This is a genomic window from Winogradskyella wandonensis (assembly GCF_004346845.1).
GTDB classification, from domain to species: Bacteria; Bacteroidota; Bacteroidia; order Flavobacteriales; family Flavobacteriaceae; genus Winogradskyella; species Winogradskyella wandonensis.
The window spans coordinates 1-57671 of record NZ_SMGI01000002.1 but is presented as its reverse complement, the minus strand read 5'-3'; the positions used below and the strand labels follow the sequence as shown (position 1 = coordinate 57671).

Here is a 57671-nt window from a genome sequence, read left to right as displayed (position 1 = left end):
ATTTCATCGAAAAAATAGATTGTTTTGTCGGTAATAAAGTGATTTTCTTATATATTTGAGTTGTTAAAACGGTTCCCTCGCCCAAATCAACCAAATATGAAAACGTTTTACTTTTTCTTATCATGTCTTTTTGTAACTGCAATTTCATTTGCAAACATTTCAAAAACAGAAAAAGACGCTCTCATCGATTTATATAATTCTACTGATGGTGATAATTGGAAAAACAAGTGGGATTTATCCGCTCCTGTATCTTCATGGTATGGGGTTACTATCAAGAACGATTATGTTGTAGGCATTAAATTGATGTTTAATAATTTAAAGGGAGAATTACCAAAAAGCATAAAACATCTAGTAAATCTTAAATCTTTAGATTTATCGTTTAATGCTATCGGTGGAGAATTACCACAAGAAATTACAGAACTAAAGCAATTAGAGTCTCTTAGACTATATTCCAATAGAATTTCAGGAACTATCCCTAGAAGTATTGGTTTACTAGTTAATCTTAAATCATTAGAAATTTACAATAACGATTTTACTGGTGAGATTCCAGAATCTATAGGAAACTTATCAAATCTAGAAGATTTAATTTTAAGTAGTAACCAGCTTACGGGTAAGTTACCAAAGAGTTTATCTAAATTAAAGAATCTAAAAGTCCTCAGCGTTTTTGATAATAAATTATTTGGAAACCTTCCAAGTGATATAGGTCATTTAGGCAATCTTAAAGAATTAGTGTTATCTAACAATAGTTTTTATGGGAGTTTGCCATCTAGTTTAGCGCGGTTAAATAATCTAAACACATTATTATTAGGCAACAACAGTTTTACGGGTAACTTTGCAAAGCTTCAAGAGCAGATGCCAAACATTGTAACATTCGATATAGACGATGAAAATCGTAAAGGTCAGCTTGTAACTTTAGATGAAATCGTTGATGGCGATAACTAGAAAATAAAAACAGAAGATAATTTTGATAACCTTCAACAAATTTTGAAGGTTATTTTTTTGATAAAACTTTTAAAAGTAAAATAAAGTGTTATCTTTGCAGTCCTAAAATGATTGAGTCGGCATTATGAACCGAAAGTTAAAAGCTAAGTTTAATCAATTTAGATTTATATCGCGGGATAGAGCAGTAGGTAGCTCGTCGGGCTCATAACCCGAAGGTCACTGGTTCGAGTCCAGTTCCCGCTACTAAGGCTAAGCCAGTAAAATCAACGGATTGTGTACGCACAATCCGTTTTTTTATGTCTTTAATTTCTTTAATTTTACAAAACGTATACGAAAACGTACACGTTTCTAAAATGAAAAGTAACTACTCCGAGCCAAAAATATACACAGGCGGTATTCAAATAAGCCAGTGGTCAAAACTTACTAAAGCGCAACGGCAAGCTGCACTTTCTAAAGATTGGTATGTGTATTATTCTTTTCGTAATCCAAAAACAAATAAATTAAAACGACAGCCTAATATAAAAGCTGGCGCTAATCGCTTTAAAACAAAATCAGAACGCTATAGGTTTTTAAAAGTATTACAGCGTAATCTGTCTATGTTATTGCAGGAAGGTTATAGTCCTTATAACGATAACAAAAAGATAGATGAATTAGTAGATAAGAAAAATAAAGAATTAACAACAAAAGTTGTCATTCCTTCAGCTAAAGAAGAAAATAAAACGACAATTAAGGAAGCTTTTGACTTGGCTTTAGAACTTAAAAAACGAGTCCTCGCGGAAACATCTTACCCTAAGTTTAAAAGTAAAGTTAACCGATTTAGAGCATGGTTAATTGAGAATGACTTTAAGGAAACAGATGATGTGCGAAGAATTAAGAAAAAGACTGTAGTGGATTACTTAAATTCTGTATTACTGGTATCTTCGGCTAGAAACCGCAACAATACGAGAACGGATATTAATACTTTGTTTAAGTTGTTAGAGGATAATGAGATTATAAAAGAGAATTTTATCACTAGCATTAGTAAACTTAAGACGCAGCCTAAACGAAATAAGACATATAAACCAACAGTTGAAAAAGAAATATTACAACACCTAAAACAAAATGATAAAATACTATTACTGTTTATTAGATTCATTAACTATAATTTCTTGAGGCCAATAGAGATTTGTAGATTAAAAATTAAGGATATAGATATAAAGGATGCCAAAATCTATTTAAAGGCTAAAAACAAAATGGTTAAGGTTAAGATTATACCTGAAATACTTATCAAAGAATTACCAGATTTATCGCAACTAAATCCAGAATCATTTTTGTTTACACCAGAAAAAATTGGCGGGGATTGGGATACTACAGAAAGTAACAAGAGGGATTATTTTACAAAACGATTTAAGAAAATTAAAGACAAGTTTGGTTTAGGCGTAGACTATGGTTTGTATAGTTTTAGGCATACTGCAATAACAAATTTATACAGGGATTTTAGAAAAACAATGACACCTTTTGAGGCTAAAAGTAAATTGAAAGAAATTACAGGACATTCAACAATGACGGCACTTGAAGCTTATTTGCGTAATATTGATGCGGAACTGCCAGAAGACTATTCTAAACATATAAGTAATTAATGAGTTGTAGAGGTATATTAAGTGAGGTAGATTGGGAAAATCTATCAGATAAGAATCGCATGGAAATATTAGTGGATAATGGTATTATTGAAAAATATCAGAGCTTGACTTTCAGTATACCTGACAATCAAGACCAAGCGTCTAGTAATTTAGAAGGATTGTATCCTAAAACTAAATACAAAGCCACTGAACAATCTGTGAAAATGTCACTTTCCAATGCTGTAGAAAAAACGAGATGTACTTTCAGTTTTAAAAAGGAATTGTACTTCTTTATGGTTGACTTTTTTAATCCTTTGATTGAAAAACAATTTAATGAATTAGTTGGCAGTTTTATGACTGAATTGGAATCAATAGTTGATGAGTTAGACGAATTAAAACACGCAAAAACTTGTTTCGTAGAGGCTGGTAGAAAAATGCATCCCAATTATTGTGATGACGATTTAATAAGCTTTAAAAAAAATAACAAAATCAGCTCTGAACATCTATGGAACTCGCATTTACGTCAAAGGTTTTTGATAGAGAATTTGGATAATGATGCGTTGCTTGTCGCTGGTTATTTGTGTGAAAGTAATGACTCTTTAAAAAAGAATGTCTTACCTTATAGTATACGCCTTGAAGAAATAATAGATTACGCTATTTTAAGTAAATTTTTAAAATGGATTAATCACGAGTATAAATTTGAAGATGTTATACCAGACCCTTTAAATTATAGACCCAAACAGTTATATAATGAACATAAGGATTCAATTAAGGACTTCCGTGATATGCATTTGATACTCAATGTTTTGGGCGGTATAAAAAAGAACGAGACAAATCTTACACAGATTATAAGTGCTCTTTTTACGGCTCTTCAAGAATTAGATAAAATTCATGCTAATAAAACTGCTTTTCTAAGGTTCATAAATAATGTGTTAGAAACTAAAATTTCTAAAATAAGAGCAAACCCTGTTCATGCAAATGAAAAATTTAAGAACATAAAAGATGAATTTATATCTCAGATTAAACGATAAATAGAATCTTTTTATCGAAGAAATTCATCATTTCGACAGTCTTCCTTTTTTCTGACACTTTTTAGTCATATTCCGACACTTTATTCTTGTTTTCAGACACCAAATCGGACACTTTACATGCTTTAGTTATCAGTACTCCAATCTAATTTGGCATTTAAAATAATGTCTAACGGTCTTTACAGGGGCCAAAAAATAAATTAGATGAAACAGACACTAACAGTCCGAGTCGAAGAAGACATCAAAACCCACATTGAAAATTTAGCTAATCAATACAGTATTACATCCTCTGAGTACCTCAGAGGAATCATTGAGCAGCACTTAATTGATAATGATTTAATTGAGGAACAAGATGACTTTGTTGATGTACATGAATTGGAAGAAATAGTGATTTTTGTAGATTCATGGCATAAGGATATAAAAGACCAATTACCAAAACTCACCTTGTGGCTATTTATTACAAAATATTCCCATAATTATTGTTCTTTAGATATTTTATCCAACATAAAGAATTATTTAGAAAATGCAGTTAAGTCAACTATTATTACACCTCAACTGCGTTTTGAATTTGTAAAGGTGTTGAACAATATTAATATTGTAATACACGAGCAAGGAAATCTACAAAATCTTCAGTTTACACAAGCGGGTAATATGTATTCGCTAGATTATCATCTTTTGTTTACGGCAGTTTACAATCTAATCGATAATAATTATGCTGGGTAAAGGTATCAATATAGATGCTTTATCTAGCATCAATGAAGATTTAGAAAAACATGAGTCCGACTTAGCTAAAAATGATTGCTTTGTAACAAAGTCTGCTAATACATGGATAGAAGAAGCGAAGCGTAGACCAATTCCAAATATGTTATTTGGTGCCTTATGGTTTGAGGGCGAAATATGTATTCTCTTTTCAGATACCAATACGGGTAAAAGTGTTTTAGCCGTTCAAATTGCAGAAGCTATTAGTCGCGGTAAGAGTATACAAGATTTTTCGACACAAACAAGTCCACAAAAAACGGTGTATTTTGATTTTGAGTTATCCGATAAGCAATTCGAAAAACGGTATTCAAATAATTACAAAGACCATTACCAATTCAGCCCAAATCTCATACGTGCAGAAATTAACCCAGATGTAAAGCTACCCAAGGAGTTTTCTTGCTTCGAGGATTTTCTTGTAAAATCTATTGTTGAAGTAATTCAAAAATATAATGCTAAGGTAGTTATTGTTGATAACCTTACATATTTGCGTGAAGATAACGAGAAAGCAAAGAATGCGCTTCCGTTGATGAAGCATCTTAAAGCTATTAATAAAAAATATGGTGTATCAGTACTCGTTTTAGCCCATACTCCAAAGAGAGATTACAGTAAACCTATTACTAAAAATGATTTAGCAGGTAGCAAAATGCTTATTAATTTCTGTGATAGCGCCTTTGCTCTTGGGGTAAGTACAGAAGGTCACGACTTAAGGTATGTCAAACAGATAAAGCAACGTAATACAGAGTGCGTATACCATTCGGAAAATGTTGCCCTCATGCGAATACATCAAGATTTTAATTTTTTAAAATTTCATTTTGTTGATTTCGATTGTGAAGCTAATCATCTTAAAGCCAAAGACGCTTCAGAAAGGAAGAATCGTTTAGAGAAGATTCAAGAACTGAAGTCGCAAGGCTTAAGTAATGTTGACATAGCTGAACGCTTAGGTATATCTGAAGGTACGGTTAGATATAATCTCAAGAAAATAGAACATTAATAAGTGACGGCGACAGATGTACATATCATAGCTAAGGCACTCCCTAAAGAGGAGTATGTACGTCTGTTCGAGATTATGCGAGAAAATATCAAAGTACCAGTCAAAACGAAATGCACACGGAAAAAGATAATAATTTCAGATTATGAGGCGCGCAACTACCTTTTAACGAATGTATTTAAAGTCAAATAATCGTAAAAATCGTAAAGAATTTAGACTCTACGGTTTTACGATTTTACGAATCAAAGAAATATGTATAAATATAGCTTAGATAAAAGCAGTAAAAAGTTTAGATGTCCCCAGTGTAATAAGAAAACTTTTGTGTGTTACAAGGATAATGAAACAGATAATTATTTAAATGTGTCAATTGGTCGTTGTGATAGAGAGAGCAAATGCGGTTTTCATTCTAAGCCGAATGGTAATAAAACTATAGTAAATATACATAGTATAAATAGTGTTGCTGAGCCTACTTGTCACAATGATGATGTTATTGCTTACTACAGCAACAATTATTGCAATAATAATTTTGTGAAATATTTATTGCAATACTTTTCTAGTCAGCAAATAGCAGCAGCAATAAAGAAATACTTTGTTGCAACATCGAATCATTGGAACGGTGCAACAATATTCTGGCAGGTAGACCATAATATGAACATAATGGCAGGTAAAGTTATGCTTTATGACTCCCAAACGGGTAAACGAGTAAAGAAACCATATCCGCATATAAACTGGATGCATAAAGTAATTCCCGTAAACAACTTTGTGTTACAACAATGTTTATTTGGTATACACAATTTATACGATTATGAATACGGCAGCACTATTTGTATTGTTGAGTCCGAAAAAACAGCAATAATATTAAGCATATTATTTCCGCAGTACTTATGGCTTGCAACGGGAAGTAAGTCTAATTTTAAAGAAGCACTTTTAAGACCTTTAAGAAAGTATAAGGTCATTGTCTATCCTGATAATCTCGAGTTTAGTTGTTGGGAAAAAAAATCAATTGAATTTAGAAATAAGGGTTATAATATTTTATGTAGTGCCCTGTTGGAAAGTGAAGATGTTTCTAGAGGCGACGACTTAATAGATTTAATTGGTTTCTAAGAAATACGTTCTTATTGAAATCATTTTATGAGTATTGTAAAAAAAACCATATTAAATAGGTAAGTTAATATTTCGTTTTATAATAGATATTTCTATTTTTATGTTCTTTACTTCACCTCCAAAGTAAACAGTACAAGAAATTTTTAAATTGTAGTGACCTAGGTCCCTATACCTATTTATGGAACAAACTAAAATTACCTTATCTCAACTCGAACAATATTTATCTAAAGCCGCATGGATTCTTAAAGGTCCAGTTGACGCTTCAGACTTTAAAGTTTATATTTTTCCCTTACTTTTTTTTAAACGTTTATCAGATGTTTATGATGAAGAATATAAAACGGCATTTGAAGAATCCGACGGGGATGTTGAATACGCATCCTTGCCAGAATTTCATAGATTCGAAATTCCAAATGGATGTCATTGGAAAGATGTTAGAGAAACAACTGTCAATGTTGGCTTGTCAATCGAACATGCGCTGCGCGGTATAGAACAAGCCAATCAAGAATCGCTTTATGGTATTTTTGGCGATGCGCAATGGAGTAACAAAAACAAACTTTCAGATAGACTTCTTATAGATCTCATTGAACATTTTTCACAGTACAATTTATCTAACTCACAAGTAGAGCCGGATATATTAGGTAATGCTTATGAATACTTAATTAAACATTTTGCAGATTTAACTAATAAAAAAGCGGGTGAGTTTTATACACCTCGGTCTGTTGTACATCTACTAGGTTTAATTCTTGACCCGCACCAGGGAGAAAGCATTTATGACCCAGCATGTGGTACAGGAGGAATGCTTTTAGAGTGTGTTGACCATTTAAAAGATAACAATGAAGATTATAGAACTCTTAGACTGTTCGGTCAAGAGAAAAATCTAACATCTAGCTCTATTGCTAGAATGAATATGTTTTTACACGGCATAGAAGACTTCCAGATTGCACGTGGAGATACATTAAGAAATCCAGCATTTTTTGCTGCTGATGGATTAAAAACTTTTGACTGTGTAATAGCAAACCCTCCATTTTCACTTAAAGCTTGGGGCGCAGAGAATTGGGCCAACGACCCTTATGGAAGAAACATTGCTGGTGAACCACCAAAAGGAAACGGCGATATGGCTTGGGTGCAGCATATGATTAAGTCTATGAATAGTACCGGCCGTATGACTGTTGTATTACCTCATGGCGCCCTGTTTAGAAAAGGTGCTGAAGGTAAAATACGTAAGAGATTATTAGAAGATGATTTGTTAGAGGCAGTAATTGGTTTAGCACCAAATGTTTTCTATGGGACACAATTAGCAGCTTGTGTTATGGTATTTAAGCAAAATAAAGAAGCTAATAAAAAGAATAAAGTCTTATTTATTGATGGGTCAGACCAAGTACGTGTTGGTAGGGCTCAAAACTATTTAGAATCTGAGCATATTAACCAATTATTTGACTGGTACACTAACAATGAAGACGTTGAAAATTACGTCAAAGTAGCTTCAATGAACGAGATTGAAGAAAATGACTATAATTTGAATATTCCTCTATACGTGGAGAAAATCATAGAAGATAATCTACCTAGCGTTGAGGAAGCCTTAGCTGATTTGAAAGCAGCTTGGTTTGAAAGTCAAAAGGCAGAAGATAAATTTAAGACTATTTTAAAAGAGTTCATTTAATAATGGCATACGAAAAACCAATATCTATAAAAGAGGCAGTAACATCTATCAAGGATGAAGAATTTATATTACCAGCCATACAAAGAGAGTTTGTCTGGAACACCAAGCAAATTGAGTTGCTTTTCGATTCAATAATGCGTGATTATCCAATTAGTACTTTCTTATTTTGGAAAGTAAAAGCTGAGAACATAGAACGTTTTAAATTCTATAAGTTTTTATCAGTTTATCACCAAAGGGATAAAAAACATAATGAACCATTGTATCTAGAGAATGATAGGGACCGTTTTGCTATCCTAGACGGGCAGCAGCGATTGACCTCATTGTATATTGGCCTTAAAGGCAGTTATGCTTATAAATTATCGAACTATAATTGGAAGAGTGACCATGCTTTTCCTAAAAGGCATTTATATATAAATTTATTAGGCGAAGCCGAAAACACAGAGTTATTGTATGATTTCAGGTTCTTGTCTGATGACGAACTAAAAAAGTTCAATGACCTTTACCCAGATAAATATCACTGGTTTAAAGTTGGTCAAACTATAAAGTTTAATGATTTTCCAGATATTTTTAAATATATCGCTGAGCATTCATTAATGGATACTTCTAAATATAATCAAGAGCAAACCAAATTTGCATCAGATACGCTTTCAAAACTATTTCAGTATTTTAACCAAAAGGAACTTATAAACTTTTATTTAGAGAAATCTGTTGAGCTAGAGAAAGTGCTTCATATTTTTATTAGGGTTAATAGTGGAGGTACTAAGTTGAGCTATTCAGACTTATTATTATCCATTGCTACTGCGCAATGGCAAGATAAAGATGCAAGAGAAATCATCCACAAATTTGTCGATCAAATTAATGCTATTGATCCTGGATTTAATGTTAACAAAGATTTGGTGTTAAAGTCTTGTCTCGTGCTTTCTGATATAAAGGATATTAAGTTTAAAGTAAATAATTTTTCTGCCGAGAATATGGCCCTTATTGAATCTGATTGGGATTATATAGCTAAGGCATTAAACTTAGCTATACAACTCATTGCATCTTTTGGATTTAACAGTAAAACCTTAACAGCCTATAATGCCATTATCCCGATAGCCTATTTTATTAAAAAGAATAATCTGGGTGATGAATTATTACATAGCAGCAACCATCTTGAAAATAGAAAATCAATTAAAGAATGGTTGGTGCGTGCTTTATTAAAACGTGTTTTTGGTGGTACACCAGATAATTTATATCCAACCTACAGAACTATTATTTCAGCTAATTTAGGGCAGTTTCCTCTACAACAACTCATAGATAAGTATAAAGGAACTAATAAATCCTTAAGTTTTGATGAAGAGACTATTGAGCACTTGCTAAACACGCAATATGGAAGTGCCTTTGCTTATATGATGTTAAGCTTATTATATCCACTAAACCATAATTATAAGTTTCATCAAGACCATATTCATCCCAAAAAATATTTTAAGCATAAAGAATTAATTAAAATGGGAATAGAAGATGAAGAACGAAGAAACGACTATCTAAATGCTTTTAATGCCATTGGAAATTTACAGCTAATTCAAGAAACTGAAAACTTGGAAAAAAGTGCAACGCCATTTAATGAATGGTTAACTAGCAATTACAAAGATCATGATTTAGTTAATTATAAAAACATGCATTTTATTCCTTTAAATAACGATTTAACAATGGATACGTTTCTCGAGTTTTATCAATCACGTAGGGAGACTTTGAAAGCTAAATTATTTCAGGTGCTAAACGTAACAGATACTCAAGATTTTATTGAGGATAATCAAGAAATTATTGAAGAAGAACTATCATAACATATGACTCAAAAAGAACTAGAAAAATACCTTTGGGGCGCAGCAACCTCTTTACGTGGTACTATTGATGCCGGTGATTATAAACAATACATATTTCCGTTATTGTTTTTTAAACGTATTTGCGATGTGTACGATGAAGAGTTTGAAAAAGCACTTAAAGAAAGTGATGGCGATTTAGAATACGCTGCCTTTGCCGAAAACCACCATTTTATAGTGCCAGAACACGCCCACTGGAACACTGTACGTGAAACCACTACAAATGTTGGTATTGCCATACAAAACGCTATGCGTACTATTGAAAAAGCCAACCCAGAAACACTTTATGGTATTTTTGGCGATGCGTCTTGGACCAATAAAAACAGGTTAAGTGACGAAACCTTAACCAACCTTATTGAACACTACTCACAGCACAAACTTAATATAGAAAACGTACCAGATGACCAACTTGGGAATGCTTACGAGTACCTCATAAAAGAGTTTGCAGACGATTCTGGACATACCGCAGCAGAGTTTTACACCAATAGAACGGTTGTAAAACTCATGACCATGATTATGGACCCACAACCAGGAGAGTCTGTGTACGACCCAACCTGTGGCTCTGGTGGTTTGCTCTTAAACTGCGCTTTGCATTTACGTGACGAAGGCAAGGAATACCGAACCCTAAAATTATACGGACAAGAAATAAACCTCATAACCTCGGCCATAGCACGTATGAATATGTTTATGCATGGTATAGAAGAGTTTAGCATTGTACGTGGCGACACACTTGCGCAACCTGCATTTTTAGAAAACGATACCCTAAAAACCTTTAATGTGATTCTGGCAAACCCGCCTTACTCTATAAAAGCTTGGGACCAAAAAGCATTTTCCAACGACCCTTTTGGACGTAATCTTTGGGGAACGCCACCTCAAGGTTGCGCAGATTATGCATTTCAGCAACATATACAAAAAAGTTTAGATGCTGAAAACGGACGCTCTATTTCATTGTGGCCTCATGGTGTTTTGTTTAGAGATAAAGAGGTCGATTTGCGAAAGAAAATGATAGAAGAAGATTTAGTAGAATGTGTCATTGGTTTAGGACCAAACTTGTTTTATAATTCACCAATGGAAGCCTGTTTGTTAATTACCAAAACGAATAAGAGCGAAGATAAAAAAGGAAAAATCTTATTTATAAATGCTGTTGAAGAAGTAAAACAAGAAAAAACAATGGGATTTTTAGAAGAAAAACACATTAATAGAATTTTTAAGGCTTATCAAGATTTTACTGATATAGAAAATTTTTCAGCTTTAATGACTAATGAAGAAGTACTTGCAAATGATGGTAACATGTCTATTAGTTTGTATGTGAGAACGCAGGATCTAAGTATGGAAACTGAAGTAAATTTTGAAGATGTTTATGATAATTGGGAAGATTCTTCAAAACAGTTGAAAAAATCAATGAATGAACTTTTTGAAATACTTGATAATTAATGGAAGAAGTATTGGATAAGAAAATTGTAATGGATAAATCGAATTGGCTTCCAGTCAAATTTGGAGATGTTGTTTTTGAACCTAAAGAATCTACAAAAGACCCAATTGGTGATAATATTGAGCATGTTGTAGGATTAGAACATATTATAAGTGAAGATATTCATCTTCGCAATTCTAATGGTATTGAAGAAAGTACCACATTCACAAAGAAATTTGCAGTTGACGATGTTCTATTTGGAAGACGTAGAGCATATCTAAAAAAAGCAGCACAAGCTAAATTTAGTGGTATTTGTTCAGGAGATATAACCGTATTTAGAGCAAAGGATAATTTACTTCCAGAGTTACTACCATTTATAGTTCAAAACGATAAGTTTTTCGATTATGCCGTAAAACATTCGGCTGGTGGTTTATCACCTCGTGTAAAATTTAAAGATTTAGCCAATTACGAATTCCTACTACCATCAAAAGACCAACAAGCCAAACTTGCTGAATTACTTTGGGCTATGGATGAGGTGATTGAGAGTGACATTGCAATATTAGAAAAATTAAAAATTGCTTACCAAGTAGAAATTGAAGAGTCAGTACCGAGGGATTTTAAGGAATATTGGACTTTAGGTGATGTAATTCAGACTAGAAAAGGAGTAACATACAAGAGTTCTGATTATTCAGATGAAGAAAATGGAATACCTCTATTAAACTTAAAGTCAATAGAGAGAGGTGGTGGATTTAACACAGGAGGGATGAAGTATTACAAAGGAGCCTTTAAAGAAGACCATTTCGCAAAGAATGAAGATTTAATTATAGCTTGTACTGATATAACGAGGGAAGGTAGAGTTGTTGGGTATCCACTTCATCCATCTGTCTATCAGAATACAAGAATGCTTTTCACAATGGATTTAATAGCCATACAGATTAGCGATAAGAACCTACTACGAGACTATTTATATTATGTTCTTAAGGCGGGCTGGGTGCATTGGTTCTTATTTGCATATTCCCCAGGGACAACAGTCTTGCATCTAGATTTAAAGGGAATGAAAAAATTAAAAATCCCTAAATATGATATTTCCGTTCAAAAGGAAATTGTAAATAAATTGAAGCAATTTGAAAACTCAATATTTGAATTAGAATCAAAAATATCAAGTTCCAAAGCCTTACAAAAAAGTTTAATTAATCAGGTGTTTTAGGGTATGAAAGGTAAAGATATGTTTTGGTTAGTTATAGCTGTTCTTGGGTTACTTATAGCATGGTTATTTAATGATAAACATAACCGTGCCATTAAAACAGATCGTATAATTAAAAAATTACGAAAAGATAATTATGACACTAAGAAAGCTTATTTGAGTTTGTTAGAGAAATACCTAAAAACACAACAAAATGTAGATCTTGGTATTATTGCAGAGTTAGAAAAGTTAAAAACATCGATAGATACTTTAGATTTTACTGTTCATATTGAGTTGGAAACGGTAATTTCTAATTTAAACGAAGGAAGAACAACAGAAGCAGTTAGAGTATTAGCAAAAGTGGTAGAAAATAAATTAAAAGAAAAAGCAAATAAAGACGAGTCTTTTAAGGGAAAACCAATGTTACATAATTTATTAGAACATGCTAAAAAGTGTAGTTGGATTACTCTAAGGCAATTCGAAAATGCTATGCTTTTAAAGGTAATTAGAAATAAAGAAAGTCATGATTTAGCTGTGCAAGAAGAAACAAAAACTTTGGGGTTAACTATTTTTTCTGGCATTGATTTAATATATGCGTTAAAATAAATAACATGGCAATAACCAAGATACATAATGAGCTATTTGAATTACTCTATGAACATTTTAGATTAAACCCTGAATTTAAATTTAGACCAAGGAAAACCAATAGATCAAACAGATTAGAAGAAGGCTTCTGGTTTTTGGGTAATAATGAATATCTAGCTGTAGGGTTTTGGACTGGTGACGACTGGAGAACTAAACTGCCAAACATTGCATTTATGGTAAATTATGAAGGTCATTGTTGGCTCCATTTTTCTATGACAGATGAGGGAAGAAAATTTGATTTTTTATTGGATCAAGTCTTTCCTTCATTAGGTTTAAATGTGCGAGAAAAGGAGTTTAGAACTGATGGAGGGAAATTAGATGTTCAATTTGAAAGCAAAAATTTACAAGATAGCTTGTTTGAGTTTTTAACCAAATTCTGGCCAATTATTGATGAAATCGTTAGAAGAGAAGAGAAGTCTGATTACGGGATAGGTATTATTGAAAATAAAACCTTTATAAAAGACCTAAATAAAATAATTGAATATAAAACTAGAATTGAAAGATATGAAGAGGAACTTCAGAATATTAGACCTTCAAAAATTAGTGGATTTAAAATAAGTAACTATAAATCAATAAAACAACTAGAATTTTCATCTATTCCTTTTAAAGCACAATGGGTGTTTTTGACAGGTGAAAATGGTGTTGGTAAAAGTAATATTCTAAAAGCATTAGCTAGAACTATTGGTTTTAGAAAATTAAACGCTAACGAGACCAACAATATAAATCGATTTGATTGTAAAATTTACACAAATTCAGATACTTCTATTAAGCTTCATTTTCATAGAAAAGCAAACCTCAAAACAGGTAGAGTAAGACCTTTACTTTTAGGGTTTGCTGCCTATGGTCCTTTTAGGTTAAATCCAATATATGGAGGTTTAAGTAGTAATCAACTCAAACAAGCAAGGAGTAAAAATGGACATTCAAACACGTTATTTAGCAATAATGCTTATTTATTGGATTTGGAGTCGCAATTTTCAGAATGGTATAATTCTGATAATAACCAAGAATTTGCAAGTCGTACTTATGCGATTAAAGAGTTTTTAGAGGGTCTTCTTTTAAATGTTGGAGAAGTAAAGTTTGGAATGAAAGTCAATGATATTCCAGTTACGCTATTCAGAGAAAAGGATGGTGAAGATAAATTATTTGATGCGGTGGGAATAGAAAAACTATCATCTGGTTATATGAGCATATTATCTATGATGAGTGACTTACTTGTTAGATTATACAGACAGCAACCAGATATTGATGATCCAGGAGAACTACGTGGCGTTGTTTTTATTGATGAGATAGATATTCATTTACATCCGAAATTTCAAAAACATTTTGTTGAACAGTTAACTGCTGCCTTTCCTAAAGTCCAATTTATAGTTTCTACACATAGTCCGATTCCTTTATTGGGAGCACCAAAAGACAGTGTCATTTGTGTTGTAAAAAGAAATTTAGAGAAAGGTACATACATTGAAAGAATAGATGATAAAATCTACTTGGAAGAATTATTACCAAACACAATATTGACCTCGCCAATATTTGGTATGGATAATATTTCTAATGAAAATAGAGAAAAAGGAACATTTGTGAGAACAGAGAAAACTTTTGCCGAAGTTGAGTTTGTAAATAAACTAGAAGGCAAAATCCAAGAATTTATTACGGATGAAAGAGAGAAAGAATTGATTGAAAGATTTGAAAATAAAAGAAAATGAGATTTGTAACTAAACCTGACAATCATAAAACAGCCACATTAGCAAGTCAAGATACTGCTAACGCTTTGTTAGATATTGCTACTAATATGACAAAAGATGATATAACAGATGCCATCTATAGAGAATCTTATGGGAATCCAGATGAGAAAAGGTCTAGAGTTGAGGATCAACTAGCATTAAGTTATTATAATAAGTGCGCTTATTGTGAAAGGCTTGCGAAAGCAGATATAGAACATTATAGACCCAAAAAGAAAGTTGTTGAAGATAACACACATAATGGTTATTATTGGTTATGTTATGAATGGACTAATTTATTGCCTTCGTGTGTAAAATGTAATCGCGAAGGAGCCAAACATTCAAAATTCCCAATTTTAGGTATTAGAGTTTATACGCCAAGCTTTTTAGCAAATGCACAGTTAAATTTAAATCATCAAAGAGCAGAGAATACACCGTTACTTGATGAAATGCCTTATCTACTTCATCCAGAAGTCGATGACCCAGAAGCTTATTTTGATTTTTTTAATGATCCTTCTGGAGATGGAATTAGAATTAGAGGAATAGATGCTCAAAATAGAGGAAATGAAACAATTGGAATTTGCTTACTTAATAGACAGGAGTTAAGATTGGAGAGAGTAGAGAACGTCATTAACCCATTTAAACAAGCCGCAGAGAGTGCATTTGCTATGTTAAGTATTGGAATTTATGATGAGGATCAATTTGATCAGCAAATAATTTTTCAGTTGAATCAATTAATGATTAACGCAAAAAATGAAAAGAGTACACATACATTATTAAGAAAATATATAGTAAAATCTCATCAGAATTTTTCTGGTATAGTTTTACCTTATTTGTCTAGCCCAATTCAGAGTATTGTATTAGCTGCATTTAAATCAATATAATTTATGTCATTTAACGAACTAAACAGTGTAGAAAACTACATCATAAAGCAGCTGACAGGTGTTAACTTAAATACGAATGAAGTTTCAGAAGATACATCATTGTATCATGGTTTTTGGCAGTATAAAGCCCCACAAGAGTTGCAGCGCAGCGTAAACGAAGTTTTAATTGAGTCAGATTTAAAGGCTGCTTTAATTAAATTAAACCCAGAGATTACATCTAATCCAGATTTAGCAGATGAAGTTATTTATAAACTACGTGCCATTTTAATTTCTGTACATCAAGTAGGTTTGGTTCGTGCTAATGAAGAGTTTTTTAAATGGCTGCAAGGAGATAAAACCATGCCTTTTGGAGAAAACAATAGACATGTTCCGGTTCGATTAATTGATTTTGAAAATTTAGAGAATAATAATTATATCGCTGCAACTCAATTTAGGGTTCATCATCGTGAAACCAAAATACCAGATGTTGTCTTGTTTGTAAATGGTATTCCTGTGGTTATAGGTGAAGCTAAAACACCGATAAGACCATCAATAAGCTGGTTAGATGGTGCTCATGAAGTACATGATATTTATGAAAATACAGTTTCACAACTCTTTGTGCCAAACATTTTATCTTTTGCTACAGAAGGCAAAGAATTGTATTATGGTGCTGTAAGAACTCCATTAGAATTTTGGGCGCCTTGGCGTTTAGAAAATGATGAAGATGCCATCGCAAAACGATTAGGATTAGGTGAGGTAGGTAAGGAATTGTCAGATTTATTACATCCAAAGCGTTTATTAGATATTCTGCAAAACTTCTCATTATTTACAACTAATAAAAAGAAACAACGCATAAAGGTAATTCCTCGTTTTCAGCAATATGAAGGCGCAAATAAAATAGTTAAACGTGTAAAAGAAGGGCGCATTAAAAAAGGGTTGATTTGGCATTTTCAAGGGTCTGGAAAATCATTATTAATGGTATTTGCTGCTCAAAAATTAAGAAGAGAACAAACTTTAAAAAGTCCAACAGTTATCGTTCTTGTAGATAGAACAGATTTAGATACTCAAATCACAGGAACCTTCAATGCTGCCGATATTTCTAATGTAGAAACTACAGATAGTATAACCGAATTACAAACGTTATTAGAAAGAGATACTAGAAAAATTATTATCTCTACTATTTTTAAGTTTAGAGATGCTAAGCCAAACATGAATACTAGAGAAAATGTCATTGTTTTGGTAGATGAGGCCCATAGAACCCAGGAGGGAGATTTAGGTAGACAAATGAGAGCCGCATTACCTAATGCATTTTTGTTTGGTCTTACGGGAACACCGGTTAATAAAGCAGATAAAAACACGTTTTGGGCTTTTGGTTCAGAAGAGGATGAAGGTGGCTATATGTCTCGCTATACGTTCCATGATTCTATTCGTGATAATGCTACACTTCCATTACACTTTGAACCGCGATTGGTCGATGTACATGTGGACAAGGAAACCATAGATAAAGCCTTCGCTGAATTTAAAGAAAGTGCTGCGCTAACAGATGAAGAAGCAGATGCTTTGAATAAAAAATCAGCTAAAATGTCTGCCTTTTTAAAGTCACCAGAACGTGTTGCAAAAATAGTTGAAGATATAGCAACCCATTTTAAGGAAAAAGTGATGCCGCATGGCTTTAAAGCAATGATTGTTACACCAGATAGATATGCCTGTGTGCAATACAAAGAAGAGTTAGATAAATATTTTTCAGAAGAGGCAAGTAAAGTTGTGATTTCTACATCAGCAAATGATGATTTAGAGTTTAAACAAAAATGGGGCATAGATAAAAGTCAACAGGAAAGAATAGTTGATGAGTTCAATGATGCCTTATCTGATTTGCAATTCATAATAGTAACAGCTAAATTATTAACTGGTTTTGACTCACCTATTTTACAAACCATGTATTTAGATAAGTCTATAAAGGACCATACATTATTACAGGCCATTTGTAGAACAAATCGTTTATACCCAAATAAATCCTTTGGTCGTATTGTAGATTATTTTGGTGTTTTTGATGATGCAGCAAAAGCATTACAATTTGATGAAGAAAGTATCAAAACGGTAATATCAAACTTATCAGAACTTAGAGATAAATTACCAAAAGCAATGAAAGAAACCTTATCGCATTTTGAAGGTGTTGATAGAACGATTCAGGGTTTTGAAGGTTTAGAAGCTGCACAAAATGCTATTGGCAATAATGATAAGAAAGATGCCTTTGCTAAAGACTATAAATATTTATCTAAACTATGGGAATCCCTATCGCCAGATAACATCTTAAACCTCTATCAGGAGGATTATAAATGGTTGTCGCAAGTTTTTGAATCAGTTAAACCAGCAGCAGATAATATCGGAAAATTATTATGGTTCTCTTTAGGTGCACAAACCACCAAATTAATTCATGAAAATATTCATGTTGGAGAAGTACATTCTCTTGATGAATTTGTCTTAGATGCTGATGTGATTGAGGATATATTTAATAATCCAGACCCTAAGAATGCTAAAAAACTGGAAAAACTGCTTGTAAAACGTTTCAAAAGGCATGCTGGGGACCCAAAGTTTAAATCTTTGAGTGAACGACTAGAGGCATTACGAGATAAGGCTGAACAAGGGTTAATTACATCAATAGAATTTGTTAAAGAATTATGCAAACTGGCGAAGGAAACTATAGCTGCTGAAAAAGAGTTAGAAGAACTCTTGGTAGAAAAAACTCCAAAAGCAGCATTGACAGAATTGTTTTTAGAGTTAAAAACTGATGAAACTCCAGCTGTTGTTGAGCGTATCGTTGGAGATATTGACGCTATTGTGAGAGTGGTGCGTTTCCCAGGTTGGCAAAAAACAAGTTCTGGAGAGCGAGAAGTTCAAAAGTCATTACGTAAAGCCTTATTAAAGTACAAGCTACATAAAGACCAGCTCTTATTTGAAAGAGCTTATGCTTATATCAAGGAGTATTATTAGCTTTAAGAATAAGTAGTTGAATTTCCTAGGTCAGATTGAAAAGGTAATTATTTGAGCTATGTTAAAATCATAATTTATTACCTATAATCACATTCTAGAATTAAGTAAATGACCCTACCAATATTTGTTAAAAATTGAAAACAGAACACCCAAAGATTGCTAAAATATTTACTGAGTGTGCTAACAAAGCTAAATCAGAAACGAATATTTGTATGCATCCGAATTGCAATGAGAAGGCTATAAATTCTCATATAATGCAAAAAAACGGAATTTTATCTTCAATAGCAGAGGATAAACATTTATGGGAATCTTCTATTGACCATTTCAAACAAGAATACACAAGGTTTCACAGAAAAGGAATTAATAAAATCTACACTTTTACTGGTTTTTGTAATAATCACGACACGTCTATATTCAGCAAAATTGAGACAGAAGGAGCAATTGATTTTCAAGATTATGAGTCTTGTTTACTATTCGCTTTAAGAACAACATACAATGAACTATGGCTAAAAGAAGTAGTCATAAAAGTGCAAGAATGTGTAATTAATCATTCAGGTGTGGATACGGATAACCAAATGTTACGAGAAACTATTCGTCAAAACAAACTTGGAATTAAAGATTTAGAGCATTACACAAAATCAATGTGGAATGATTTGGATAACAAAACTGAATCCTTTGTTTTTGAACATAGGGAAATGGATTACAAAGAAATATGTCTTAATGCAATATTTACTTATGATACTTCGAGTGAGATAATGGACTATCAATACAAGTATGGAAAAGATATGGAACGAATTTCTGAAATTTTTATATCGTATTTTCCATATAATAACAAATCTATTTTACTAATGGGTTATCACAAAGATGATACTGCAAAAGTGAAATCATATGTAAATCTCTTTTTTAAAGAAAATATAAAAAGAACTCATAAAAGACTATCAAGCCTAATAATTTTTAATTGTGAAACTTGGGTTTGCTCTAATACATTTTACAAGGAGAAATTTGAAGGGCTTGATTCTGAATTTTTCAAAGCAATGAAGTTCTCTGCAAAAAATGGAAATGAGAGAAAGACATTTAATTTTGATTTATTTAAAACAGATTTCAAAACCACATTTAAGAGTTTTATAAATAAAAATGTTGGTTAAAATGGTCATAAGTATTTGACTATTTTGGATTACTTAAGAGTATTTATTAGGATGTTCGGTTCAATATATGCTTATAAAGTTAATACTAACCCACGTAACTACTCATAGCTGAGACTTTTATAATTTATAATATTCAGATTTTTAAACATAGATACTCGTCATTAACGGCATAAGGACATTTAAGACAGTAAAATCTTTAGAAGTGTTATAATCATTTTTTTCAATTTATATTAAGACATGAAGTACCATCCATTAGTCGAATCAACAAGAAAAGAACTTTTAAGGTTAGATAAGCATTCAAGGCTTACATGGGAAGAGCGAAAAGAATATAACAGTTAATATCTTCCAATAAGTACAGATAAAAGACTTAGAAAAAGAGCTTTAGGTTGGATGAATGTCTTAGTTGAAAAACTATATACTGACGGTCACTCAATTAAATTCGAATATAATCGGTGCCATGTAGAAATGTACGGACAACTTACTGAAATATCGCTAAGACAAAAATACTTTAGAATACGCATAAAGGATGAGAGAGGATACTCAAGTGATACCTATGAGAAAAGTGATAAACTCGAATTTTTAGTAGGTAGTTATGCTCGAAAAAGTTGGATTGATAGAAAAACAAAATGTTTAGAAGACTATTTTCCAGTCATATATGATTACATTAAAAAAGATAGTGAAAAATGGGCAGATTTAAGAAAGCTTCAAGATATTAATGAAAGAAGGAGAGATTATATTAGTAAAATTAATGAACGGAAAAAGAAACTTGAAGCCATAGAAGAGAGTAAATTTCAAAACTTACTCAGTGATGCTGATAATTATAATAAAGCCGAGAAGATTAGAAATTATTTAACTGCATTAGAGAATAATCTTAAACAGAAATCAGAATTAACCCTAGAGAACAGAATTTATTTAGAATGGGCGCGTAAGAGAGTTGATGGATTAGACCCACTTAATAGTTAGTTTACTATTTTTAACATGTAATCCAATCTTTCTAGGTTATGAAAAAATCATTATTGATAATCCTTTTATTCGTATTTAATTCATTGCATTCCCAGCAATCCAAAATAGATAGTCTAACGATAGAATTTCAAAAAGCCAAACAAGACACCGTAAAAGCCAAAATTTTAGCTGAAATAGGAATAGCTGCATATTATACAAATTTTGATTTAGCATCTATTTATAATGATAGTCTTATACAGTTTTCAAAAGGAAGAACCAAGAAGTATGAGGCTTTGGGTTATCGAATGCGAGGCACACTTCAACTTATAAACGGGGATTTTGATGAATCTGAGAGTTCCTATAAAAAGAGTTTAACAATATTTAACGGAATTGAAGATAAAGGCTATCAAGGCGCGCTTCTATCAAATCTTGCTACACTTTATGCAAGACAAAACGAGATTGAAAAAGCAGATAGTCTTTATCTAGAAGCGATAGAAGTTTTAAAAGACGTCAAGGACGATAAACAAACGGTTAATTGTTATATAAATCTTGGGATTAATGCGTTAAACGCAAATAAATTAGAAAACGCTACAAATTATTTTTTGAAAACGTTAAATCTAGCTGATGAGCAGAATAACAAAAATTATCAGTTTTATTCCTATAACCAGCTGGGAACAACATTTCTAAAACGAAACATGTATGCTGAAGCAGAGAAGAATTTGATACAAGCCGAAACAATCGGAAAGGAAATTGAAGACTATTCTGGTTTGGCAAGTACCTATAATCTTTTCGGCGTTCTATTTGATGAGTATAAAAATCATAGTAAAGCGTTGGATTATTTTATACTTTCAAAAGACGCTGCGGAGTCGGTTGGTGATAAAGAGCAATTATCTAGAGCTTTGGTCAATGTAGGACGACAATATAAATTTCTTAATAAATTTGACGAAGCCAAGTCAAGCTTTGATAGAGCATTGGAGCTATCGAAAGCGCTCAACGATTCTAGCAGTATAACATTTGTTAATCTAAATAAAGCAAATCTATTACTCGAGCAGAAACTTATTAGTAAAGCGGAAGAAAGTATTTTAGAAGCAAATAGATTTCTGCCGAAAATACCAGACCAAGATTATCACGTCGCTTATAAGGAAATCGCAAAGAATTATTCTATTTTAGGAATTAATGGTCAGGCTTATAAATACTTAAAAATTTATGCAGATGCTTCAGATTCCTTATACATTAAAAATGATTTAAAGAAAATTGCAGATATATCCGCCAAATATGAACTGGAGAAAAAAGAAAAGGTAATTGCACAAAACCAGGCTTTAGTTTTAGAAAAGGAATTAGAATTAAAATCTAAGCAACGACTAGTTTTGGTAGCCTTATTATTTGCTACAGTGACTACAATAATTTTACTTGTTTTCTTGTATAGGAATATACTTAGAAAGCTTAAGGCGGAAAGATTAAAAGAAGCCTTCAATAAGGGTCTCAATAGTTATTTAAAAAATAAATATAGCCTAAAAGAAAGAGAACTCAATCTATGGTTGGTATTGGTTGAAGGAAAATCTGAAAAAGAATTGGCAGAGCTCTTTTTTAAGTCCGTAGATACTATTAAAAATTGGCGAAAGTCACTGTACAAAAAATTAAAAGCAGAAGGCGAATCTTTCAAGCAAAAGAATGCTGTCGACCTCTATTACAAAGAGAAAGAAACCTTTTCTACCCTTAACGATTAGTATACCCTCAAGGGTAAATTTTTATTTGTAAGAAAAATAGACTTTTTCATTTTTGGTATCCCGTAAGTTTTTGATTAGTATTGCTGTAAGTTAAACTACTTAAAACCAACCAAATGAAAAAATTTATACTAGTCATTGTTTCCCTGTCTTTTAGTTCTTTAAGTTCATTTTCTCAAAATTTAATTGCGGTACAGAACAATAATACACCTCAGTTTTTTTCCGATGCAAACGAAGCATTTGATGCAGCAGTAGAAGGCGATACATTGTACTTTCCTGCTGGTACGTTTAGTTTGAATCAAACTATAGATAAAACTTTACATATTGTTGGTGTGGGACATAATACCAACAGTACAGCTGCTACAGGAAGCACTGTTTTTTCTGGAGCTAGTCAGCAACTACCACAATTGATTTATGTTTCTGGTGGTGGGGGAACAGTAACAGGAATAAGCTTTAGCTCGGTATCGGCTAGTGCATTGGCAAATATCAGAGTAGATTCTAATATTGGTAATTTATTGGTTGATAGAGTTTACATCTCGGGACGAATAATGTTTTATACAGGCATAGCGGAAAACATCTTTATTTTAAGGTCAATAATCGGAACTTTAGATTTAAGAACACAGAATAGTAATGAGCCCTCTGGTTTAATATCAAATAATATTTTGCTTGGAAGGCCCCATTATGTGAATAATATTCAGATTGACTCGAATAATTTTTTAAGTACACCTTCCACGGGCTTTCCAGTCCTTTATGCTAACGGTTCTTCGGTAGTTAATAATATTTTCCTAACGTTTCAATCCAATATAACTAGCAGTTCTTCTAACTCCATTTTTAGAAACAATTTTGGCTTAACGATTGCAGGTAATTCAGGAAGCAATTTCGGTAGCAATAATTTATTTGATTCATCTATTGATGAAAATAATATTTTTGTAAACTATATTAATTCAAGCTCAGTTGTCTCTTACAATTACGATATGAACTTTCCAGAAGGGTCACCATTACTCACCTCAGGGACAAGTGGTGGTCAAATCGGTATCTATGGCGGCCGTTTCCCTTGGAAAGACGGGTCTATACCATTTAATCCGCATATTGTTTCCAAAAACATATCTGGCACTACAGATGAAAATGGAAACTTACAAGTGCAAATAGAAGTACAAGCGCAAGGCAATTAATCATGAGAAATTTTATTTTTTTAAGTTTTGCCTTATTAGGCCTAATGAGTTATGGGCAAATGACTCAAGGGAATGCTGAAACATATCACAACGGAACCCAATCCATTGAGGCTTTTTTTAATAATGGGAAATATGAGCTTAGAGACATTAATAGGAACTTTGAGACTAAAATTGCAAGAGAAGATCCAAAGACGAGTTTAAACTCTATAAATTTTAATTCAATATTCGACAATGATAACAACTGGGAGCCTTTAAAGTCTATTTCGTTTGTGAAAATTCTAAGTACACCTTCCGCTTATAGTCATTTTACAATAGTAGATAATGGTCAAGAAGTTTTCGATTCTAGAACAGATAGTCAAAATAATATTATAGTGGTTAATAAAGCGTACTATTTATATGGGCTTCAATTAACAGATGCAAACCCCATTATTAAATTTTACAGTTCGTTTTTAGATTTTTTCCCAGAGGTAATAACTTTAAATCTAAACGAAGGACTACAAAATGATACTTCATCAAATGGCATAAGTATAGAATACGAAGTGCATGTGGAACCAAACTATGTCGTCGATGTCCACAGAAATTTGACTTTAACATATGACTATTTCAAAAACGTACACAATAGAGAAGGCTTGGGTGGTTATTCAGACAATATTATTGCCTATGTATACAGGGGAAATAAAGATCAATTAACAGTTAAAGCTTTTGCAAGACCAAGTACAGGAATCTTTATAAAAGATATTCTTTTTTTTGGAGCTGGTAGGATAAATGTTCGAAAGCCTCAAACAGGATTAGAAATTGTTGCGCATGAATATACACATCTACTTTTGGCAAGAGAGGAAAAGTTCCAAAGAATTAATACTATTCAAGATTGGCAGGGCTTTGAATTAGTAGAAAAGAGAGCTATTAATGAAAGTATTTGTGATGCATTTGGAATCATAATTAACCACTACTACAAAACAAATGGGTTTGACCCAAATATTATGTCAAATAATCCTCCTCCTATTAACTGGATTATTTATGATCAAGGACTTGGTGATTATTCTGGTGAAGTGCTTAGAGATGTTTCAAATCCAGATGCTTTAGGTATGATTAATAATTTCCCTGGTTATTTGCCTAAGGATAATAGAAAAACTGATACTTATGAATATGTTCAAAATGATGCTAATATAGTTGGTGATAACATATTAAATGGTCCAAATTGGGTTGCAGAATCATATAATGAAGGTGAAGACATGGCCTACAAAAATATGGGGCCAGCTAACTTTTGGTTTTATCTTATAGCAAATGAGGATTTTAAAGTTAATCCTCAATTGGGAGTAAGTGACAAAGGAACTAATTACAGTGTCCGGTCATTAGGTATCGAAAAAATACAACACCTATTGTATTACGTAATTACTGAAAGTAACGATGTTGATAATAATAGTGAATACGAAGAGTTTGCAAATGCTACCATTAACACAGCATTTCATTTTTTGGATAATAATTTACATGGATTTACATTTCAAGACGTACAATCTGTTATTGACGCTTGGTACGCTGTTGGAGTAATACCCAATGTAAACGAGTTTTGTGATAGTGGAAATGTATTAACCTCTACGGTAGGTAATCTTTCTGATGGAAGTCTAAGTCAAAACTACAATAACGACCAAAATTGCTCTTGGATTATAGCGCCAAATGGCGCTTCATCAGTTACCTTAAATTTTATAGCCTTTAATTTAGGAAATGGAGATTCAGTATCCGTTTATGACGGCTTAGATAATTCAGGGACAACTTTAGGCACGTTTTCTGGGTCAACAATTCCAGATGAAATTACATCCACAACGGGAGCGGTTTTTATTGAGTTTTTCACAGATGCAAGTGATGTTGGGCAAGGCTGGACATTAAGCTACACAAGTACGGTTCCAAATGAGAATTGTAACACATTAACAGAGCTATACTTTGCATCTGCTGTTTTCGACGATGGTAGTGGAAACGACAATTACCTCAATAATAGTAATTGCACTTGGCGGATTGCTCCGGAAGGCGCAACGTTTATAAATCTTGATTTTCAATTTATAGATATTGAGAATAGCCAAGATTTCGTAACCATATATGATGGTTTAGACGAAAATGCGCCACCAATCGGCACATACACAGGTAACACAATACCACCGACAATTACTGCCAATTCAGGTACTGCATTTGTAAAATTTACCTCAAACAATGTTACAACTACAGAAGGTTGGGCAATTAGTTATACTTCTGACGGCATTGAACCTTGCTTTGGTACAACAACACTTACAGATAATACAGGAACAGTTTCAGATGGAAGTGGCGCAGATAATTATGGAAATAATGCCAATTGCTCATGGTTAATTCAACCACCGAACGCTACATCTATTACTGTGGTATTCGATGAGCTAAATCTACAGCAAGCAACTATTGACGGAAATACAACAACGATTAACGATTATTTAGAAATTTATGATGGAATTGATGACCAAGGTAATCTAATCGCTTTCTACACAGGTAATCAATTGCTGCCTCTTATTGTGCAGTCTAATAGCGGTTCTTTATTTGTGAAATTCGTTACTAACTCATCTGTTACAGATTCTGGCTGGCAATTTACATACGAAGCTTCTTACGATGACTTTTGTGCAGGTACAAACATATTAGAAGCAACATCAGGAACTATTACTGACGGAAGCGGCACAGGAAATTATAATTCAAATTCGGACTGCCGATGGTTGATACAACCAGAAAATGCAACCTCAATAGAGCTCGACGTTACGTTTTTAGACACTGAATTAGGGAAAGATGGTATTGTGGTTTATGACGGGCCAAACACTTCATACCCTTTTATATCTTATTCGGGTTCAAATTTGCCTAGTAAAATTTATTCTACAGGTGGAGCTATGTTAATTCGTTTTTTATCTGATGATGTAAATGAATTTCAAGGTTTTGAGGCAAATTATGTCGCTAATATTGCTCCAGAGGGAAATCCAAATAGTATGGTAAAATACCAATATTGGTTCAATGATGATTATTCTAATGCGATAAATGAAAATAACTTCGGTGCTGTAAACTCTCTTAATATCAATGTGCAAGCGAGTACGCTAAATCTCAATGATGGTATAAATACACTTCATATTAGAACAAAAGATAAAATAGGGTTGTGGTCGTCAGTGCTTTCAGAATATATTTACGTACAGAAGCCAACAGGAGGTTTAAATAATGAGATTACGGAATACGAATACTGGTTTAATGATGATTATGGGTCGAGGATTTCTGGTACTGGAAATAATTCAAACCCATTTGTTTTAGGAATTAATGAGGGTGTCGGTGATTTAGCTATAGGTTTAAATACATTTCATATAAGATTTAAAGATAAAAAAGGACTGTGGTCTTCAATTACTTCAGAATATGTTTATAACAACAAGCCATCTGGCTTAGGTACAAACGTAATTACAGGTTATCGCTATTGGTTTAATGACGATTATGACAATAGAGTTTCTCTCGAGATTACTCAGAATGAAACTCTAACTTTAATTGAGGATATTGATGTTTCAAATCTTCAGCCAAGTTCTACAAATTTGATTCATTTTCAGTTTAAAGACCTTTATGGAAACTGGAGTTCAGTTGTTACAGAGGAGTTTTTCTTCCAAACGTTGTCAACTAATGGCATTGATTCATCATCTTTTGGAGTGTATCCTAACCCCACCAACGGGAAAATTTTTATTGTATCTCAATACCAAGAAGGAATATTAGAGTTGTACAATGCTTTAGGTAAAAAAATAATGAGTTTAGAAACCGTTCCAAGTGAACTAGACTTAACTAATCTTCAAGACGGTATCTACGTTCTAAAAATTGTAGACAAAGAAAAAATATTCGAGAAAAAGATTATTAAATTTTAGCAATTAATTCTATTTTTGAGTTTTAACAAGCGTATACAATAACGTACACGATTTCATGTGAAATTGTCCTTATAAGGGGTAATATTGGATAAAATCTCGAACTCATAACCCGAAGGTCACTGGTTCGAGTCCAGTTCCCGCTACTAAGATTAAAAGTCAATAAAATCAACGGTTTGAAGTCCTCAAACCGTTTTTTTATGCTTAATTTTAAAGCTTTAATTCAAAGAGAATATAAAAATGCATATGAAAGTGCATATGATTTACCCTTGAAGAAGCAGTTTTCAAATCCTAAAATCTACACCGCTAAAGGTGATTTAAGTAAACGTTGGTATGTCTATTTTTCTTTCAGAGACCCAAGGACAAATAGGCTAAAAATGCAGACACCATATTATGGTTCAGCAAATACTTATAAAACTAAAGAAGAGCGAATGGCTGTTCTTACAGTTTACAGGCAGATTATATTGAAGTATCTCAAACTTGGCTATAATCCTTATTTGGATAATACGGATATGCACTTTGATAAAATCGGTTCTATTCAGAAAGATATAAGTAAGGAGACAGAGCATGCAACTGATTTAAAAAGTATAAAGTCAAATGATTCGGACGAAAGCCAAATGATGACTTTGGAAGAAGCATTTAGTTTTGATATGACTTTTAAAAAGAAGTCTCTTCGCGATAGTAGTTTAAGGTCTTATTCAAGCCATTTAAAAGTCTTTAGAGTATGGTTAGAGAAACATTATAATGATATTAATGGAATTAATAGAATTAATAAGAAAATTGTTATAGGTTTTTTAAATCATATTCTTCAAAAGACATCAGCAAGAAATCGCAACAATTATCGCGCAAGTCTAAGTAGCTTCTTTCAGTTATTAGAAGACAATGATATTATTGAAGTAAATTTTGTAAAGAAAATTAAAGTGCTAAAGTCAGTGCCTAAAGTTAACAAGCGGTATTCTAAAGAAGAGCAAAAAGCCATATTTAGCTATCTTAAAGAAAATGATGAATTGCTCTTACTTTACGTAAAGTTTGTAGCCTATAATTTCTTACGTCCGATTGAGGTATGTCGACTAAAAGTCGGAGACATTGATTTAAAGCAAAGAACAGTAAGTTTCATAGCAAAGAATAGTCCATTCAAAAGAAAAAGAATACCCGACGTATTATTTGAAGAGTTGCCAGATTTACGTCAATATGATAAAGATGCGTTATTATTTACTAGGTATGGAATAGGACAACACTGGGATTCGAGTCTAGAAAGCCGAAGAGGGTATTTTACAAAGCGTTTTAGCAAAGTAGTAAAGCGCAAGTTTAATTTGGATTTAGAACACACACTATACAGTTTTAGACATACATATATCACTAAGCTTTACAGAGGGTTTCTTAAAGATTTTCCACCTCATGTAGCTAAAGGAAAGCTAATGCATATCACAGGGCATAGTTCAATGAGTGCATTAGAAAAATATCTTCGCAATGTGGACGCGGAACTTCCAGAAGACTACTCTAGCATGTTAATAGATTGATGAACATGGATTTAATTGACAATTTATACATAAGCCTAATACAGAATTTTTTCAGAGCAACTATTCTTTATCTACCTAATACGCTAGTAGATGTTATAGAGGATGAATCTGACAAGGAGACACTATACCCGCATACGAATAAGGCTTTTATAATAGAGCGCAATGGGAACAATTATTTTTTAAGTCCTGAACAACAATCCCTGTCTCATGTTAGTCACAAAAGAATTGTACTAGAAGATAATATGTTCAAGTTGCTAAGATATAAAGACGAGGCAACACCATCTTCATTTCAGTTTTTATTAGAAAAGTATTTAGAACAGCTAAAGGGATGTATTTATATCTTCGAATGGCTCTATGAGCATATAGATGCTTATTTGGTGACTTCGGAAACAGATTTTAAAAAGACATTTGAATTACAAGTTAATATTTTAATAGAACATCTAAAGAGTGTAAAAATTCGTTTTGGCGTCCAAAAAGAAGATAAAGATGTTAATACTATTGCTTATGAGGCTTTAGAGGAGTTAGAAAAGATAGTTACTGAAAAAGAGCTCAGTAAAGCTTTCTCCAAAACACCAGCAGCAAATAGCCATAGAACAAGTAAGAAGTTATATCTAAAGATGTTGAAACAGGAAACCATGAAGAAATCAGAACAGTCGATATTAGAAAGTGTTTTTAATGTCAAATTTTAAAGAGATTACTATTGATGAAAGTAAAAAGTAATAAGATAAAATACGAAGAAGCTACTTTAAATTTTAGAGTACCGACAAGCCTTAAATTAGATATAGCTAAAATATCAGCGGATAAAAATATAACCATGTCGCAATACCTAAGAGATTTGCTTGTAAGCATTCATGATGGCTCTTACGGTAAGATGATTATGGAGTCCAATGCAAAGAAAGCTTTTTTGTTTTCAATTGATTTTTTGCAGTTAATGATTTGGGTATTAGGAAAAAAGGGAGAGAGTAAAGTAGTTGAAAGTAAGGAAGAATTAGAAAAATATCTTAGTACTCTAAAAAGAGCAGATATTTATTTACCATCCGATATAAATCATGAATTGAATAAAATTATTTTGGATTTAATAAGAGTTTTGTCAGCACGTAGTTATGATTACAAGGGTTTTGACTTTAGTAAGGATTATGGAGAAAATAGTTCACTGAATTATGAACTAATAATTAGTTTTTTTACATCTAATAATTTTGGAGAGTTTATTCAGCCTAATCAGAAATAACATAATAATTAATGCAATAAAATTGTAATAAAAATTTATCACAAAATTTAATAATTTTGCTATTGCTATTAAAATCATTGTTTTTAGCTCATAAACACTACTTTTTTGAGATGTCTTTTAAAATAATAACAAGAATATTATGTAATAAAGTTTTTGTTCTGAAAAAATAGGTGATACACTTCAACATTCGAAAAGGTTAGTGTTTCTTACAAGAAATTGACTGGCTCATTATTTTGGCTATGTATTTTTCAAATTAATCGTTATGTTCTGCGTAAATCAATAAAGAAGTCCACCAATGCTAATTAGATTCAATTCCTACTAAGTGTTATATTAAATTTGGTTTTTTTGAGTTCAGATTTTGAGTTTTCTAGAATTATTTTACTTAAAAATCAAAAAAAATCGCTTCGCGATAAAATCGTTGAGAGGTCCACTGCGATGATGTCGAACTGCTTTTGGATACATTGTCTGCGAAGCAGCGCAGACAAAAGTACGCCGCAGGCGTATTCGACATCATCGTGTTTGTGTATGATTTCGTTGGGTGTTTGAGCAACTAATTTAGCAAATAAATCACAGATAGAAAGTCCGCGAGGACTTTCGTAAGTAGGCTATAACTAGCAATGAATTATACACGGTGTTGCCAGTAGTTTTTATTCATAGTCAATCATTCTAATTTCCTCACATCTGATATGAGTTGAGTAAGATTTAGAGCTAATTTGATTAAATTCCATTACCTTTTTCCAAATTCCGTGGTCATTTCTGTAAAGTCCAGTAAATCCATTTCCGTTGCAACGTCTTTGTTTAAAAAAAGAAAGTATCGCATATCTTTTATTTTCTGAAAATATTGGTTTAGAAAAATGATAATAAATTGTTTCTTCTGGATTGTTTTTGTCATCCATTTTCCAATTTTCAATAAATTCCGCATAAAGTCGTTTATTCTTCCAAATTCTGTTTTTGTTCCAATACCATTTCTTTTTTAGAATTAATGTGTATGGTTCTTTATTATCGACCAAACTGTCATATTTATTTTGGTCAATATTGTATTTGACAAATTTTATTTTTTTTGTTTTTGGTGGTGATAACGTATTATTATAATTGTTCTCGTCAGAAACTAATTTTGATTCATTCAGGTTATAATTTTCCCAATTTACCATTTCTTTTTTTGGCTCTGTATTAATGAATTTTTCTGGAAAGTGCTTGTCAAATATTTTCAATTCTCGGATTTGATAATTTTTTAGTGAATCATCAATTTTTTCTTGTTCAAGGCTTTTGGGAACTAAATAATAGTATTTAAAATTTTCAGGGACTTCAGCTTTTGCAACTTGATTAATCAACTCTTCAATATCAGTTTTTTGTCCAAAAGACAATGAACTAATTAGCAATAAGATAAAGATTAGTCTTGTCATAATTTTAAAATTCTTTATCAAATTTAAATCCGTTGGTGGTAAATTAAAATCGAGAATGAGCGAACAACTGTTTTGAATTAGTAAAGAGGTCTGTTTTGATTCCGCCAAATTACTGGCAACGCTGCGCTATGTGCAGTTGACTGTTTTTTTGTGAAGATAATGAAAAATCGTGTTGATAAATGGCAATAGATGACTCAAGTTTAGATTGGTAATTGCCATTTATCGACCACAGATAGCTTCGCGTTAGCGAAGTGTTATCTTGATTTTTCTTTTATCGGGAACAAAAAAAGAGCAACCAATTGCATTTAGCGACCTGATATGCCGAGTTGATAAGCCGTAGCGGCGATGTTTGTTGATTGTAATGGTACTTTATTTTAGATGCAATTGGCATAGCGCAGCGATGATGTCGAACTGCTTTTGGATGCATTGTCTGCGAAGCAGCGCAGACAAAAGTACGCCGCAGGCGTATTCGACATCATCGGTCTCGGCTATGGTTTCGTTACGGAATAGTACGCGAGTATCATTCCGCCGTAACCATAAATTTAGCAAAAAGGCTCGAAATTCCGATTAGGAATTTCAGCCGTAATGAACTATAGCCGTTGTTGTGTGTAGTTATATTAGCTTGTTTATTTCAAAAACTCACTAATACTTTTTATCACTCTTGATTCATCTAAATAGTATATTTCGCCGGCGCCTGAGTGTTCACATAAAATAGCTTTCGTTTTGCTATTTAATTTTGCTTTATTTTGTTTCCAACATTTAGATAAATATTTTTGTAAGAATGACTCTTCTACTTCATAAAATAACTCTAAATCAAACTCATCCCATTCAACGTCATTTAGCTCCACTTTTTCAGCAATTTTATTCCACATTTCTTCAAATATATCATATAGATTTTGATTTATATCTTTGTCCTTTGTGATATTATATCTGATTTCGCCATTATTACTATGAGTTTGATTATACGGTGTAATAAAGAGATTGAAATATCCTGCTAAATAATATATTACTGCAAACTCATTTATTTCTTCAGGTATATCAAATTCAGTTTCCATTTGATGTAGTTGAACTTTATGAAACGTAGCCATTACATCATTTGATATAATAGATTCAATATATTTTGGATAAATGAGTTGCCATTCTTCATAGAAGACATTGAACAAGCCCATTAAAAATGCATCAAGATTTTCTTCCTTTTCTTGTTGATTTTGATTGGTATAATTAAGAATGTTTTCGTAAGATTTATGGATTAAATTCCTATTATTTTTCAATAATTCAGACTCGTTAAATCGTTCCATAAGTTTGTTCAAATAATTACACACAACGGTTTGGGCTATGGTTTCGTTACGGAATGGTACGCGAGTATCATTCCGCCGTAACCATAAATTTAGTAAAAAGGCTTGAAATTCCGATTAGGAATTTCAGCCGTAATGAACTATAGCCGTTGTTGTGGTTAGTTTTTTATCCAAATGCATTTGTTAATCCAATTAAAATTCCCCAAATCACAGCGTTTACTCCGATAACTAAACCAACTATTGATAACAATCTGTTTTTAGTCGAAATCGTTTCTTTCAAGAGTATTTTTAGATTATTAGGACTTATTTTTTTCTGAAACATTCTTTTCGAAATTAGCATTGAATGTTTGGCAATCAAATCATTTAGATTCTTAAAAGTCAGAATGTATTTTCCGCTTTGAGCTATCTCAAAATGCCAGTACTCTAATCCAAGTTTTCCATTTTTCCGAAAACGATAATTTGGAAAAGTTTTGTTGAGTTTTATCAGATTTCCGTTTTCCGATTTTAATTCAGCACCAAACTTTCCTTGATTGTCAACAAATCCAGCACCCAAAAAACAAAGTGAATAAAGTCCAGTTGAATTCAACTGAATTTCTTTGCTTTCAGATTCAAGAGTAAATTCAGCCACCGATTTATTTTTACTCGATTTAATTAAAATTCGGATTGAGTAAATCAACAGTAGAATTCCAATTATTCCGATAAATATGAATGTTAACTGCATTGTTTTTTAAATTAATCACAACGGTCTAGTATAACCGTCAGTTACGGGTTAAATTAGCGATTATTTTCGGCTTAACACAGACTTTAGCAATTCCGAGTGGATTCGGACGTAGTCGAATCCGCCGTAATTGCGGTTATACATTGTTGCCCACAGTTATTTTATCCGTTTCCAAATCGTATAATATTTTTCGGTTCCAAGTTCAATTCGATTTTCAGAGACTGATTTTAAATCCAATTCAAGTGGTTTGAAATAGTAAAATCCGTCATTTTTCTTTTTCATTAGATTCCGCTTTAAATGCCATTCAACTGCTTCTTTTCGGCTTTCCGCTTTTTCTTTGGATAGACGTCGCTCAATAATCAGTTTGTCATTTTTAATTCTGTATGCTCCGATATCTATATGATTTGAATTGTAATAAAATTCAAATTCTCCGTTTTCTTTAAAAGTCCTGTCAGCATAACCAGTTCCGTTTTCAGTTTCTATTGGATCAATGGCAACATCTATAAATTCTGATTTTTCTTTTTCCGTTCTAAAATCACATTCCTTTTCAAAACGCCACGTTCCAATTATAAATTCAGATTGAGTTTTTTGAGCAACCAAAATCCCAATTTGAAATATCAATATTATTGTCAGAAGAGTTTTTTTCATAATTGTGGGCAACGGTTTTGGCTATGGTTTCGTTACGGAATGGTACGCGAGTATCATTCCGCCGTAACCATAAATTTAGCAAAAAGGCTTGAAATTCCGATTAGGAATTTCAGCCGTAATGAACTATAGCCGTTGTTGTAAAGCGTTATTTTTCTAACCATTTTATCCAATTTTCCAATATGGTTTGGTCAGAAAGCATAGTTTTTGACTCATAATCATAAAATGGTTCTAACTGCCAACCTTCTGTTCCTACACATCCTATTTGAGTCCATTTACTTATAAAGTCAATGAAGTTATCCCCAAGTATTTGACCGTGAAACTCATCTCCGTCGTGACTCAAGTAAACTACCTGATTTCCGTTCTCTGTTTTATCTCCAAAGGCTATGATATCACCATTTGGAATATCTAAAAATGGAACTTTGTTATACCAAACTTTATCATAGTCATCTTCGGGATTTGAGTAGCATTCAGCAATCCATTCTTGAATATTTACATAGTCGTTCCTAAGTGTTTTAAAATCCCATAAATAGCCACGTCCTGCACCGCAAAAAATTTGTCGAAACTCTCCGTTAGGTTCTTCACCGGCAATTTTCCAATCCATTAATATTCCAGACGAATATTTGGTCAATACTTCTTTGAAATCAGCAGGATATTCAAGATTCAATTCTTTTTCAAGGATTTCGAATGTACTTTCAGAAATAGGTTCCTTTATTCTTAATTCAGAATATTCCCAATTTCTTTTTTTTGCAATATTTAAAATCCACTCGATTCTTTCAATCCAATTATCCCAAATGTCCTTATTCATTCTTGTTTTTCGTAATGCTTTACAACGGTTTTGGCTATGGTTTCGTTACGGAATGGTACGCGAGTATCATTCCGCCGTAACCATAAATTTAGCAAAAAGGCTTGAAATTCCGATTAGGAATTTCAGCCGTAATGAACTATAGCCGTTGTTACCCAACGTTTTTATTCGCTTAAGTTTTTCCAACCCGAAACTCCTTTTGATTTAATTTGCAAAATTCCGTACAATAATCCAATTCTGATTCCGATTCCTAAAATCGTGTTTATATTCAAAATTCCAGATTTATCAGAAATATATAGGTTCAAAAAGTAGGCGAGTATGACCCCATAAAATCCGAACTTTTGCCATTTGAAAATTAAATAAATAGAAAATATTTCAACGAAAGTAGAGAACAACTGAATATATAAAAGTCCCTTTGTGAATTTTGGAACCAATTCAGCCGTTTCTTCATAAAATAGTACGCTGCCAATTCCAGTTCCTAATGAGGTCAGAATTAACAGAATTAAATAGATAGTCAGAATTATGTGCCTACTTTTACTCAACTTCTCCTTTGCTTTTAATTCGTTTCCCAATTGCTCCGCTAATCATTCCAATTATAACTGTTATAACTATTGCTGTCCAATCAATTCCTGTATTTTCCTTTTTCAAAACAAGTGAAAACGCCATAAATGCAATAGGTGGAAAATAAATTATAAAATTTCCTAATATTTTTTTATCCATAATTATTGTTTAAATGTTGGGTAACGGTTTTGGCTATGGTTTCGTTACGGAATGGTACGCGAGTATCATTCCGCCGTAACCATAAATTTAGCAAAAAGGCTTGAAATTCCGATTAGGAATTCAACCGCAATGAATTATAGCCATTGTTGGGCACAGTTTTTATTTTTTCTCAAGTTCAAATCCACCAATTTCAGTAGCATTAGCATCTGAACCTGCACCTTTCAATAAAATCAAAGTCCTTTTCCTTCTGTCTTTATAATGAAGTTCAGTCATCAATTGTTCGGGGTTATTTCTTAATTCTTGTATTCTTTGATTATAGTTGGCATAGACAATTGTATCTTGGACATAAACATAATTGTATTCTAAAATTGCTTTTTCTCGTTTACCTTGAATTTCATAAAGATTTCCGATATACCATTTAAAGTCACTATTCACATCTGAAGCTTGTTCGAGTAAAGTCATTGCCTTTTCAAAATTTCCTTTTTTAACATAACAACCAGCCTTATTAGCCTTATTTCTGGGTGAATCAAAAGTTAATTCCTGACTTTTAAAGAAACGGTTAAGTGCAAGGTCAATACTATCATTGTCATAATAAACTTCTCCTAATATGGTATTTAGGTTGGAAATTTTCCATTTATCCAATGTTTTATCATTTTCAATTATTGAGTCAGTATATTTTTCTCCGAGCTTTAGATTTTTATCTGCAAGTCGATATAGCTCGTCAATTTTAGATTCCCAAGCATATACTTCTTTATTCTGTTGTTCGGCTTGTTTAGCAAAATCTTCTCTTATTCCATCCATAAAATTGTCCATAGAGTTTTGCTTCTGCTGACAACTGAAGATAAAAATTAAGATTGTTAATATGTATATTGTACGTTTCATTCAAATTGTGCCCAACGGTTTTGGCTATGGTTTCGTTACGGAATGGTACGCGAGTATCATTCCGTAACGAAACCATAAATTTAGCAAAAAGGCTTGAAATTCCGATTAGGAATTTCAGCCGTAATGAACTATAGCCGTTGTTGTAAGCTGGCTTTATTTACTTTAAATTTCGTTCTAATCGTTTATTGTATTCCATTAAGCTTTTATTAACTAATGAAACTACGACTCCATGTGGCATTTGATATTCAACATCTTTGTCAATTTCACTTATTCTTGCTACAAAATGTTCATAGTTATCAAAGTAGATTAACACATCATCATAAAAAATTGCTATCCTGATTATAAATTGGATATTATGTTTGTCTTGGTCTAATAAATCTGTTCCCCCATAAAATCCGTCTTTATAATGGTCTCTAAAAGAATTGGATTTAATTTCAAATGTAATGTCTGCATTATAACCATAAGTAGGTACTAAATGGGGTTTATAAATACCAGTCAATATGTTTTCTTCATTTAAGAATCCACAGTTGTATTTTGTCAAGTTGTCTTCCTTTACTTTATAATCAATGCTACTAAAATGCTTTTTAAGGGCGGCAATAATATTTTTTTCAATTTCTTTTGTTTTGATTAAAAGATTTCCTTCAGTTTTATATCTCCGAAGTTCTATTTTTTCTTGCCTTTTACAAAGCATTAATCTATTGATTTTTAGAGTATCGATAGGCTCATATATTTTTTGGAAATAAGTCGAACGCTTGTCATGTCGGTACCAAAAATTTCTATAATCATCGATAGCTACGCAGCTCATTACTAAAAAGCATAATGACAAAATCAAAAATCTTTTATATTCCAAACTATTCATTTGTATGATTATTGTGTTTAGCTTGCTTACGGTCTAGTGTATGATTTCGTTGCGTGTTTAAGCGTTAAATTTAGCAAATAAATCACAGATAGAAAGTCCTTGCGGACTTTCGTAAGTAGACTCTAACTAGCAATGAATTATACACATTGTTAGCAAACGTATTTTATAATCGATATACAATTTCTGTTACAATAAGACGCTTAATGAAATAGTCGTCGAAGTCTAAATCAGCAATTAACATTTCATAAGCTATCATTCTTGGGTCTAACATTCCAGCTTCTTTGGTCATTTGAAGATATTTTTTAACGAATTTATCTTCTTTCGAGACAGTTTTTAATGCTTCTCGATATTTACCAAAATAGTTTATGTCATAATAATTTTTAAGAGTTGCTACTAGAGAGTCCTCATCAGTAACTTTTGGAATTGACGCTTCCAAAGTTCCGATTTCATATCCTCCTTTTGTGTTTAAATATTTTCTTCTAATTCTGTATTCAGTTCGATTTTTGTTTCGACTTTCCTCAACCCAAATAGAATCAGGAAGTCCATATACAACTTTCTTTAATTCACTTTTATTGAATTTGTCAATATTCTTTTTACTTGGTCTTTCCCAATTGCCAGCAATATTTGATTCCAGTTCAGTTAAGTATTCAGAATATGCCTTTTCGGTAGATATATTCGGATATTTTGTTTTTAAAAAATCATTTTCAAATTCGGAAACCATTGAAGTCAAAGTTCCGCTATTTTCTTTCCCTAAAACATTTTCAAATTCCGCAATCTGTTCTTTATTCGAACAACTAGAAATTAGAAGTAGAAAAGTGAATAGCTTAAGAATTTTTGTTGGTCTGGTCATATGTTTGCTAACGGTCTCGTATAACCGTCAGTTACGGGTTAATATGCGTTAATTTTCGGTTAAGCACAGACGTTAGCAATTCCGAGTGGATTCGGACGTAGTCGAATCCGCCGGAATTGCGGTTATATATTGTTGTAGCCAATTTAACAAAACCGTTATCTATTCTGAAACTTAACCAAAAAGAATTTCATTTATATAAACAAAAAAATACGTAATCTGTCGTATTTTTTAAATCAAACAACTGCTCTAAATTGCCAACCAAAATTAAAAGTTCATGATGCATAAAAGTATTTTAATATTAACATTTATTGGTTTATTTTCATCTGCATTTGCACAAAATATAGATTGGGTAAATGCCCCAATAAACCCATTACCAAAAGGTGCTAACTTAAAAACCACGCAACTAAAAGGAGATGTGTTTCAAGAATATTTTTCCTTTTACGATACCAATGGTAATGAGCTGGATTTTGATAACAGTTACCATATTAAAAGGGACCAGCAAAACAGACCTATTAATTATACCTATCCTGATGGAAAAACAACAGTCGTTACATATGATGCAGATGGAAATTTAATTAACGATGAGGGTAGAATTTATGAATATGACAACTATAACCGAATAATAAAAGCAACATTTCCCTACCGAACTATCGAATACAGTTACCAAAAACAAGATGACTTACTTATGGTAACTATCGTGTCTAAATCAAAAGATAAAGCACCAACCACTAAAATAGAATACTACAAAAATGGCTTATTAACTGCAAAAAAGTTAACCCTAAACAGTGAGAAAACCTTTTTTAAATACAAATACGATGAAAAAGGCAACTGGATAACTAGGATAGAAACCAACGCAGCAGGTAATTTAATAAACCAATATACAAGAAGTATAATTTACCATAGTGAATATGAGGATTTTAAAAAAAATGCTGTAATAAAAACAACAACAGGAGATCAAAATTTGAAAGGAGGGCTTGCAATGCCTCATTTATACATTAATGGGAAATTAGACAATACAAACTTATTTTGTAGATTCAATAATGATTATATTTTTTTCAATCCTTTAACATTTACATATTACATTGCCCCAAATGCCTTTGATGAGTGGATATCTTTAAAAGATTCAATACCCTTTAAGCCTTTAATTAACGCACAAAATATAATTGTGAGTGATGGAAAAACTGCAATTTGTATAGAAGAAGGAAAAACCGGCATGTTTTCCGATAGAAAATGGGAGGTCAAAACCGAATATAAAAATATTATTTTAATTGATACCAAAAGTGATGACGTATACTTTGCTGAAAATGCTTTTGGTAATGGTACAAATAATGGAACCACGGCATACCCAGCCATTTCTATGACAGATAAAGGCAACGAAGTATGGTATGTACTAAACCAAGATAAGTCTCGCATTGCATTTTATCATAAGGGGAAAAAAGTACCTGTAACTTCCAAAGGTTTTATTGCTAACTCACAAGACCAAGTATATGCTGTAAATGGGGTAGCTACTTATGTTGCTCAAGATTATAGCAATGCAAAACCAATGCAATTTAACAAAGGCCGCATTTTTGATTATTCTAATGATAAGCTAGCTACAACCACCAATAACAATAATATAAACACATCACAAAAGAAATCATCAACCACTTCGTGTATATCAGGAAATTGTACAGACGGTTACGGAACATATACTTATGAAAGCGGTGCCAAAGTAGAAGGTTTTTTTAAAAACGGAAAACTTAACGGTTACGGAGAGTTTATTTACGCCAATGGCGACACTTATAGTGGTAATTACCTTGAAGGTCAACTCGATGGTTATGGCATTTACCACTGGAAACAGAACAACTTACACTATTATGGCCATTGGAAAAATACAAAACAACACGGTTATGGATATTTTGTGAAAAACGGAGAAACTGTTGAAGCTGGTATCTATACTAATGGTCAACTAACTACCAATTTACTCACAGCCTTTCAAAACAAAAAAAACAACGGTACTTGTTTAGGAGATTGTACCAATGGCTATGGGTCTATCACCTACAATCAAGGTGATGTTTATGAAGGACTCTTTAAAGACGGTAAGCCATACAAAGCTGGTACTTATATGTGGACTAAAGGGAATAGTTATATAGGCGATTGGGACGATTTGGGTAAAATTAATTATACCGGCCAATTTTTTACAGACAGCTTTGTTTATAAAGGTGCTTTTGAACACAATGGATTTATTACAGGACTTGGTGTAAAACTAGATAAAAAAACAAACACTAGAAGCTATGGAGAGTTTAAAGAAGGAAAATTAGTGGTTGATTATGCCAATCGCAATGCATCTACTAACAGTACAAATATCACATCAAACAAAAAAAGCAACTACAAGTATATAGGCAAGGTAGATATAAGTAATAGAAACGTATCGCCAGAAGTCAGGACATTTATTAATTCATTTAACAATAACCCAGATAATATCTCACAACATATAACAGATTTAGGACAAGTTATTAGAGAAAATAAAGCTGAAGGTGAATCAGACCGCAAAGTGTTTTTAAGAGTTTTGAACGAAATTTATAATGTAAATAAATATTTGGCTTTTAGAACTGTTATGGCAGCAGATAAGAAAACTTTAGACTACGTAATAGCTAATGCTCCAAAAGATATGAGAGACTATTTTAGACAAGAAGCAAAATATTTTCAACGCATGAATAATTGAAAACAACAATAATGATATATATTAATAAACCATTGTTTTTGTGCATACTATTATTGAATTCACCTGCCTTTTTAGCTCAATCCTTACCACAAATAAATGTAAAGGACTATGGATTTGAACCAAACACTAAACAAGTTGAAATTACAACCTACAATGTTGAAAATGACAGTGTAATGGTGTCAAAAATTAGTAGCTACAGCTTTAACAATGAAGGTGATATTGAAAGCTATGAGAACCGAAATAAGCAAAACAAGACTTGGGGAAAAGAAAAAAACACTTATAAAAAAGGGAGATTACACAACAGAACTGGGAAGTATAGTAATTCTACCCTAAATAAAAAGCATTACTACGCCTATGATGACAATGGTTATCTAATCAATGAGCAAATTCGTTTTAATAACGGAAATACGAATACTATCAAATTCGAATATAAAGATAATTTGCTTCACAAAATTAGCAGTAATGCCGATGATGTAGTAATCACACATCACTATACCCAAAAAGGACATTTATTTAAAAAAGTATATTCTAAGAAACAAGCTGGTAAACCTAATGTTGTTACCAATCATTTTTATTTAGAAAACAAAGAAATTTTCTCTTACACAGAGTCAAAATACCATTATAAAGCACATATCTATAATGAAAACGTATACATTGGTTTTGAGCTTATAGATGATGAGCGTCTTAAAAGCAAACTAGATACAGGTATACAACGATTTAATAAAGAAGCCCCAAAGGACAACCTTCCATTTAATTTACAAAAACATTGTAACCAAACTTGGCAGTTTTACGATAAAAATTTAGACAAAGTAATCCCTTTCGAATTAAAAATTTACAAGTATAAAAAAGATGCTTTAGGCAATAAAATAAAGTATGCCGAAGCAGTAGTTGATATAGAAACTAAAACCATTTCTAGCGTTAGTTTTTACAAAACAACATTTAAAAATAATACTGTTGTAGGTAATACATCTTTCGATGAAAACCTATTTTCAGAATTCAAAGAAGATATTACCTATATAAATATCCCTTAACACTTCTAAAATGACCTCTACCAATTTTGAAATAAAACCACTATCCTCTCAAGACAAAAGTAAACTTAGAAGACAGTACCTATTTGCTGTTTTGTTCTTACTTGTTGCAAGTGCTATATTTTCTTTCATTTATTTTTTTGTTATAAAACCAGATAATTTCAGTGTGGTTCCTATAGTGATGTTTTCTGTATTCCTGTTAATTTTTACAGGTATTGTTTCTTATATGTTTTGGAATACTTATATTGATTTAAAACGAGGTATTAAGTACTGTTACACTGGAGTTATTACCGATAAACGTGTTGACAAACACACTACTAAATCAAGAAGTTATAATACCAGAATGGGTACAAATATAAGACGCAAGTCTAGCAGAACCTATTATTATATAACTATTGATAATAAAGAACACAGTGTGCCTTATTCAAAATATGCAAAAGTAAACGTTAACGATAAAGTGTATTTAGAGTCTAGTCCAAAAAACAAAGAAGTTTTAGCTTTTACCATATTAGAAAAAAATCAAAATCCGGTTACAATAACTACCAACACATCTTATTTTGCACCTTTTAAGAGTAAAAGCATTACCAAGCCAATGCGCCAAAGTGAAATTGATTTAGTAAAAAAAATATTTTTTAATAAAGTAAGGAGAGCATTAATTTACATAGCTATTTACAGCATCTTATTGTTTACACTATGGCAAGGAATTTTCATCTTTTTAATTCCTGTAATAATAGCCTTTATTTATACTTCAATTAAATTGCTTATTCTAATTAATAAGTATGCAAAATTTAATAGAAACGGAAATCTAAAACAAATAACTACGGTACAAGTTACCGACAAGTTAACAATGACTTCTAATACTAGCTCTACCAAATTTAGAGTGATGACAAATGTTGAAAATATAGACGTTTCAGAAAAAATATACAACAAACTAAAGGCAAACGCTATTATAGAATTACACAAAGCAACCTTTCTTAAAAACTTAGTAGGTATTAGTATGGATGGAGGAACACAATATTTAGAAAATTTATGAAAAATGTGTTTTTCAAAATAGCATTAAACATAGTGCTAATATTTTTTATTAGCAATAAGCTATATAGCAATGCAGCTCAACCAGGTGTTTGGAACGCTGGAGGCACTGTTTTTACAATGCTACATCCAGAAGATTCTCTAAGTTTTAAAAAGGTGCAAATGCAACAAGAGAAAATCTACATTCAACTATACAAAGGTTTTGCGGTTGTAAAAGGCATCTACTGGTTTCGCAATACCACAAAAGACCGCTCACAGTTTAAAATGGGGTATCCTGTAAATGGTATTTATGCTGGCGGAGAAACAAACTTAAACCAAGTTAGTATAGATTCATTAAATGAGTTTAAAATAAAAGCCAATAGCAAATGGTTACCATTACTTAAACAATCTTATCCAGAGCTTAATAATAACAATAAAAACCCTATACCATTTAGCGACAATTGGAAAGTATGGGAAATGACATTTCAGCCCAACGAAATACAAATAGTCGAAGTTTATTTTATTGTAAACACCAATAATGCGCAAGTAAGAAAGGGCTATAATGTTGATAACAAAAATACGTTTATTTATCTGTTAGAAAGTGGTAGCGTATGGCAGTCACCAATTGAAAACGCAGCGTTTTATGTGCAGTTAATGGATGGATTACTGCCAACAGATATAAATGGAATTTCTACAGGTTTTAATTTTAAATACAGCGAAAAACATAAATTATATATTGGTGAAAAACTCAACTTTTCGCCTACCCCAAAAGACAATCTAGTTATTAGCTATCATAATAAAGAAGATGAATTTTTATTTAATAAAATTCTTTCAAACAGAAATGATTTGTACTTATCTATCAACAGTTTAGAAACTTTACCTAAAAATGGTATTCTCTTAAAAAAAATAGATCTAGGGAATCCGTATGCTGTTAAACCAAATTTTAGTGGTTTTTTACCAATACTATTAACCTATTTTGTAATGTATCTTCCAGGTATTATAATCGCTATTTTACTAATAATATTTATACGATATATGCTTAAACGAAGAAAACTAAAAATCAATTCTTAAACTAAGCTAAACAATGCATTCCTTTATTGAAAAACATCTAAAACACTATTCTCAATGGGATTTTTTGGTTTTCACACTCTTTACAATACTTTCCATTTTAAATGGAAAAACCACCATTTTTTATATTCTCTATTTTTTTTGGTGTAATGAAGTATTGCGCATTATTATTGACCGTCTACTTTATAAAAGTAATTCAAATGCCTTAATAGGATTTTCTGAAAAGACCTCTATTTTACTTTATCTTTTCCCAATGGGAATATATTTTGTGTTTATTGTAGTCTTTTTTGGATTTGTTTCCAGCTGGAAAAATGAGGAAATTACATTAATGAATATGCAAATATTGTATTTTAAAAATACATTTTTTGTACTTAACTTAATTTTTGTAGCCTTAGAACGAATACTACTTCATAGAACACAACAAGCAGTAATAGTTATTTTTGGAATATTCACACCTAATATGCTAATACTCCATATTTCAATTATACTTGGCGCTTTATTAATGTTTATTGTAATACGTAGTTTTCCCGACATATTTACACCAAGCAACCTTTGGGGTTCGGTTATTATTATCTTTCCATTCTTACTTATAAAAGCTTTTTTTGCATATTACAGACAGAATAAATAAAAAAATTAACTGGCTACAACAATGTATAACCGCAATTACGGCGGATTCGACTACGTCCGAATCCACTCGGAATTTCTAACGTCAGTGCTTAACCGAAAAACATTAACTTTAAATCCGTAACTGACCGTTATACGAGACCGTTAGTTGCAGTTTTTTCAACAGAGTAATTTAATTTTCGTGGCTTAAAAAACTTTGCCCGAACTTCTCGGACAATAATCTACACTGAAATAATTTTTTCAGATTTTGAATTGCACGCTTGAGTATAAAAATCCGACCTAGTGATTGCGTTTGCAGGCTTAAAAATCAAAATTAAAAGGCACGAATTTATCGGATAAGAGTAAAATCCGACCGCACGGTTTTAAATTGCTACTAACGGTCTCGGCTATGGTTTCGTTGCGGAATGGTTCGGCAGAACTATTCCGCCGTAAACCAAAGTTAGCAAACACGCAGGAATTTCCGAGAGGAAATTCCGCCGCAATTACTTATAGCCATTGTTAGCTGTAGCTCTTTTTTTATTCGTTATTTATTAAATTTCTCAAATGTTTTACCATTGAATTTATATGCTCCATTTTCGTGAGTTCCAATCCAAAGCTTTCCATTATTGTCTTTGTAAATGCTGAACAAAGCAATCTGTTTTGATTTTTCTTGAATTGGATAATGTGTGATTTTTGTTCCATCATATTTCCAAACGCCATCAAGATAGGTTACAAACCATAAATTACCATTATCGTCTATTACACTTGATAGATACTCGTCCAAATTGCTATCCTTTTCCCCGTCTAAACCACCTATGCTTTCGTGTCTTGTGTATAATTTATTACTATTCAATGTTGGATTGTCGTAAACACTGTAACGATATTCGGTATTGAACCAAAAGTCACCATTTTTATCTTCCGTAATTGAACGCACTCCGTTTGCACCTTCATTTCGGAATTCTGTCACATCTTCTTCAGTAATCCATTCAAATAATTTCCCGTCATATCGGCAGACTCCTACAGGGTTGGTTCCAAACCAAATATTCTCCTCTTTGTCTTTGTAAATACTGTAAACAGCAAAAGGATTTGAGAGTTTTGGTGGATTTGGCAACTGCAATTCAAATAAAGTATTACCATCATAACGATATACTTTACCTGTATTTTCATAAGAGTATTTAAACCACAAATCTGTGGGCTCAAGCTTCCAATTTTCACTTGGCATTGCTTTCAATGTTTCGAATGTCTTTCCGTTAAACTTTGATATTTCCGAAGTTGCGTTGGCGCTGGAAAAATAAATGTTACCAAATTTATCTTCTTTTATTTCATCAATCCTGTTGTTTAGCAAACCGTGTTCTGTTGTGAAATTAACGATTGTTTTTCCATCGTATTTATATACTCCTGTTTTCCAACTGCCAAACCAATAATCTTTATTACTGTCTTGAAAGATTACCATTACGCTATTACCAAGTACTGAAACAGTATTTCCATTAATAATATTTTCAGTCTTAACTTGTTTATTTGAGGTTTGTCCATTACAAGATGTCAATAAAATTAATGCGTTTAAAAATAGTAGTATGTATATTTTAATTGTCATCTGTTTAAATGTATTCGGCTGTTTTTGAGTTACAGCTAACGGTTTTGGCTATGGTTTCGTTACGGAATGGTACGCGAGTATCATTCCGCCGTAACCATAAATTTAGCAAAAAGGCTTGAAATTCCGATTAGGAATTTCAGCCGTAATGAACTATAGCCGTTGTTACCCAACGTTTTTTTTATTCAGATTTCCATAGAACGACTTTGGTTTAATCCAACTGTATAGAGTTCTAATTTTTAACTTCCAATCCTTGTCAAATAAGTCATTCCAGTATTTTTCTTTCGGGTAAATTACTTTGTCAATTTTCCCATAATGGTCGTCGTATTCCAATTTACTCCATTCCTCTTGGATGGATTCCAATCCAAAATACTTTTCGAAACTTTCCAGTCCTTTTGTTCCCATTACGTGGTCAGATATCAGATGAATTTTTTCCGATTTGTCAATTACGAGAATGAAAATGCATTCATCATCCAAAACAAGTCTTGGACTAATTCCGATTAGCTTTATTTCATTCAGTTTTAGTCTAAATGACTTGCAGTATTTTGCTATTCCAGTTTCTTTTGAAGGGAATTCTGTAAATTTTAATTCAGTGTCTGTTATTTCAATTCCAGCAGTCATTTCTCAAATGTTGGGTAACGGTTTTGGCTATGGTTTCGTTACGGAATGGTACGCGAGTATCATTCCGGCGTAACCATAAATTTAGCAAAAAGGCTTGAAATTCCGATTAGGAATTTCAGCCGTAATGAACTATAGCCGTTGTTGTATGCAGTTATTTTATCAGACGAAATGATTTCATAAACGTATCCACATTTTTGTCATTTTGTCCCATATATGTTATTGTATATACTCGATTTCCCTTTCTAAATAGCTTTCCTTGAATGTGTCCGTTAATTCCTTTGTCAATCGCATTTTGCTTTAAGTTAAGAACAAAGTATTGTCCATCCAATCCGTGTTGTTCAATCGATTCTTGAAATTCCAATTTAAACATTTCTGCCATTTTATTCGAGAAGTTGGTTACTCCTTGAGAATAGATTTGTTCGTCTGTCATTGACTTAATCATATGTTCAGGATAGTCATTATATTCTATAGAGAAAATTTTGTTCGGTCCTAAAGTCGAACGGAATAAATGGATTTGAAATTTATCAAGTCCTATTTGGTTGTCAATTGCAGAATAACTTGGCTCTGTTGGAAAGTCAGCTATAAAATTCCCAGGTTGTGAGGCAAATTCTCCACCTTTGGTTTCATAAATCATTTTGTCGGATTGATTTCCGCACGATATGAAAGTCAGAATTGTAAAAATCAGTAGTAGGTTTTTTGTCATTTATTGTTTTGTTTTAATTGCATACAACGGTTAGTATATGAAAAGTAGGCGGTTTCGAAGCACGAAACTTTCGATTAAACATAAACTTTGATAAGAGCCAAAACCCTTGATTTCATTACTATTTCGCCTATTTTTTATATACATTGTTGTATGCCGTATTTTATTCAGTTGGAAAAAATCCATATCTGCCTTGTTTCTTACTCTTTGTAAATTCAATGATGTTAATGCCATCTATTTTTTTAGGAATCTTATTTTCAAATATTATTAACTGACTTTTTAAAGAAGTTTTTCTGATGTCATCAAAAAATAAGTCATCTAATTCAATCGAGTCATCTTCAGTTTCTGAAATTTCTTTGTCTTTGAATGTAGTTAAAGGTGAGTCAATAACTAAGAAGTTGCTAAAATTCTTTTCTTCTTTTAAACAATAATCTAAGAAACCTAACAAACAAGCAGTGTAAGAAATTGCTCTTCTACCTTTGCCATAACTACCTCTACTTTTATTAGAAATGACAATATCAAATGTTTTAAAATCTGAGTTAAATACTACCTTAGGGTTGACGTTATAGTTCCAAGTTTTTAGTCTTTGCTCAATAAATCCCGATAGCTTTTTTAAAATGTCGTAATCACAAACATTTACTATGTCTGTAGACTCTTTTTCAGATTTTAAAATTTCTAGAGAATCTTTTGTTTCATAAAGAGTTGCTGTTTCCGTATCAATAAACTCTATATAATTTCCAATTTTTTCAATTTCTATATAATCATTAAGAATAGTCTTTAAATTCTTAATTTCTGGTTTTATACTTTCTAAGCGATTTTCTAATTTTTCTAAAGTTCTTTTTAGGTCGTTGGATTCAGATTCAAGCTTTAAAACATTTTCTTTGGACTCAGTTATACTCTCTTTTAGGTCTTCTAATTTTTCTTTAATAAGAGCTATTTCAGCAATCACTCCTTCTTTAAAATTTTCTATCTCATTCAAATGCTGAATTTCATCAATATTCATTGGATTTGAACAGATAGGGCATAATTGACTAGGCAACTGTGATGTAAGTGATTCAGCTTCTAGTATAAACTCCAATCTATCTAAATCACTCAAATATTGTCTTTCGAGTATTTCAAATCTTTTTATTAATTCCAACGCATAGATTTTTTTTTCAGTGGTAGAATTAACGTCATTTAAATATTTAGTTACCTGGGATTCTAAATTATATGAATCTTCAATACGTTTTTGAATTTGGTCATTTATTAGAGCTTTATCCAATGAAGTTTTGTTTGAAACAAGTTTTTCATATTTTGAAATGAGCTTTTGTCTTTGCTCCGAATAACCAACAATTTGTTTGTCAATAAATTCTAATTTTCCTGAAATTTTAGTTTCCTTCTTTTTAGGGTCTTCAATTGCTGTAACATTAGAAAAATCAGTTCCCTCCAATATTAAACTAATCATTGACTGTTCAAGAATGTGATTAGAATTTACATTAGTAAAATAGAAAGGTGAACTTTCTGTTATTATTCTATCTTCTGCAACATTGGTAAATTGTATAAGGTTTTTAAAACTTAGTGCAATTTTCTCACCTTTGGTTCTATTCTTTAAAAGAAGACTACCCTTTAGTCCGCAGAGATTTAAAAGAAAATTAGAGATATGATTTTCACTAGATAAATTTACGGTAGTGCTAAAAATATCTACTAAAGTTAAACCGCTTTGTGATTCATTAGTATTCCAAACAGAGACTTTGTTTTTTCCTAGTTTTCGTTGAAGTCTGTATTTATCATTGGTTTCGAAAGTCTCAATATCTATTGTAAAAACGTCATAATATATACCTTCCGGTATATCTTTTGGCGGACTTGTTCTTCCAAATACAAAATTGATTACTGAAAACAAGTATGACTTTCCTGTATCAGAAGGACCTGTAATAATATTTGCTCCTTTCTTTAGTATTATTGAAGAATCCTTTTTCTCTTCACCACTTGCGGTTATCTTATAAATCCAAAATCCTTTCATACTTGATTTGCTTGGTTACCGTCAGTCATAAATTCTTCTCCCCATTTGGATAAATTTTGATTAACATAAATTTTTAATTCACTATCTGAGAAATTTCCAAATTTCTTAGATGTCCACTCAACTTTATTTTTTAATTGGTTGAAATATTTTGACTCAAAATATGTTAAATAATTAATTCCATTTTCTGTTATTTCATAAAGCAATCCATTCTTATTTGGATTTATATTAATCAAGTCTTTTGATATCAATAATTTTATACTTTCATTTAATATTTCCTTTCTAGAATATATTTGAACACCTCTGTTAGGAATTGGTGCGTGAAGGCTTGCTGGACCACCAACATCATAGGTATTAAGTGAAATATGGTCTAAAACCATCAATTGATAAGTTGATGCTCGCTTAGATGGAAGATTTATAAGAATGACAAGTATCCTAATAGCAATTTCAAAGTTACTATTGTAGACTTTGTATTTAGAGTTTACTTTTTCCATTTTACGCTTTTTTCATTAGCTAAATAATGACACATTCCTACTTTATCAAGATTACGAATTTCCTTATGCAAAGGATTGCTAGAAAATTGCTGAGAAAGTATTTCCAATTTAGCATCTTCGAGTCTTTCTAAATCTTCTACATAAGTACTTAGTCTTAATTTGGATTTTATAACTAATAAAGAGTCTTCTTTCAATTCTTCAAAAGGTGGTGTTGCCAAATCAGCAAAATTATCTCGACTAAATCTATCTAAAGATTCCGTGCAATAAAATGAAGTTCTTTCTTCTTCAAAATGTTTAGCTAAATCCTTGTTTGTAGTTTCTAATTTTTTTTGATTCTTTATAACTACACCCGTTTTTGACGAATACGCGTCAAATAATAAGGTAGTGTAGTTCAGTTCGTGTTTTTGAATAGTTTTTGTTGGTTTTGGTATTAGATTTCTGTACTTAATTAAACCACCTCCGAAACGCTGTGGGTAGTAAGTAGTTTGTTTGTGCTCATTAATAAGCTCTAAAGGCGATTTGTCTTTTATTATAGAAAAATCAAAATTTTCAATGTATTCTTTAAATTCCTTGGTTAGGATGGTTTTTGTAGACTTTATTTTAGTTTCACACTTATCTTTCCATTCTGAAATTAGTAAATCATTAAATTCAGTTGGATTATTTATATAATCTAACAATTTTGTTCCGACTCCTTTCGTAGTTACTATATAATATGCTTTTGGAATTTTATATTGGTTCGTAAAGGTATAGTGACATAATTTACCTAGTTCAACCCAAAATAAAGAAGGTGATAAGATTGCAGAGTAATGTTTACATTGATAAATATCAATATCCCCATTTTGATAAAATCCTACGATATCTCTTCCCTTATCTCCCGAACCACCATATTGTCTTATCTTGTCATATTTGTTATTCAAATACCCGTCCGCCCATTCAAGAACTAAGTCTTCGAATTCATCTTCAGATAAACTTCTCATTCTTTCAATAGCTGGTGTTATTTGACCGCCAAGTATATCATTGGTTGAAAGCCTACCTTTTCCTTTAGGTTTAGGTATGTTTGAAAATTTACTCATAGGTTGTTTTCATATGGCATACAACGGTCTTGTGTATGATTAGTGGCGTGTTTAAGTACTAAAGTTAGCAAATAAATCACAAATAGAATATTCCGCAGGAATGTTCGTAAGCAAGCTAAAACTAGCCATTAATTATACGCGTTGTTGTGCAACGTATTTATATTTTCTTTATAATCCAATTCGATATTTTTTCAATGCGGAATATTATAATTAGTGTCAAAATCGTTTTTAGAATATAATTCGCAATTGCAAAATCAGGTAATTCAATTTCTTCATTTCCATTCAGGCTCGAAATGAATTTTGAGCAGTAATCAATCAAGTCCGGAATTAGATAAATTAATTTCGCCAACCAAATAACTCCAACTGTCAATAAAATCACTTTTGTCAGAGATTCAGCGTTCAGTTCCGTTTTTATTTCATTGTCCGTTTTTATTAGTTTTTTAGCAATCCATTCCGCTTTCAAGAATAGAAATATGGATACGACAATATTCGCTATTGTCAGAAATGTTCCAGTAAAATAGAATTTATCAATCGGTTCACTTAACAATTCGTCAAATCGAGCCATAGTTGCAGTTCCGTAAACAGAAAAAAAGTAAGAACCAAAATGGTCAAAAATTTTCGTCAGTAAAAATATTCCAGCAATTCTAATTATTAGAGCTGTTAAAATTCGGTTTGTCATTAACTTTCGGTTTTGGTCATATGTTGCACAACGGTCTAGTGTATGATTTCGTTGCGTGTTTAAGCACTAAAGTTAGCAAATAAATCACAGATAGAAAGTCCGCGAGGACTTTCGTAAGTAGGCTCTAACTAGCAATGAATTATACACATTGTTGTAACCAGTTTTTTTATTCAATTCCAATTTCCGCTTTTTTTCTCTTATTCAAGTCAATTGTTAATTTCATTTTATCAGGACCATCAATTTTCACATCGCATTTTATTCCATTTTCGTTTTGAAAGAAATAGAATGAATAATTATGGTCGTGCCAATTATTTGTTTTGAAGTGCCTAAATGTCTCATAGTATTTTCCATCATAGGATAAATTCCAATCATTTTCTCCATAACCTTTTGGGATTTTGTATTCAGAGCTTTCGTTAAAAATTTCGACCTTGTTATAATCCGTTCCAGATATAGATAATTCAATTTTTATGAGTTCTCTATTCAGTTTTTCGTCTGTATTAACTTCAATTGAATTTTGGTTTACGAAATGAGCAATTCCGTCAATATTCTTTGGAATGAAGTATTTCGGAACAATAAATATTAAGAATAAAAATAGTATTGAGAATATTATAATTTTCTTCTTTCGCATTGGGTTTCTCAAATTGGTTACAACGTTTACGTATATGAAATGTTGCGTGTTTGTGTGCGAGGATTTTCCGAAGGAAAATCAGAAGCTAGCAAACGAGCAACTAACTTTGGTTAAGCTAAAACTAGCAATTTTTTATATACTTTGTTGTACACCGTTTTTTTTATAATTCTGCTTTTATATGTTCTGCTAAATTTCCAACAGCTGAAGTCATATGTTTTAGAATGTATTGTGTGGTATTCTTAAAATGTTTGTCATGCTCAATGTTCAATTCCGTTAAATTATTAATTTCTCTAAAATTTGGAATTTCAGGTCTTTTCCAATGATTTATTTCTCTCATCAATTTGTCAAACTTTTCAGATTCCCCAAAATATATGCCATAGTCAATCGCAAAAGAGTCAATCATTTCAGATTTCTCAATAATTTTTAATTGAGATTCGTCTCTTTTATTTTGATGATATTCAGCTTGTTTTTTACTTAATAGGTTATTATTGTCCAAGTCTGTAATTCTCCTTTGATATTTAAAATGCAAATCGTTATGAGCAAAATTCTGCTCATATCTTCTTAATTGATTAATGCTAGAAATTAGTCCTTTATAAATTAACCTTTTTTTTCTTTAAGTTCTTTTCTTTTATTCCTTATGTCTATTGCAAACACTGATAAAAAAGAAATTACACCTCCAATTAATACGGCAATTAGTGTTCTTATAAATTCAGAATTAATTAAGTCGTTCATAGTTTTTCTCAAATGGTGTACAACGGTCTCGTATAACCGTCAGTTACGGGTTTTAAATTACTTTTTTTCGGTTAAGCACTGACGCTCGCAATTCCGAGTGGATTCGGACTTAGTCGAATCCGCCGTAATTGCGGTTATACATTGTTAGGCACAGTATTTTATTTTTTTTCATCAGTTCCTTTGCGTCCAAATAAATTTCCAAAAATTGGTGGTTTGTCATTATGCGATTGCTTTTCTAAAGTCGAACTCGGATTGAATCCAGCAGTATCTATCATAGTCCGAACTAACTTTTCCATTATTTCATTTTTCTCATCGCTTTCGGGTAAGTTTTCAATTTCCCTTTTGTAACCATCATAGGATTTTGCTAAACTTTCTTTATATGCATATTCTTGTTCAAGCCTTCTATTCTGACTTTGTTGTTTACTTGCAAATAAGGCTAACCAAATTGTGGGAATAAAGAAAGGTGCTCTTGATAAAATATTCATAAATGCATTTCCAATGTCAGTACTGTCAGTTACTGTCTTAATTGCGTAGTAAACCATTCCAATCATAGTTAAGGTGAAAACCGCTGACCAGATAATATTCGGCCATTTATAACTGTTTTTTTGGTCGTGATATGATTTAGCAAGTCCTGCTGAAGTTGCTCCTGGAAGAAGTCCTTCAATTTTGGCTGTCAACGTTTCGTATTTTCCTTCCCATTCTCCGTGTAATTCTTCGTGTTGGGTTTTTAAGTCGTTTAGTTTAAATTTTAGAGATTCTTTGTCCTCTGGTGTTTTTCCAAAAACTTTTGTTTCAAATCCGCTAACTTTTTCCTCGATTTCTGATATTTCTGAATTATACTCATTGATTTTTTCAAAAGTTTCATTCAGTTTTTCTGCTTTACTTAAAACAGCAGAACTTGGTTTTTTTACGAAATCATTATAAAGTTCAGTAATGTCGTTTAATTCGCTTTTTAAAGTCGAAATTTCTTCTTTGGCATTTCCGATGAAGTTTTCAAATTTTTCTTCGAAAGTTTCAATGTTCTCCTCTTCTGGTTTTTGTTCTTCCATATGGTTGGTTCTATATTGTGCCTAACGTTGTTGTATAAGATTAGTGGCGTGTTTAAGCACCTAATTTAGCAAATAAACACCAGATAGAAAATCCGCAAGGATTTTCGTAAGTAGGCGAGAACTAGCCATTAATTTTATACGGTGTTGTAGCCAGTATTTATTTCAGCCAATATTCCAATTCCGTTTCCGCATAGAAAGGACCATAAGAAATTTGAACTTCTCTTTTTCCAGCTTTCGGAATCAAAAATGAGACTTTTGTTTTTCCAGTTTGGCTGTCAATCAAAGTCTCGATTTTCACGTATTTTTCTGTTATTATTCCTTCTTTCTCCGCCATTTTTGCGATTTTCCTTGATTTCCTTATTGTTCTATTATTAGGTGAACAACCAAAAACCGCTGTATATTTTCTTGGTCTAATAGAGTCCAAAGTTTTTTTATTTAGAGCTGGTTCTATAAAATATTCGTAATCGTTAAAACTTACTCCAATTCCTTTAGTGTCATTTTCGTAAGAGTATATTTGATTATTATCGAAAAGAAATTCTTCTTCAATTCCATACTTCTTTTCAGAGAAATTATATCCCTCAACTATTGAAATGGTTGCATTAGTAGTGTCAATTCTTTTTTGAGTTTGGTAGTCTTCTCTTTTTGAGATTAGTAAGTTAAAATACTTGACTTGTTCCGGCTGTAATTCAGTTTTTATTGAGTCCAAAGTCTTAATTGTAACTTCATTCCAACTGTCTTTCTTTTGGGAAAAAGATAGAATAGGAATCAATAATATTAATATTTGGATACGTTTTCTCATATTGGCTACAACGGTCTCGGCTATGAGTAGTTGCGTGGGTTTGCGGTTAACTTTGCAAGTACACACCAAGCTGAAAATCCGAGAGGATTTTCAGAAGTAGGCGAGAACAAGCAATTACTTATAGCCATTGTTGGGCACAGTACTTTTTTAAATTATCTCTAAAATCCGTTCTTTTTCAGTCCACTTAATCGGTTCCCTCGTAACTTTTTCATTCAGTAAATCCATCATACTGCTCAATTTTTCGGGATGATAACCATCAGCCTTGTCATTTATTATTGAAACTTTTTCACGAATGAAATCACGATATTTTGATTTTTCTGAAATCTCAAAATTCACGATTGTTTTTCTCAAATCATTAGTGAAATAATACGAACTACTCCCTGTAACATAGGAAATTAAATAAATATCAGAATTTCGAGTTATTAAGGCGTTAAAGCGGATATTCTTAAAATCGTCTAGTGATTTTTGTAATTTAACGTTATCATTATAATTTACTTTTAAAAACGTATTTGCATCTTTTCTAAAAGTTTCCCTTTCTTTTTCTTCTTTTTCGTCTTTATATCTAATTCCCATTGAATTTACAGCACCAACGACAAAATTTGCTAAATCATAAACATTTGTTGGAATGTCTTTTGGGTTAGAACAAGTTTTATAATAATGTAAAGTTCCAGCTTTGTCAGAAGTTGTTAAAATTCCAAAACTTTGTTGATAGTATGTAAAAATTCTCTCTATTATATCATCAGATTCTTCGCTGATGTCAACATTGTAATAATTTAAATCAGTCCAGCCAGCGTCAGAAATTATGAATTTTCCCTTAAGTTCTTTTATGAAAACTGATACAAATTTGTTGTTTAAAGTAGAAAATGGCGTGATAATTTCTATGCTTTCTCCCCTTAATTTATAAGTGGTTAATGCACAAAAGTCATCTTTTATTGTTTGATATATGTCGAACAATTTATCCATTTTGCTAATCTAAAAATTCAATTCCATTTAAAGGGTCAATTTCAGGTTCGATTTCAAATAATTCTGGTTCGGTTACTTTAATTTCTGGAAACTCCTCGCCATTGTTGAGTTTCAAGTTTGTTTCTTGGAAAAAGTGGCTAATCCCAAAGTCCAAATTTTCGACAATTGCTTTAGCATCTTCCTCACTTTTAAGAACATCACTTTTGTATGCAAACTCTTGCCCTTTTTTGTCAAATGAATTAAAATGTGGTGTCGTAATTAATTGTTCATTTAATGGTTGGTCAGTTTTGTTTCTATGAGCTGGTCCGTCCGAATCGAATCTGAAATATGGTTTTTCTGTAAAACTCGGACAATGTAATTTTATTCCGTATTTATATAAAGAGAGTTTTTTTTCAATTATCAATTTAATATTTTCCTCAATAGTTGAATGGTCAACTTTAGTAGATTGTTTAAGCCAATCTCTATTGTTTCTTTTCGGTTCGAGAATAATTGGATTATCTTTTATGTTTTTTTCCGAATATGTCAATTCTTCAAAATATTCATAATTGTCTCGAACGTCCAAATTTATTTTACTCATTCTTTAATTTTTTCGTATTGTGCCCAACGGTCTCGGCTATGGTTTCGTTGCGGAAAACGTCCGCCGGACTTTTCCGCCCACACCCTAAAGATAGCAAAATTGCAAGGAATTCCGATTAGGAATTCGGCCGCAATGAATTATAGCCAATGTTACATACAGTAGTCTTTTTCGAACTGCTCAATTCCAATTTACAACTCCAATCCCTGCTTTCAAATCCGCTATAATTCGCACCGTTCCATTATAAAAAACTCGCAGAACTCAACTAAAATTTACTGGCTTTAAAATTCCAGTTTTTCAGTCCAACGTAATGTCTTTCCAGTTCCGTTCCGCCCATTATTCCGACCGTTTTAATTCCATTCGTATTTTTTCGCGTAACGTTCAACCTTAATGAGTTCAGTTCGGTCTTTTCTATTTCGAGCCGTTATTCAATTCCGACTTTATTTCAATTTCGATTCGGCTATTTTAAACTATTCAGGCTTTATTAATTCGTACCGCAATTCAATTCCGCCGTTAATTGCGTATCGATTCCGTTTTTATTAGTTCCAATTTCAGCCAGTAAATTTTCAGCCCGAACCTTAACGGAATAGGTCGTTTCAATTCGAACCGTATTTTTTTTGAACTATTGTATGTAACTAGTTTATATGGATGATTGAATATTCTATAATGTGACAAATTGGAGGGATAACGATGATTATTCGTCAAATTTCTCATCTATATATTATTCAAAATCCAATTTTAAATATAGCTACTTTTTAGAGATTATCGAAAGGATTTTTAATTTCCGATAAACTAGTCGACGAAACATGGGTGTATA

Annotated in this window: 51 protein-coding genes and 1 tRNA gene; 28 read left to right on the top strand and 24 right to left on the bottom strand. The window is 32.0% G+C overall.

All coding sequences use genetic code 11. The features are described from left to right. Positions 1–96 precede the first annotated feature (96 nt). From DFQ05_RS05075 to DFQ05_RS04965, 23 genes are all read left to right on the top strand, one after another. On the top strand, positions 97–942 hold the full coding sequence (locus tag DFQ05_RS05075; protein ID WP_132704266.1) for a leucine-rich repeat domain-containing protein: 846 nt from the start codon (positions 97–99) through the stop codon (positions 940–942). Between the two features lie 170 nt (positions 943–1112). Then, positions 1113–1185: transfer RNA gene (locus tag DFQ05_RS05070), tRNA-Met, on the top strand. Positions 1186–1238: 53 nt separating this feature from the next. Beyond that, entirely contained in the window at positions 1239–2561 is a 1323-nt protein-coding gene (locus DFQ05_RS05065; RefSeq protein ID WP_132704264.1) for a tyrosine-type recombinase/integrase, read from the top strand. Next, positions 2561–3571: a hypothetical protein gene (locus DFQ05_RS05060; RefSeq protein WP_132704262.1), complete on the top strand. Its 1011-nt coding sequence runs from the start codon at positions 2561–2563 to the stop codon at positions 3569–3571. The genes DFQ05_RS05065 and DFQ05_RS05060 overlap by 1 nt, the downstream gene beginning before the upstream one ends. Before the next feature lie 201 nt (positions 3572–3772). Beyond that, a complete protein-coding gene (locus DFQ05_RS05055; protein WP_132704260.1) occupies positions 3773–4291 on the top strand; it encodes a hypothetical protein in 519 nt (172 codons plus the stop codon). Next, complete coding sequence (locus tag DFQ05_RS05050) at positions 4281–5318, top strand: AAA family ATPase (RefSeq protein WP_241974214.1); 1038 nt, start codon at positions 4281–4283, stop codon at positions 5316–5318. The genes DFQ05_RS05055 and DFQ05_RS05050 overlap by 11 nt, the downstream gene beginning before the upstream one ends. Before the next feature lie 249 nt (positions 5319–5567). Further along, positions 5568–6419 carry a DUF6371 domain-containing protein gene (locus DFQ05_RS05045; RefSeq protein ID WP_132704258.1) on the top strand — a complete coding sequence of 284 codons (852 nt, stop codon included), beginning with the start codon at positions 5568–5570 and terminating at the stop codon, positions 6417–6419. 178 nt (positions 6420–6597) lie between these two features. Further along, the gene (locus DFQ05_RS05040; protein WP_132704256.1) at positions 6598–8079 is read left to right on the top strand and encodes a type I restriction-modification system subunit M; all 1482 of its coding nucleotides are present in this window, start codon (positions 6598–6600) and stop codon (positions 8077–8079) included. Between the two features lie 2 nt (positions 8080–8081). Next, entirely contained in the window at positions 8082–9902 is a 1821-nt protein-coding gene (locus tag DFQ05_RS05035) for a DUF262 domain-containing protein (RefSeq protein ID WP_132704254.1), read from the top strand. Positions 9903–9905: 3 nt separating this feature from the next. Further along, positions 9906–11372 carry a type I restriction-modification system subunit M gene (locus tag DFQ05_RS05030; protein WP_132704252.1) on the top strand — a complete coding sequence of 489 codons (1467 nt, stop codon included), beginning with the start codon at positions 9906–9908 and terminating at the stop codon, positions 11370–11372. Beyond that, positions 11372–12556, top strand: coding sequence for a restriction endonuclease subunit S (locus DFQ05_RS05025; RefSeq protein WP_132704250.1), 1185 nt, complete (start codon positions 11372–11374; stop codon positions 12554–12556). The genes DFQ05_RS05030 and DFQ05_RS05025 overlap by 1 nt, the downstream gene beginning before the upstream one ends. Positions 12557–12559: 3 nt before the next feature. After that, entirely contained in the window at positions 12560–13138 is a 579-nt protein-coding gene (locus DFQ05_RS05020; RefSeq protein WP_132704248.1) for a hypothetical protein, read from the top strand. Between the two features lie 5 nt (positions 13139–13143). Beyond that, on the top strand, positions 13144–14877 hold the full coding sequence (locus DFQ05_RS05015) for an AAA family ATPase (protein ID WP_132704246.1): 1734 nt from the start codon (positions 13144–13146) through the stop codon (positions 14875–14877). Continuing rightward, positions 14874–15776, top strand: a complete 903-nt coding sequence (locus DFQ05_RS05010; protein WP_132704244.1) for an HNH endonuclease family protein — start codon at positions 14874–14876, stop codon at positions 15774–15776. The genes DFQ05_RS05015 and DFQ05_RS05010 overlap by 4 nt, the downstream gene beginning before the upstream one ends. Positions 15777–15779: 3 nt before the next feature. After that, the gene (locus DFQ05_RS05005; protein WP_132704242.1) at positions 15780–18746 is read left to right on the top strand and encodes a type I restriction endonuclease subunit R; all 2967 of its coding nucleotides are present in this window, start codon (positions 15780–15782) and stop codon (positions 18744–18746) included. A gap of 134 nt (positions 18747–18880) precedes the next feature. Further along, complete coding sequence (locus DFQ05_RS05000; RefSeq protein ID WP_132704240.1) at positions 18881–19891, top strand: hypothetical protein; 1011 nt, start codon at positions 18881–18883, stop codon at positions 19889–19891. Positions 19892–20281: 390 nt separating this feature from the next. Continuing rightward, the gene (locus DFQ05_RS04995; protein WP_132704238.1) at positions 20282–20854 is read left to right on the top strand and encodes a hypothetical protein; all 573 of its coding nucleotides are present in this window, start codon (positions 20282–20284) and stop codon (positions 20852–20854) included. 38 nt (positions 20855–20892) lie between these two features. Then, positions 20893–22560 (top strand): tetratricopeptide repeat protein, encoded by a 1668-nt coding sequence (locus DFQ05_RS04990; protein WP_132704236.1) that lies wholly within the window; start codon positions 20893–20895, stop codon positions 22558–22560. Between the two features lie 113 nt (positions 22561–22673). Continuing rightward, entirely contained in the window at positions 22674–23729 is a 1056-nt protein-coding gene (locus tag DFQ05_RS04985) for a hypothetical protein (protein ID WP_132704234.1), read from the top strand. Between the two features lie 2 nt (positions 23730–23731). Further along, the gene (locus tag DFQ05_RS04980; RefSeq protein WP_132704232.1) at positions 23732–27622 is read left to right on the top strand and encodes a CUB domain-containing protein; all 3891 of its coding nucleotides are present in this window, start codon (positions 23732–23734) and stop codon (positions 27620–27622) included. 197 nt (positions 27623–27819) lie between these two features. Next, complete coding sequence (locus DFQ05_RS04975) at positions 27820–29139, top strand: tyrosine-type recombinase/integrase (RefSeq protein WP_132704230.1); 1320 nt, start codon at positions 27820–27822, stop codon at positions 29137–29139. A gap of 5 nt (positions 29140–29144) precedes the next feature. Then, positions 29145–29828, top strand: coding sequence for a hypothetical protein (locus DFQ05_RS04970; protein WP_132704228.1), 684 nt, complete (start codon positions 29145–29147; stop codon positions 29826–29828). Between the two features lie 14 nt (positions 29829–29842). Next, positions 29843–30367 (top strand): hypothetical protein, encoded by a 525-nt coding sequence (locus DFQ05_RS04965; protein WP_206750664.1) that lies wholly within the window; start codon positions 29843–29845, stop codon positions 30365–30367. 647 nt (positions 30368–31014) lie between these two features. Here the strand turns inward: DFQ05_RS04965 and DFQ05_RS04960 are convergent. From DFQ05_RS04960 to DFQ05_RS04920, 10 genes are all read right to left on the bottom strand, one after another. Beyond that, complete coding sequence (locus DFQ05_RS04960; protein WP_132704224.1) at positions 31015–31770, bottom strand: hypothetical protein; 756 nt, start codon at positions 31768–31770, stop codon at positions 31015–31017. A gap of 626 nt (positions 31771–32396) precedes the next feature. Further along, positions 32397–33068, bottom strand: a complete 672-nt coding sequence (locus DFQ05_RS04955) for a hypothetical protein (RefSeq protein ID WP_132704222.1) — start codon at positions 33066–33068, stop codon at positions 32397–32399. A gap of 163 nt (positions 33069–33231) precedes the next feature. Next, entirely contained in the window at positions 33232–33786 is a 555-nt protein-coding gene (locus tag DFQ05_RS04950; protein ID WP_158281893.1) for a hypothetical protein, read from the bottom strand. Positions 33787–33939: 153 nt separating this feature from the next. Beyond that, positions 33940–34431, bottom strand: coding sequence for a hypothetical protein (locus DFQ05_RS04945; RefSeq protein WP_132704218.1), 492 nt, complete (start codon positions 34429–34431; stop codon positions 33940–33942). A gap of 145 nt (positions 34432–34576) precedes the next feature. Beyond that, positions 34577–35236 (bottom strand): SMI1/KNR4 family protein, encoded by a 660-nt coding sequence (locus DFQ05_RS04940; protein WP_132704216.1) that lies wholly within the window; start codon positions 35234–35236, stop codon positions 34577–34579. Positions 35237–35397: 161 nt separating this feature from the next. Further along, a complete protein-coding gene (locus tag DFQ05_RS13720) occupies positions 35398–35805 on the bottom strand; it encodes a hypothetical protein (RefSeq protein WP_206750663.1) in 408 nt (135 codons plus the stop codon). Next, entirely contained in the window at positions 35768–35953 is a 186-nt protein-coding gene (locus DFQ05_RS04935; protein ID WP_132704214.1) for a hypothetical protein, read from the bottom strand. Before DFQ05_RS04935 ends, DFQ05_RS13720 begins: the two co-directional genes overlap by 38 nt. Positions 35954–36112: 159 nt before the next feature. After that, positions 36113–36835, bottom strand: coding sequence for a tetratricopeptide repeat protein (locus DFQ05_RS04930; RefSeq protein WP_132704212.1), 723 nt, complete (start codon positions 36833–36835; stop codon positions 36113–36115). 157 nt (positions 36836–36992) lie between these two features. Then, positions 36993–37694, bottom strand: a complete 702-nt coding sequence (locus DFQ05_RS04925; protein WP_132704210.1) for a hypothetical protein — start codon at positions 37692–37694, stop codon at positions 36993–36995. Between the two features lie 163 nt (positions 37695–37857). Further along, complete coding sequence (locus tag DFQ05_RS04920; protein WP_132704208.1) at positions 37858–38544, bottom strand: hypothetical protein; 687 nt, start codon at positions 38542–38544, stop codon at positions 37858–37860. 274 nt (positions 38545–38818) lie between these two features. Between DFQ05_RS04920 and DFQ05_RS04915 the strand changes: the two genes are divergently transcribed. From DFQ05_RS04915 to DFQ05_RS04895, 5 genes are read left to right on the top strand one after another with little or no spacing between them, the layout of a single operon-like run. Then, the gene (locus tag DFQ05_RS04915) at positions 38819–41248 is read left to right on the top strand and encodes an MORN repeat-containing protein (RefSeq protein WP_132704206.1); all 2430 of its coding nucleotides are present in this window, start codon (positions 38819–38821) and stop codon (positions 41246–41248) included. Positions 41249–41286: 38 nt separating this feature from the next. Then, complete coding sequence (locus tag DFQ05_RS04910) at positions 41287–42279, top strand: hypothetical protein (protein ID WP_132704204.1); 993 nt, start codon at positions 41287–41289, stop codon at positions 42277–42279. A gap of 10 nt (positions 42280–42289) precedes the next feature. Beyond that, positions 42290–43309 (top strand): hypothetical protein, encoded by a 1020-nt coding sequence (locus DFQ05_RS04905; protein WP_132704202.1) that lies wholly within the window; start codon positions 42290–42292, stop codon positions 43307–43309. Continuing rightward, positions 43306–44355 (top strand): hypothetical protein, encoded by a 1050-nt coding sequence (locus DFQ05_RS04900; RefSeq protein ID WP_132704200.1) that lies wholly within the window; start codon positions 43306–43308, stop codon positions 44353–44355. Before DFQ05_RS04905 ends, DFQ05_RS04900 begins: the two co-directional genes overlap by 4 nt. Before the next feature lie 13 nt (positions 44356–44368). Then, the gene (locus tag DFQ05_RS04895) at positions 44369–44980 is read left to right on the top strand and encodes a hypothetical protein (RefSeq protein ID WP_132704198.1); all 612 of its coding nucleotides are present in this window, start codon (positions 44369–44371) and stop codon (positions 44978–44980) included. Between the two features lie 519 nt (positions 44981–45499). Here the strand turns inward: DFQ05_RS04895 and DFQ05_RS04890 are convergent. The 14 genes from DFQ05_RS04890 to DFQ05_RS04830 all read right to left on the bottom strand — a co-directional run bounded on the left by DFQ05_RS04890 (position 45500) and on the right by DFQ05_RS04830 (position 56857). Further along, positions 45500–46549, bottom strand: coding sequence for a ligand-binding sensor domain-containing protein (locus tag DFQ05_RS04890; RefSeq protein WP_132704196.1), 1050 nt, complete (start codon positions 46547–46549; stop codon positions 45500–45502). Positions 46550–46711: 162 nt separating this feature from the next. Beyond that, positions 46712–47167 (bottom strand): hypothetical protein, encoded by a 456-nt coding sequence (locus DFQ05_RS04885; RefSeq protein ID WP_132704194.1) that lies wholly within the window; start codon positions 47165–47167, stop codon positions 46712–46714. 151 nt (positions 47168–47318) lie between these two features. Further along, positions 47319–47870 (bottom strand): hypothetical protein, encoded by a 552-nt coding sequence (locus tag DFQ05_RS04880; RefSeq protein ID WP_132704192.1) that lies wholly within the window; start codon positions 47868–47870, stop codon positions 47319–47321. Positions 47871–48030: 160 nt separating this feature from the next. Continuing rightward, positions 48031–49866 carry a hypothetical protein gene (locus tag DFQ05_RS04875; RefSeq protein ID WP_132704190.1) on the bottom strand — a complete coding sequence of 612 codons (1836 nt, stop codon included), beginning with the start codon at positions 49864–49866 and terminating at the stop codon, positions 48031–48033. Then, positions 49863–50357, bottom strand: a complete 495-nt coding sequence (locus DFQ05_RS04870) for an ABC-three component system middle component 2 (protein ID WP_132704188.1) — start codon at positions 50355–50357, stop codon at positions 49863–49865. The genes DFQ05_RS04875 and DFQ05_RS04870 overlap by 4 nt, the downstream gene beginning before the upstream one ends. Next, on the bottom strand, positions 50345–51430 hold the full coding sequence (locus tag DFQ05_RS04865; protein WP_132704186.1) for an ABC-three component system protein: 1086 nt from the start codon (positions 51428–51430) through the stop codon (positions 50345–50347). Before DFQ05_RS04865 ends, DFQ05_RS04870 begins: the two co-directional genes overlap by 13 nt. Before the next feature lie 157 nt (positions 51431–51587). Next, positions 51588–52109, bottom strand: a complete 522-nt coding sequence (locus DFQ05_RS04860) for a hypothetical protein (RefSeq protein WP_241974212.1) — start codon at positions 52107–52109, stop codon at positions 51588–51590. Positions 52110–52275: 166 nt separating this feature from the next. Next, entirely contained in the window at positions 52276–52737 is a 462-nt protein-coding gene (locus DFQ05_RS04855) for a hypothetical protein (RefSeq protein WP_132704184.1), read from the bottom strand. Between the two features lie 160 nt (positions 52738–52897). Next, the gene (locus DFQ05_RS04850) at positions 52898–53233 is read right to left on the bottom strand and encodes a hypothetical protein (protein ID WP_132704182.1); all 336 of its coding nucleotides are present in this window, start codon (positions 53231–53233) and stop codon (positions 52898–52900) included. A gap of 101 nt (positions 53234–53334) precedes the next feature. Continuing rightward, the gene (locus DFQ05_RS13785) at positions 53335–53469 is read right to left on the bottom strand and encodes a hypothetical protein (protein WP_277871517.1); all 135 of its coding nucleotides are present in this window, start codon (positions 53467–53469) and stop codon (positions 53335–53337) included. A gap of 158 nt (positions 53470–53627) precedes the next feature. Beyond that, complete coding sequence (locus DFQ05_RS04845) at positions 53628–54518, bottom strand: hypothetical protein (protein ID WP_132704180.1); 891 nt, start codon at positions 54516–54518, stop codon at positions 53628–53630. 157 nt (positions 54519–54675) lie between these two features. Next, complete coding sequence (locus tag DFQ05_RS04840; RefSeq protein ID WP_132704178.1) at positions 54676–55317, bottom strand: hypothetical protein; 642 nt, start codon at positions 55315–55317, stop codon at positions 54676–54678. A 147-nt stretch (positions 55318–55464) separates the two neighbouring features. Next, a complete protein-coding gene (locus tag DFQ05_RS04835; protein ID WP_132704176.1) occupies positions 55465–56280 on the bottom strand; it encodes a hypothetical protein in 816 nt (271 codons plus the stop codon). A 4-nt stretch (positions 56281–56284) separates the two neighbouring features. Continuing rightward, positions 56285–56857 carry a hypothetical protein gene (locus DFQ05_RS04830; protein WP_132704174.1) on the bottom strand — a complete coding sequence of 191 codons (573 nt, stop codon included), beginning with the start codon at positions 56855–56857 and terminating at the stop codon, positions 56285–56287. Positions 56858–57671 lie beyond the last annotated feature (814 nt).

Bases quoted from the DNA above. Each gene is read 5' to 3' on its own strand.
- DFQ05_RS05050 (WP_241974214.1), top strand. From the start codon at position 4,281: ATGCTGGGTAAAGGTATCAATATAGATGCTTTATCTAGCATCAATGAA.
- DFQ05_RS04840 (WP_132704178.1), bottom strand. From the start codon at position 55,317: ATGAGAAAACGTATCCAAATATTAATATTATTGATTCCTATTCTATCT.
- DFQ05_RS05045 (WP_132704258.1), top strand. From the start codon at position 5,568: ATGTATAAATATAGCTTAGATAAAAGCAGTAAAAAGTTTAGATGTCCC.
- DFQ05_RS05030 (WP_132704252.1), top strand. From the start codon at position 9,906: ATGACTCAAAAAGAACTAGAAAAATACCTTTGGGGCGCAGCAACCTCT.
- DFQ05_RS04835 (WP_132704176.1), bottom strand. From the start codon at position 56,280: ATGGATAAATTGTTCGACATATATCAAACAATAAAAGATGACTTTTGT.
- DFQ05_RS13785 (WP_277871517.1), bottom strand. From the start codon at position 53,469: ATGAACGACTTAATTAATTCTGAATTTATAAGAACACTAATTGCCGTA.
- DFQ05_RS04965 (WP_206750664.1), top strand. From the start codon at position 29,843: ATGAAAGTAAAAAGTAATAAGATAAAATACGAAGAAGCTACTTTAAAT.
- DFQ05_RS04970 (WP_132704228.1), top strand. From the start codon at position 29,145: ATGGATTTAATTGACAATTTATACATAAGCCTAATACAGAATTTTTTC.
- DFQ05_RS05035 (WP_132704254.1), top strand. From the start codon at position 8,082: ATGGCATACGAAAAACCAATATCTATAAAAGAGGCAGTAACATCTATC.
- DFQ05_RS04900 (WP_132704200.1), top strand. From the start codon at position 43,306: ATGAAAAATGTGTTTTTCAAAATAGCATTAAACATAGTGCTAATATTT.
- DFQ05_RS05025 (WP_132704250.1), top strand. From the start codon at position 11,372: ATGGAAGAAGTATTGGATAAGAAAATTGTAATGGATAAATCGAATTGG.
- DFQ05_RS05065 (WP_132704264.1), top strand. From the start codon at position 1,239: ATGTCTTTAATTTCTTTAATTTTACAAAACGTATACGAAAACGTACAC.
- DFQ05_RS04890 (WP_132704196.1), bottom strand. From the start codon at position 46,549: ATGACAATTAAAATATACATACTACTATTTTTAAACGCATTAATTTTA.
- DFQ05_RS04880 (WP_132704192.1), bottom strand. From the start codon at position 47,870: ATGACAAAAAACCTACTACTGATTTTTACAATTCTGACTTTCATATCG.
- DFQ05_RS05005 (WP_132704242.1), top strand. From the start codon at position 15,780: ATGTCATTTAACGAACTAAACAGTGTAGAAAACTACATCATAAAGCAG.
- DFQ05_RS04865 (WP_132704186.1), bottom strand. From the start codon at position 51,430: ATGAGTAAATTTTCAAACATACCTAAACCTAAAGGAAAAGGTAGGCTT.
- DFQ05_RS05040 (WP_132704256.1), top strand. From the start codon at position 6,598: ATGGAACAAACTAAAATTACCTTATCTCAACTCGAACAATATTTATCT.
- DFQ05_RS04830 (WP_132704174.1), bottom strand. From the start codon at position 56,857: ATGAGTAAAATAAATTTGGACGTTCGAGACAATTATGAATATTTTGAA.
- DFQ05_RS05060 (WP_132704262.1), top strand. From the start codon at position 2,561: ATGAGTTGTAGAGGTATATTAAGTGAGGTAGATTGGGAAAATCTATCA.
- DFQ05_RS04960 (WP_132704224.1), bottom strand. From the start codon at position 31,770: ATGACAAGACTAATCTTTATCTTATTGCTAATTAGTTCATTGTCTTTT.
- DFQ05_RS04860 (WP_241974212.1), bottom strand. From the start codon at position 52,109: ATGACAAACCGAATTTTAACAGCTCTAATAATTAGAATTGCTGGAATA.
- DFQ05_RS04895 (WP_132704198.1), top strand. From the start codon at position 44,369: ATGCATTCCTTTATTGAAAAACATCTAAAACACTATTCTCAATGGGAT.
- DFQ05_RS04980 (WP_132704232.1), top strand. From the start codon at position 23,732: ATGAGAAATTTTATTTTTTTAAGTTTTGCCTTATTAGGCCTAATGAGT.
- DFQ05_RS04855 (WP_132704184.1), bottom strand. From the start codon at position 52,737: ATGCGAAAGAAGAAAATTATAATATTCTCAATACTATTTTTATTCTTA.
- DFQ05_RS04875 (WP_132704190.1), bottom strand. From the start codon at position 49,866: ATGAAAGGATTTTGGATTTATAAGATAACCGCAAGTGGTGAAGAGAAA.
- DFQ05_RS04990 (WP_132704236.1), top strand. From the start codon at position 20,893: ATGAAAAAATCATTATTGATAATCCTTTTATTCGTATTTAATTCATTG.
- DFQ05_RS04995 (WP_132704238.1), top strand. From the start codon at position 20,282: ATGAATGTCTTAGTTGAAAAACTATATACTGACGGTCACTCAATTAAA.
- DFQ05_RS04945 (WP_132704218.1), bottom strand. From the start codon at position 34,431: ATGAAAAAAACTCTTCTGACAATAATATTGATATTTCAAATTGGGATT.
- DFQ05_RS04975 (WP_132704230.1), top strand. From the start codon at position 27,820: ATGCTTAATTTTAAAGCTTTAATTCAAAGAGAATATAAAAATGCATAT.
- DFQ05_RS05020 (WP_132704248.1), top strand. From the start codon at position 12,560: ATGAAAGGTAAAGATATGTTTTGGTTAGTTATAGCTGTTCTTGGGTTA.
- DFQ05_RS04940 (WP_132704216.1), bottom strand. From the start codon at position 35,236: ATGAATAAGGACATTTGGGATAATTGGATTGAAAGAATCGAGTGGATT.
- DFQ05_RS05015 (WP_132704246.1), top strand. From the start codon at position 13,144: ATGGCAATAACCAAGATACATAATGAGCTATTTGAATTACTCTATGAA.
- DFQ05_RS04845 (WP_132704180.1), bottom strand. From the start codon at position 54,518: ATGGAAGAACAAAAACCAGAAGAGGAGAACATTGAAACTTTCGAAGAA.
- DFQ05_RS05075 (WP_132704266.1), top strand. From the start codon at position 97: ATGAAAACGTTTTACTTTTTCTTATCATGTCTTTTTGTAACTGCAATT.
- DFQ05_RS05010 (WP_132704244.1), top strand. From the start codon at position 14,874: ATGAGATTTGTAACTAAACCTGACAATCATAAAACAGCCACATTAGCA.
- DFQ05_RS05055 (WP_132704260.1), top strand. From the start codon at position 3,773: ATGAAACAGACACTAACAGTCCGAGTCGAAGAAGACATCAAAACCCAC.
- DFQ05_RS04920 (WP_132704208.1), bottom strand. From the start codon at position 38,544: ATGACCAGACCAACAAAAATTCTTAAGCTATTCACTTTTCTACTTCTA.
- DFQ05_RS04905 (WP_132704202.1), top strand. From the start codon at position 42,290: ATGACCTCTACCAATTTTGAAATAAAACCACTATCCTCTCAAGACAAA.
- DFQ05_RS04930 (WP_132704212.1), bottom strand. From the start codon at position 36,835: ATGAAACGTACAATATACATATTAACAATCTTAATTTTTATCTTCAGT.
- DFQ05_RS04985 (WP_132704234.1), top strand. From the start codon at position 22,674: ATGAAAAAATTTATACTAGTCATTGTTTCCCTGTCTTTTAGTTCTTTA.
- DFQ05_RS04915 (WP_132704206.1), top strand. From the start codon at position 38,819: ATGATGCATAAAAGTATTTTAATATTAACATTTATTGGTTTATTTTCA.
- DFQ05_RS04870 (WP_132704188.1), bottom strand. From the start codon at position 50,357: ATGGAAAAAGTAAACTCTAAATACAAAGTCTACAATAGTAACTTTGAA.
- DFQ05_RS04935 (WP_132704214.1), bottom strand. From the start codon at position 35,953: ATGGATAAAAAAATATTAGGAAATTTTATAATTTATTTTCCACCTATT.
- DFQ05_RS04950 (WP_158281893.1), bottom strand. From the start codon at position 33,786: ATGCAGTTAACATTCATATTTATCGGAATAATTGGAATTCTACTGTTG.
- DFQ05_RS04955 (WP_132704222.1), bottom strand. From the start codon at position 33,068: ATGGAACGATTTAACGAGTCTGAATTATTGAAAAATAATAGGAATTTA.
- DFQ05_RS04925 (WP_132704210.1), bottom strand. From the start codon at position 37,694: ATGAATAGTTTGGAATATAAAAGATTTTTGATTTTGTCATTATGCTTT.
- DFQ05_RS04885 (WP_132704194.1), bottom strand. From the start codon at position 47,167: ATGACTGCTGGAATTGAAATAACAGACACTGAATTAAAATTTACAGAA.